Origin of the sequence: Pseudoalteromonas sp. J010, from assembly GCF_003934235.1 — a bacterium.
Classification (GTDB): domain Bacteria; phylum Pseudomonadota; class Gammaproteobacteria; order Enterobacterales; family Alteromonadaceae; genus Pseudoalteromonas; species Pseudoalteromonas peptidolytica.
In genome coordinates, this window is record NZ_RDBW01000001.1 from 1 (window position 1) to 57,671 (window position 57,671).

General features: G+C 42.1%; 47 protein-coding genes (1 of these 47 running past the window's edge). 23 read left to right on the forward strand and 24 right to left on the reverse strand.

All coding sequences use genetic code 11. From position 1 onward, the window contains the following. Positions 1–200: 200 nt before the first annotated feature. The 4 genes from EAG18_RS00005 to dctP form a co-directional block, all read right to left on the reverse strand. Positions 201–449: a DUF3297 family protein gene (locus EAG18_RS00005; protein ID WP_010370670.1), complete on the reverse strand. Its 249-nt coding sequence runs from the start codon at positions 447–449 to the stop codon at positions 201–203. A gap of 103 nt (positions 450–552) precedes the next feature. Further along, positions 553–1,539, reverse strand: coding sequence for an MDR family oxidoreductase (locus EAG18_RS00010; RefSeq protein WP_125250381.1), 987 nt, complete (start codon positions 1,537–1,539; stop codon positions 553–555). 76 nt (positions 1,540–1,615) lie between these two features. After that, positions 1,616–2,254 carry a TetR/AcrR family transcriptional regulator gene (locus EAG18_RS00015; RefSeq protein ID WP_125250382.1) on the reverse strand — a complete coding sequence of 213 codons (639 nt, stop codon included), beginning with the start codon at positions 2,252–2,254 and terminating at the stop codon, positions 1,616–1,618. Positions 2,255–2,663: 409 nt separating this feature from the next. Next, positions 2,664–3,764, reverse strand: coding sequence for a TRAP transporter substrate-binding protein DctP (dctP, locus tag EAG18_RS00020; protein WP_125250383.1), 1,101 nt, complete (start codon positions 3,762–3,764; stop codon positions 2,664–2,666). A 354-nt stretch (positions 3,765–4,118) separates the two neighbouring features. Here dctP and EAG18_RS00025 point away from each other — a divergent pair, with 354 nt between their 5' ends. The 6 genes from EAG18_RS00025 to EAG18_RS00050 all read left to right on the forward strand — a co-directional run bounded on the left by EAG18_RS00025 (position 4,119) and on the right by EAG18_RS00050 (position 11,601). Next, positions 4,119–5,612, forward strand: coding sequence for a cytochrome c peroxidase (locus EAG18_RS00025; RefSeq protein WP_275557192.1), 1,494 nt, complete (start codon positions 4,119–4,121; stop codon positions 5,610–5,612). A gap of 20 nt (positions 5,613–5,632) precedes the next feature. Further along, on the forward strand, positions 5,633–7,096 hold the full coding sequence (locus EAG18_RS00030; protein WP_125250384.1) for an ATP-binding protein: 1,464 nt from the start codon (positions 5,633–5,635) through the stop codon (positions 7,094–7,096). Positions 7,097–7,108: 12 nt separating this feature from the next. Further along, positions 7,109–7,816, forward strand: a complete 708-nt coding sequence (locus tag EAG18_RS00035) for a response regulator (RefSeq protein WP_125250385.1) — start codon at positions 7,109–7,111, stop codon at positions 7,814–7,816. Positions 7,817–8,154: 338 nt separating this feature from the next. Beyond that, complete coding sequence (locus EAG18_RS00040; RefSeq protein WP_125250386.1) at positions 8,155–9,237, forward strand: MBL fold metallo-hydrolase; 1,083 nt, start codon at positions 8,155–8,157, stop codon at positions 9,235–9,237. Positions 9,238–9,365: 128 nt separating this feature from the next. Beyond that, positions 9,366–9,596 carry a hypothetical protein gene (locus EAG18_RS00045; protein ID WP_125250387.1) on the forward strand — a complete coding sequence of 77 codons (231 nt, stop codon included), beginning with the start codon at positions 9,366–9,368 and terminating at the stop codon, positions 9,594–9,596. Positions 9,597–10,215: 619 nt separating this feature from the next. Then, positions 10,216–11,601, forward strand: coding sequence for a hypothetical protein (locus EAG18_RS00050; protein WP_125250388.1), 1,386 nt, complete (start codon positions 10,216–10,218; stop codon positions 11,599–11,601). Positions 11,602–11,731: 130 nt separating this feature from the next. Here the strand turns inward: EAG18_RS00050 and EAG18_RS00055 are convergent, their stop codons facing one another. The 5 genes from EAG18_RS00055 to EAG18_RS00075 all read right to left on the reverse strand — a co-directional run bounded on the left by EAG18_RS00055 (position 11,732) and on the right by EAG18_RS00075 (position 19,843). Continuing rightward, entirely contained in the window at positions 11,732–11,980 is a 249-nt protein-coding gene (locus EAG18_RS00055; RefSeq protein WP_125250389.1) for a hypothetical protein, read from the reverse strand. Between the two features lie 225 nt (positions 11,981–12,205). After that, complete coding sequence (locus EAG18_RS00060; RefSeq protein WP_125250390.1) at positions 12,206–14,524, reverse strand: TonB-dependent receptor; 2,319 nt, start codon at positions 14,522–14,524, stop codon at positions 12,206–12,208. Positions 14,525–14,834: 310 nt separating this feature from the next. Then, positions 14,835–18,344 carry a hypothetical protein gene (locus EAG18_RS00065; protein WP_125250391.1) on the reverse strand — a complete coding sequence of 1,170 codons (3,510 nt, stop codon included), beginning with the start codon at positions 18,342–18,344 and terminating at the stop codon, positions 14,835–14,837. A 48-nt stretch (positions 18,345–18,392) separates the two neighbouring features. Further along, a complete protein-coding gene (locus EAG18_RS00070) occupies positions 18,393–18,779 on the reverse strand; it encodes a hypothetical protein (RefSeq protein WP_125250392.1) in 387 nt (128 codons plus the stop codon). 518 nt (positions 18,780–19,297) lie between these two features. Continuing rightward, positions 19,298–19,843, reverse strand: a complete 546-nt coding sequence (locus tag EAG18_RS00075) for a carbohydrate binding domain-containing protein (RefSeq protein WP_275557193.1) — start codon at positions 19,841–19,843, stop codon at positions 19,298–19,300. A gap of 316 nt (positions 19,844–20,159) precedes the next feature. Here EAG18_RS00075 and EAG18_RS00080 point away from each other — a divergent pair, with 316 nt between their 5' ends. The 3 genes from EAG18_RS00080 (at position 20,160) to EAG18_RS00090 (ending at position 25,652) form a co-directional block, all read left to right on the forward strand. After that, positions 20,160–21,170 carry a nucleoside hydrolase gene (locus EAG18_RS00080; RefSeq protein ID WP_275557194.1) on the forward strand — a complete coding sequence of 337 codons (1,011 nt, stop codon included), beginning with the start codon at positions 20,160–20,162 and terminating at the stop codon, positions 21,168–21,170. A gap of 452 nt (positions 21,171–21,622) precedes the next feature. Then, the gene (locus EAG18_RS00085; protein ID WP_125250395.1) at positions 21,623–23,320 is read left to right on the forward strand and encodes a hypothetical protein; all 1,698 of its coding nucleotides are present in this window, start codon (positions 21,623–21,625) and stop codon (positions 23,318–23,320) included. Between the two features lie 319 nt (positions 23,321–23,639). Next, positions 23,640–25,652: a prolyl oligopeptidase family serine peptidase gene (locus EAG18_RS00090; protein WP_275557206.1), complete on the forward strand. Its 2,013-nt coding sequence runs from the start codon at positions 23,640–23,642 to the stop codon at positions 25,650–25,652. A 165-nt stretch (positions 25,653–25,817) separates the two neighbouring features. Here EAG18_RS00090 and EAG18_RS00095 read toward each other — a convergent pair whose 3' ends face one another. The 4 genes from EAG18_RS00095 to EAG18_RS00110 all read right to left on the reverse strand — a co-directional run bounded on the left by EAG18_RS00095 (position 25,818) and on the right by EAG18_RS00110 (position 28,911). Beyond that, the gene (locus tag EAG18_RS00095) at positions 25,818–26,135 is read right to left on the reverse strand and encodes a hypothetical protein (RefSeq protein ID WP_125250397.1); all 318 of its coding nucleotides are present in this window, start codon (positions 26,133–26,135) and stop codon (positions 25,818–25,820) included. A 292-nt stretch (positions 26,136–26,427) separates the two neighbouring features. Continuing rightward, on the reverse strand, positions 26,428–27,036 hold the full coding sequence (locus EAG18_RS00100) for a glutathione S-transferase family protein (RefSeq protein WP_125250398.1): 609 nt from the start codon (positions 27,034–27,036) through the stop codon (positions 26,428–26,430). A gap of 104 nt (positions 27,037–27,140) precedes the next feature. Beyond that, on the reverse strand, positions 27,141–28,202 hold the full coding sequence (locus EAG18_RS00105; protein ID WP_125250399.1) for an NADP-dependent oxidoreductase: 1,062 nt from the start codon (positions 28,200–28,202) through the stop codon (positions 27,141–27,143). A gap of 22 nt (positions 28,203–28,224) precedes the next feature. Further along, positions 28,225–28,911 carry a type 1 glutamine amidotransferase domain-containing protein gene (locus EAG18_RS00110; RefSeq protein WP_125250400.1) on the reverse strand — a complete coding sequence of 229 codons (687 nt, stop codon included), beginning with the start codon at positions 28,909–28,911 and terminating at the stop codon, positions 28,225–28,227. A gap of 153 nt (positions 28,912–29,064) precedes the next feature. Between EAG18_RS00110 and EAG18_RS00115 the strand changes: the two genes are divergently transcribed. After that, on the forward strand, positions 29,065–29,970 hold the full coding sequence (locus tag EAG18_RS00115) for a LysR family transcriptional regulator (protein WP_125250401.1): 906 nt from the start codon (positions 29,065–29,067) through the stop codon (positions 29,968–29,970). Positions 29,971–30,288: 318 nt separating this feature from the next. On the opposite strand, the gene EAG18_RS22285 is transcribed toward EAG18_RS00115, so the two are convergent. From EAG18_RS22285 to EAG18_RS00130, 3 genes are all read right to left on the reverse strand, one after another. Continuing rightward, a complete protein-coding gene (locus EAG18_RS22285) occupies positions 30,289–30,561 on the reverse strand; it encodes a hypothetical protein (protein ID WP_275557195.1) in 273 nt (90 codons plus the stop codon). Positions 30,562–30,726: 165 nt separating this feature from the next. After that, positions 30,727–32,571 carry a hypothetical protein gene (locus tag EAG18_RS00125; protein ID WP_125250402.1) on the reverse strand — a complete coding sequence of 615 codons (1,845 nt, stop codon included), beginning with the start codon at positions 32,569–32,571 and terminating at the stop codon, positions 30,727–30,729. Positions 32,572–32,850: 279 nt separating this feature from the next. After that, positions 32,851–34,380, reverse strand: coding sequence for a LytTR family DNA-binding domain-containing protein (locus tag EAG18_RS00130; RefSeq protein WP_125250403.1), 1,530 nt, complete (start codon positions 34,378–34,380; stop codon positions 32,851–32,853). A gap of 146 nt (positions 34,381–34,526) precedes the next feature. Between EAG18_RS00130 and EAG18_RS00135 the strand changes: the two genes are divergently transcribed. The 9 genes from EAG18_RS00135 (at position 34,527) to EAG18_RS00175 (ending at position 43,300) form a co-directional block, all read left to right on the forward strand. Next, on the forward strand, positions 34,527–35,999 hold the full coding sequence (locus EAG18_RS00135; RefSeq protein ID WP_125250404.1) for an alpha/beta hydrolase: 1,473 nt from the start codon (positions 34,527–34,529) through the stop codon (positions 35,997–35,999). 128 nt (positions 36,000–36,127) lie between these two features. Beyond that, positions 36,128–36,436, forward strand: coding sequence for a hypothetical protein (locus tag EAG18_RS00140; RefSeq protein ID WP_125250405.1), 309 nt, complete (start codon positions 36,128–36,130; stop codon positions 36,434–36,436). 179 nt (positions 36,437–36,615) lie between these two features. Beyond that, positions 36,616–37,392, forward strand: a complete 777-nt coding sequence (locus EAG18_RS00145) for an ion transporter (RefSeq protein ID WP_241651731.1) — start codon at positions 36,616–36,618, stop codon at positions 37,390–37,392. 503 nt (positions 37,393–37,895) lie between these two features. Continuing rightward, a complete protein-coding gene (locus EAG18_RS00150) occupies positions 37,896–38,672 on the forward strand; it encodes a hypothetical protein (RefSeq protein ID WP_125250406.1) in 777 nt (258 codons plus the stop codon). 271 nt (positions 38,673–38,943) lie between these two features. After that, entirely contained in the window at positions 38,944–39,258 is a 315-nt protein-coding gene (locus EAG18_RS00155; protein ID WP_125250407.1) for a DUF6172 family protein, read from the forward strand. A 358-nt stretch (positions 39,259–39,616) separates the two neighbouring features. After that, positions 39,617–40,120, forward strand: a complete 504-nt coding sequence (locus tag EAG18_RS00160) for an RNA methyltransferase (RefSeq protein ID WP_125250408.1) — start codon at positions 39,617–39,619, stop codon at positions 40,118–40,120. Between the two features lie 146 nt (positions 40,121–40,266). Beyond that, positions 40,267–41,700, forward strand: a complete 1,434-nt coding sequence (locus EAG18_RS00165) for a serine hydrolase (protein ID WP_125250409.1) — start codon at positions 40,267–40,269, stop codon at positions 41,698–41,700. A 421-nt stretch (positions 41,701–42,121) separates the two neighbouring features. Continuing rightward, positions 42,122–42,457, forward strand: coding sequence for a DUF3703 domain-containing protein (locus tag EAG18_RS00170; protein WP_125250410.1), 336 nt, complete (start codon positions 42,122–42,124; stop codon positions 42,455–42,457). Positions 42,458–42,547: 90 nt separating this feature from the next. Beyond that, the gene (locus EAG18_RS00175; RefSeq protein WP_275557196.1) at positions 42,548–43,300 is read left to right on the forward strand and encodes a helix-turn-helix domain-containing protein; all 753 of its coding nucleotides are present in this window, start codon (positions 42,548–42,550) and stop codon (positions 43,298–43,300) included. 58 nt (positions 43,301–43,358) lie between these two features. Here EAG18_RS00175 and EAG18_RS00180 read toward each other — a convergent pair whose 3' ends face one another. Both EAG18_RS00180 and EAG18_RS00185 read right to left on the reverse strand, forming a co-directional pair. After that, positions 43,359–44,366: a fatty acid desaturase gene (locus EAG18_RS00180; RefSeq protein WP_125250411.1), complete on the reverse strand. Its 1,008-nt coding sequence runs from the start codon at positions 44,364–44,366 to the stop codon at positions 43,359–43,361. A gap of 115 nt (positions 44,367–44,481) precedes the next feature. After that, positions 44,482–44,919, reverse strand: coding sequence for a thioesterase family protein (locus EAG18_RS00185; protein WP_125250412.1), 438 nt, complete (start codon positions 44,917–44,919; stop codon positions 44,482–44,484). Positions 44,920–45,491: 572 nt separating this feature from the next. Between EAG18_RS00185 and EAG18_RS00190 the strand changes: the two genes are divergently transcribed. Then, positions 45,492–45,806 (forward strand): hypothetical protein, encoded by a 315-nt coding sequence (locus tag EAG18_RS00190; protein WP_125250413.1) that lies wholly within the window; start codon positions 45,492–45,494, stop codon positions 45,804–45,806. A 977-nt stretch (positions 45,807–46,783) separates the two neighbouring features. After that, positions 46,784–48,286, forward strand: coding sequence for a hypothetical protein (locus EAG18_RS00195; RefSeq protein ID WP_125250414.1), 1,503 nt, complete (start codon positions 46,784–46,786; stop codon positions 48,284–48,286). Positions 48,287–48,582: 296 nt separating this feature from the next. On the opposite strand, the gene gcvP is transcribed toward EAG18_RS00195, so the two are convergent. From gcvP to EAG18_RS00215, 4 genes are all read right to left on the reverse strand, one after another. After that, the gene (gene gcvP / locus EAG18_RS00200; RefSeq protein ID WP_125250415.1) at positions 48,583–51,483 is read right to left on the reverse strand and encodes an aminomethyl-transferring glycine dehydrogenase; all 2,901 of its coding nucleotides are present in this window, start codon (positions 51,481–51,483) and stop codon (positions 48,583–48,585) included. A gap of 182 nt (positions 51,484–51,665) precedes the next feature. Continuing rightward, entirely contained in the window at positions 51,666–52,055 is a 390-nt protein-coding gene (gcvH, locus tag EAG18_RS00205) for a glycine cleavage system protein GcvH (RefSeq protein WP_125250416.1), read from the reverse strand. Positions 52,056–52,118: 63 nt separating this feature from the next. Next, entirely contained in the window at positions 52,119–53,201 is a 1,083-nt protein-coding gene (gene gcvT, locus EAG18_RS00210) for a glycine cleavage system aminomethyltransferase GcvT (protein ID WP_125250417.1), read from the reverse strand. Between the two features lie 85 nt (positions 53,202–53,286). Beyond that, positions 53,287–53,862, reverse strand: coding sequence for a hypothetical protein (locus tag EAG18_RS00215; protein WP_125250418.1), 576 nt, complete (start codon positions 53,860–53,862; stop codon positions 53,287–53,289). Between the two features lie 129 nt (positions 53,863–53,991). On the opposite strand from EAG18_RS00215, the gene EAG18_RS00220 reads away from it, so the two are divergent. Beyond that, positions 53,992–54,837 (forward strand): LysR family transcriptional regulator, encoded by an 846-nt coding sequence (locus EAG18_RS00220; protein WP_125250419.1) that lies wholly within the window; start codon positions 53,992–53,994, stop codon positions 54,835–54,837. 284 nt (positions 54,838–55,121) lie between these two features. Then, positions 55,122–55,589 carry a transposase gene (locus EAG18_RS00225; RefSeq protein WP_125250420.1) on the forward strand — a complete coding sequence of 156 codons (468 nt, stop codon included), beginning with the start codon at positions 55,122–55,124 and terminating at the stop codon, positions 55,587–55,589. Positions 55,590–55,849: 260 nt separating this feature from the next. On the opposite strand, the gene EAG18_RS00230 is transcribed toward EAG18_RS00225, so the two are convergent. Both EAG18_RS00230 and ubiH read right to left on the reverse strand, forming a co-directional pair. Beyond that, positions 55,850–57,019, reverse strand: coding sequence for an FAD-dependent oxidoreductase (locus EAG18_RS00230; protein WP_125250421.1), 1,170 nt, complete (start codon positions 57,017–57,019; stop codon positions 55,850–55,852). A gap of 10 nt (positions 57,020–57,029) precedes the next feature. Beyond that, a protein-coding gene (gene ubiH / locus EAG18_RS00235; protein WP_125250422.1) for a 2-octaprenyl-6-methoxyphenyl hydroxylase crosses the window boundary here: on the reverse strand, positions 57,030–57,671 show its 3' portion. The gene runs 531 nt beyond the window's last position; 642 of the gene's 1,173 nt are visible here — the last part of the coding sequence; its start codon lies beyond the right edge, outside the window — the gene reads right to left on this strand; its stop codon occupies positions 57,030–57,032.

Sequence of the window (57,671 nt, forward strand, 5' to 3'; positions counted from 1 at the left end):
TAACTCCGCTACCGCGTCCTGCTATCGCCAAGGTACCTACATCCGTGTAGGCAAGGCAAAAATTTTGCTATTTAGGGTACCTACATCCGTGTAGGCAAGGCAAAAATTTTGCTATTTAGTTGTTCTAAATGAGAAATTTTTAACACTGTTAGCGTCAGATTTACTCCTTCAAATTGAGCAAGTATTAAGTCAATTTGGTAYTAGCAATAGTAAGCTTCAACAGTCCCTTTTGACTTCAGTAGCAAAGGCTGACCACGACGGTCTAATGCCTTTGGTGATGCTACCTTAATCCAGCCTTCGCTGATGCAGTATTCTTCAACATCAGTGCGCTCTTTACCATTAAAACGAATGCCAATGTGGTGTTCTAGTACTTCTTTTGCGTAATGTGGACTACGAGGGTTGATAGAAAGCCTATCTGGTAATGCTGGTTTTTCAGTTGAATCTGTCATTTTGTTTCTTCAATTATTTAAGCATGCTGTATTGTAGGTAATCGTATCGACCTGCTCAATAGCGGCCGACCTAAATTTTGACAAAACTCTGCTTAACCAAACATCAAGCGTTAACATCAACAATAACGCGCCCTCTTACTTTGCCATCAAGCAAGTCCGCTGCTGCGGCAATCACCTCATTCAACGTAATTTCATGGGCAATCATATTGAGTTTATTTAATTCAAGTTCGCTTGCTAATCGCTGCCATGCTTCAATTCTTAACGCTTTGGGGCACATCACACTGTCAATACCTGCCAACGTCACCCCTCGTAAAATAAAAGGCGCCACTGTGGCAGGTAAATCCATACCACCAGCTAACCCACAAGCAGCAACTACACCACCATATTGTGTGCTAGCACAGGCGTTTGCTAAAACGTGTGAACCAACTACATCTACCACACCAGCCCAACGCTCTTTTGCAAGCGGCTTTCCAGCTCCTTCTAGCTCACTGCGATGGATCACATTTTGCGCACCAAGCTGGCTAAGAAATTGAGCTTCTTGCTCTACCCGCCCGCTTAGCGCCGTAACACTGAAGCCAAGCTTTGATAAAATAGCGACGGCAACACTTCCTACGCCCCCTGCTGCACCAGTCACAAGTACCTCGCCTCGTTCAGGTGTCACACCATGGCGTTCAAGCGCCATCACACATAACATTGCGGTATACCCTGCGGTGCCGATAGCCATCGCATCTTTTGCCTCAAATTGAGTCGGCAAAGGAACCAACCAGTCACCGTTCACTCGCGCTTTTTGTGCAAGACCTCCCCAGTGCTTTTCACCTACTCCCCAACCATTAAGGATCACAAGTTGTCCAGGCTGATAATCGGGATGCGACGAAGTAGACACTTTCCCCACAAAATCGATACCAGGAACCATAGGAAAGTGCCTAACTACGGGAGACTTGCCAGTAATAGCTAACGCATCTTTGTAGTTTAGCGTTGAGTACAACACGTCTATATCAACGTCTCCTGGCATGAGTTCTGATCCAGTTACCTCATTCAATGTTGCGACGTAATTACCACCTTGTTTATCAATGACTATTGCTTTATACATATCGTCTCCATTAATTAGACCAATCGTCTATTAAATTACAAAAAAGCGGGGCATACCCTGCTCAGGTGTAGCTTGGTTAATCCGGCATTTGAATCGAGCGAATAAAAAACGTTGAAAAACGCTGAAGTGGTACACCACTTTGTTCAAGCTTGGCTCTCATAACTGCGCCTTCCCAACCATTCCAAAACGTGTAGGCCAGTTCATCACAATGGTGCTCAGTTGAAATATGACCAAGCTGCTTGGCGTGCTCAAAGCATTGAGCGACCAAGATTTGCCACTCATTCAGAACGTCACCTAGTTTGTCTCTAAAAGATTCTGGTAGCTGAGCAATTTCTTGACTTAAATTGCCAACTAAACAGCCTCGTGTGTAATTATATTTAGCCATCGACCGCTCAGCTTGCTCCATAAATAGTGCAAGTCTGGCTAACGGCTCAAGACCCTCAGCAGATAATGCTTTAGTGAGCTTTGCACTTAGAAACGATGAGTAATGTTCAATCAGTACTAAACCATATGCCTCTTTGCTCGCAAAGTAATGATAAAAAGACCCTTTTGGTACATTTACCGTCCGCAAAATGGCATCAATCCCAGTAGCAGCAAAACCTTTTTCGGTGAGAATTTCCATACCTGTTCGGATCAATACCGCCTTAGTTTCACTAAAGCCAGTTTGCTCTTTTTTTGGTCGGCCACGACGCCGTTTTATACTACTTTCATTCATAAATTGAATATTAGACCGATCGTCTAATTATGTAAATAGCCATTGTTATGTAAATTCAATTAGAATTTTTACCAAACGGTGATCTTTTCGTGTACAACAGCGCGCTACACCCACTGCTAATTTTTAGTACAACGAATCAGTTTTAACGCCGAGATTGGCGACTGAGTCACAAATAATTAACCTGAGGTTTGGATAAGGAATATTCCAGCTCATTGTAACTAAAGCACAACTTAGTTTTTTCCTTGCCTAGCCAGAAAGTTTTAGGGAAAACACCGCTTCGCGTCCTGCTCTCGCTAAGGTAGCTACATCCTGTAGACAAGGCGGATTTACTCACCAATAGCTGGCCATTGGAAGTGAATTCAACGCAGTTAGCGCTAAAACTGGCTGCTAGAAAGGCAGCTCAGCTTAATTAGTTATCACTGGAGCGCTGTTGTGTTGCATCAACAAGCTGCTGGAATGCCTGAGTACTACCCAAGAGCTCTCGTTTTATATCATTCCACTGAGCATTATGATGACCAAATCGTTGCTGCCAGTCCTGCTTTTCATCCTCATTAAGATGGTAAATCTTAGCACCAAGTGCCATCAATGCTCGTTTGCAGCGCTGCTGGCGTTGTTCAATTTGCGCCACATGTGCACGAAACGTTTGTAACCCCGCTTCTTGGATTTCCAGTTTAATCTTATTAGGTAAATTATTGAGCCACTTTTGATTCGCAACTGTTACCCACGCATCTGGCACACTCTCAATCAGAGATACATGAGCTATTTGATGTCTTAGTTTATCTGGACCGGCAAAAAGCCCAATCACGCTGGGATCCATCACGTCAATATGATCAGTTCGCGCCATTTTAGCTACCTTGGCCCATGGTACATCTACAACATTAGCAGGCGTCATATTATAAAAGTGGTGTAATACTTTTGATGCAGGCACTCTGAGCACAACCCCTTCAAGCTTTTCAGGCAAATTAATTAACCGGTTAAAATGCTTGGTACTGGTTAAGGTTCTTGCTCCCACAATGTGATGTATCAGTACAGTCAGCTTCCCTTGTTGATTAATTGGATCAATCACCATGGATTGCCATTGTGGCGAGCAAATCAAATTAAGAAAGGCTTGATTAGCGCTTGCCCAAAATGGAATATTGAGAATATCTAATGCGGGTGCGGCTCTAGACAAATTAGAGACTGAAATCAGTATCGCCTCTACTTGGCCTCTTGTCACCGCAGCCATTAATTCTCGTCCAGAGCCTAATACACCATTATGATGGATATCTACATACACTTTGCCATTAGTGAAACGTTCAACGAGAGATTTAAACTCAACGTGCATGTGTGGAATAAATTCGGATTGATAGATGGGATAAGGAGAAGCGAGGCGCAAGGTGTAAAGAGCACGCTGACGTTTAACTTTTTCTTCCAAATCCGACTCAGAGGACGCTTTTGCGCGCTCCGATAAGAGCAGGCTTGCACCTACTGCAAATGAAGCTTGTAAGAATTGACGTCTATTGGTAGGCACTGGCAAAACTATAACATGGGACTACTGTCTAAAAGATAGCTGAGACACATGCTATTGCAACTTTGCGGGCGCATTACTCCAGTTTAAACCAACGACTCACTCACAGACATTGACGTTAGCTTTTATCACTAATTTACCCCTCGAAATAATTGAGCGTCTAATACTCTATCTTTTTAAATCGAGTTACACAGCGACTTAGAAATAATAAGTATTTAACAGTCAGAAAGTTAACAGCTTGAGTCAATCACTAAGATATAAAGTTAGGATTTCTTATCTGTAAAAATTTCATTTTTCACATTCTCTGCACTTTTGCCTGCCACCTTAAAAGCTCAAAACACAATAGGGTTGGGAATAATGATGAATAAAGTCAACATCTTCGGTACAGCCGTGCTACTCACAGCACTCACTTGTTTACCTGTGTTAGCGCAACACAAACGCTTACCACCGCCACCAAAGCAAGCACCTTTATCAACATTGGATATTGAATTGTCTGCACTTATTGCTAATCATGGGATAACGGGTAAGGTACTCGGTACTGAGGAACTACCTAAAATATCAGAACCGATTGCGCAACTTGGCATGCAGTTGTTTTTTACCAAAGCGCTCGGAGGTGAAAAGTCCGTGGCGTGTGCAAGCTGTCATGATCCGAGGCTTGGTGGTGCCGATGGACTTTCTCTGCCAATTGGTACTAACGCACTAGATGTTGACGTGGTAGGTCCGGGACGTCAAGCGGTGAACGATGAAATTAATATTCCACGCAATTCTCCCACTATTTTTAACTCTGGGTTGGCAAACAGCGCGCTATTTTGGGATGGTCGTGTGCAACGGATCACCATAACTGATGAAGCAGGTAATGAAAGCAGCTTTATCAGCACACCGGATTCAGGCTTTAATCAACCAGACCCTAACGCCGCAGACTCCCTTGTAGCAACGCTATCTCGCTTTCCTGTGACCTCAAGAGAAGAAATGCGTGGCGAAGCGTTTGAAAACGCCACAACGAATGAACAAGTCAGAGCGCATATAGCACAACGGATCGGTGATTATGGCGAAGAAGCAGGTAGCCTCGCTACTAATGACTGGCTGCACGCGTTTAGAAACGCATTTAACTCTCAAGCCGACGCACAGAGCTTAATAACCTTTGATAGTATTGCCTTTGCTTTGGGACAATACCAAGCATCCTTTGTGATGGTCAACACCAGTTGGCACCGTTATGCCCGAGGCGATCGCTCAGCGTTAAACGAGCAGCAAAAACGGGGGGCGAAGCTATTTTTCACACCTGTCAACGAAGGCGGTGCAGGATGTGTCGCTTGTCACAGTGGCGAACAGTTCACTAATAATGGTTTCTTTAATCTAGCCTTTCCACAGTATGGAATTGGCACACAAGAAAATCGTGCCGATATTGGCCGAGCAGCGATTGACTCCACACCCCGTAATCAGTTTGCATTCAGAGTACCGAGCCTCATCAATATCGCATTAACGGCTCCTTATGGCCACGCTGGTGCCTATGAGACGCTAGAGCAAGTGGTGGATCATTATTCAAACCCTGAGCAAACCATTGAGCGGTTTTTCCAACAGGGTGGCGCTTGTGGCTTAAAGCAGTTTGCCTTATCTGCTCAATGTGACACACTAAACCTCCAAGCTAGAGAAAATAGTGAAGCGGCTTTGACGTTATTAAGACAGTCCCCCTTTGTTGCTGCAAACTTAGCACCACAGCAAAAACAAGATCTCGTTGCATTTTTACATACACTCACAGACAAGTGTGCCAAGGATCTACAATGTGTAAAAAGATGGGTACCAAGCCGTAACACACCCGATCCTGATAACCTGCGCTTACGCGCACACCACTAATAGGCGCAGTAGTAACAACTATGAAAATGACCATCCGCGTCAAACTTTTGCTAATCATTTTAATAGCCAACACTGCGTTAGTGCTGGCTATTTATATCGCCAATAAATTAGCATTTGAGAAAAGCTTCACCAGCTATCTAAGAAATACGACTCGCGTGCAACTTCAAGAGGTAGTCAATCAAGTTGCCGAAAACTATGAGCGTTATGGTTCGCTAAACTGGGTGTATCGCGGTTCAGAGCCATGGAATGATATTGTTCACCAATTTTATGATCTGCCAGATGACGCTCCTCCTAAAGCACGCTTTAGACCTCCACCACGCCACCGAGCGACTGCAACTGAGCGACCTAGACGGAAAGACCGACCACCGCGTATGGGTAACAAAAAACGCCTGTTACTCAAAGACCCGCAAGGCAATATCATCATGGGTAAGGCTCAGAGCATACATTCATCATTCTGGTTTCCTGTTTATCAAGGAGAGCATTTATCAGCGCCAAATCATGACCATGTGGTTGCATATCTTGGCGTCGAACAAAGTGCACTGATTAGTAACGAGTTTAATCAATTATTCGCTCAGCAACAACGACAGCAGTTTGTTGTCATCGCGCTTGTTGCATTACTGATCACGCTGATCATTGCAATACCGTTTAGTAAGTATATGGTGCGCCCCATCGTTCTGTTACGCCGTAATGCTAAAACACTTACACAGGGGAATTATGACTCACGAGTCGAGATTAACAGTAATGACGAGCTGGGATTACTGGCCCGAGATATGAATCGTCTCGCGGACACCTTGGCACAAAACCAAGTAGCAAGACAGCAGTGGATAGCTGATATTTCTCACGAGCTGCGAACGCCCATTGCTGTGCTTCGGGCAGAGCTTGAAGGTATGATTGATGGTGTTATCACCAGTGATCCTGAGCAACTTATCTCACTCAATGAGGAAATTCAACGGCTCACTCGTTTAGTTGATGATTTACATCAACTATCAATGTCTGACCGTGGTGCACTTACTTACAACATGGATAGAGAAAATCTCCATGACCTATTGCAGCATACTTTTAGCAAAGCTAGTCATCAAATTGACAAACATCACCTCACCTATTCGCTACAGTGTGATGATAATATTGAGATTGAATGTGATGCCCAACGATTCAGTCAACTATTTGATAATTTATTACAAAATACGCTGCGCTATACCGACTCCTCAGAGCAATGCCCTGGCATCGTAGAGGTTGAGGTCAAACAACAACAAGGGAAAACTGTCATTTACTGGCAAGACAGCGCCCCTGCGGTACCTTGTGAACAGTTAGATAAGCTATTTGATAGACTCTATCGTGTGGAAGAGGCAAGAAGCAGGAAAACAGGGGGTTCTGGTCTTGGGCTTGCGATTTGCCAGAGCATTGTTGCTGCACATAACGGAGAAATCACAGCAAACTTGAGCGAACTTGGTGGTCTAGCTATTATTATTACCCTGAAAAAATAATGGATACCTCCCGTGCCAAACAAACATATTTTAATTGTTGAAGACGAACCAAAGCTTGCTGATATATTAAGTAAATATCTTGCACAAGCTGAATATACCAGTCACCTCGTATACGATGGGGCATTGGCAGAAGAGGCTTTTAAGGAGCAACAACCTGCATTAATTTTGCTTGACTTGATGTTACCCAATGTAGATGGCATTGAGATCTGCAAACGGATCAGAGCACATTCAACGGTACCTATCATTATGATCACTGCAAAGGTTGAAGAAATCGACCGTTTGCTGGGCTTAGAAGTGGGTGCCGACGACTATGTGTGTAAGCCGTATAGTCCAAAAGAAGTCGTCGCTCGAGTAAAAGCAATTTTGCGRCGAGTTGAGCTGAATCAACGCGGTGATATGTCGGACACTGAAAGCAAACTCAAACTTGACGAAGAGCGCTTGTTTGTCTCTTTTCAAGAGTCCAAAGCAACGCTTACTCATGTCGAGTTTATGTTATTAAAAGCCATGTATGGCCACCCTTGTCGCATTTACAGTCGCAATTTGTTGATGGACCATATTTACGACGATAGCCATATCGTTAGCGACAGAACCATCGAYAGTCACATCAAGAATATTCGTAAAAAGCTGCAAAATATCGCCCCCAAGTATGACTTTATCCATTCGATTTATGGGGCTGGGTATAAATTTGAAGCCCAAGAACGTGGCACGGAAACAGGCTGACAACACAAGCGCCTGCGTATAGCATCGCTGGCGCTTGCTTTTATACCAATTATCTTAATTAAGTGGTCTATTTTGAGGCGAGAGAATCTTGTCGATAACCCCGCTACCGCGCCCAGCTCTCGCTAAGGTACCTACATCCATATTAGGTAAGGCAAAAATTTTGCTATTCAGCTGCTCTAAATAAGAAATCTTTAACATGGTTAGCGTCAGATTTACTCCTGCAAATTGAGCAAGTATTAAGTCTAATTGGCATTATACTCCTCCCCTTTGATTTTTAGCGACTACACCACGCTCCCTTTTATTGGTAAACTCAAAAGCAAAAATAATAAGGAAAACCAATGAAAAAGCTGACTTTCGTCATCTTATTATCCTTAACAGGATGCAGTAACAACAATGTTGTGGAACGTATTACACCGCCATCTTCAGTGATAAAACATAGTGCTATCGAGGGCTATGAAGACAGGTACAGCAATCTATATAATTCGTTTGAAGCTTATCCTGTTACCTGTGAAGCACAGTGCTACCCTCCTACACCACGCATTGCGTGTAAATCACAAATGCAAGATTGCACCTATGTTGGCGAAAATCCATCACTGTCACTGACAACTGGATTTACAATTCAATGGCTTGGGCATGCCAGTTTCAAGGTTAATTCACCAGACGGACAACAATTCCTATTTGACCCTGTAACTGCGCAATTTGATTGGCCTGTAAACTGGGCATTTCGCTTTTCAGAAGGATATAACCGCAACCTGCCAACCGCGCTAAGTAAAGCTGAGCTTCAACAAACTGATGCCGTTATGTATTCACATCTACATTACGATCATTTCAACAAAGATGATGTAAAAGCCATTGGCACTAAGGCACAATTTTTAACGCCACTTGGATTTGCCGAGCATTTTCCTGATGATGGATACAAAGTTTCCGAAATGGCGTGGTATGCCAGTAAACAACTCGGTGATGTCACTGCACATTTTGTTCCCGCTAATCACTTCAGCAGCCGCATTTGGGTTCCTTTTCTGTATGAAGATCATGGCGCAGCATTGTGGGGTGGCTGGGTATTAGAGCATCAGGGCCACACATTATTTTTTGCCGGTGATACAGGATACTCTCCACACTTCAGAGATATTCAGCAAAAATACGGGGATATTGATATTTGTTTACTTCCGATTGCGTCATATCATAGTGAAGAACACCCTAAATGGTATCGCAAAGTACACACGACACCAGAAGATGCTCTAGTAGCCGCACAGGAACTAGGCTGCAAAGTAATGGTGCCATGGGGCTATGGTAATGCCAGTTGGAAAATGGGAGACCGGACATCACATTCAGCCTTATTCCGCCTATTAAAAATGCAAGATACACTTAAAACAGCCACCCCCATATACATATTAAACGAAGGGGATTCACTTAGTTTGTAAAAAGTCAATTTGGCGGCGCGGCGAAAAATTAAAATAATCTGTAATGATGGCCACCGCCATGCTATCGTAACGTCTTTATAAATAAAGAGTTAAATATCTAACACATCAATCAATGATAAGGAGTATCAATGAACATAGACGCTAATTTACTTGGTCAAGCGGTATTTATCCTCGCTATCGTATTTGCAGGTTTAGGGTTCTATTTGGGGAAGCGAAAAACCCAAACCCCCATTTTAGTCTCGGTTCTTGCTTTTTTCTCGGCTGTTGCCGCACCACTTGGTTTAATTTTTTTGATGGCGCTTACAATCAAGAACGATTTACCTAAAGCACAAAAGATAACTGATATTTCAGACAACTAAGGGGCTTAAGAAGTTAGTGAATCAGCTAATACCAATTTGCTTAATTAAGTGGTCTATTTTGAGGCGAGAAAATCTTGTCGATAACTCCGCTACCGCGTCCTGCTATCGCTAAGGTACCTACATCCATATAGGCAAGGCAAAAATTTTGCTATTTAGTTGTTCTAAATGAGAAATTTTTCCAAAGCAGATAAATTTAGCGCTGTATTAAGAGATAGCAGCAACTAGAGAGCAAATTGTTATGCCAAGTTCAGGTTAATTTACTTAGCCTGAAGCTGGAACAAGGAATTACCTACGCCTTTGTTTTTAATGGTAAAATAAAATTAATTCCTTATCTAGCCAGACAATTTTGGGGATAACACCGCTCCTGCTCTCGCTAAAGTACCTACCTCCTGTAGGCAAGACGCATTTATTCCCAACAATGAATGATTGACGTGCAAGTTCACCTTGCCGACAGAGTATTGGTGCCAGTGCGTTGGCTGGACGTAATATCAAAGTCACTTCACCCCCACCAAAAAGCTAAATCCAATTTAAAAACAACACGTTACAAGTATCAACATGCAAGTTTAGAGTTAAGTATGTTATACTCTAAACATACCAATCAAGGAGGTATCATACCCGAGTGAGTAGAGCTAAACTAAGCCAAGACGAAAGCCTATCTTTTAAAGTTAATTATCAACTTCTTCCCAAAGAGACAAATCAACTCGACCTGTATTTTTCGATCCCAACTGATATGGGGATCAATAGCAGCACCCTAAATGAAGTCGAATACTTTAATGCCAACATCAAAAGCCACAGCGCCTATTACTCAGAGCAACTTCATCTACCCTTGGTGCGAAGCCGCTTTATCAGCCAAAGTAAAGGTCAGAAAACAGATTATCGAGTCAACTTAAATTTATTCTGCTATCAGATCCGTATTGCATTAGATGCTGATGTAAAGCAGACACTGAAGCTAAAAGAAGCCGATGAGTTTTACCCAGCCGCACAGTTATTAGTTGTAGAAACCGAGCGTTTGCTGAAGAAACTAAGGCGCTACACACCACCAGACAATAAACTACAACCTTATTATCAAAATGCCGATAACTACTTAAGCTGGCATACAGAGCAGGCTTTTTTGAAACTGCTGTCAACCGGTCCAAAATCCAGCGACTTTAGTCAAGAACGCAGTGTGATTACGCAGTTTTGTCAACGTGAAAGCCAATATCGCGAGGAGCAACGCTATAACTCCCAAGTTACACTAAGCGATCCAAACCGCATTACCAACAAAATGAAATTACTCGAGCGCCTAATAGAATATGGCGTGGTTTTTAATAAACAAACGATAGACTTAAGTACTAACCTAAAGCGCCTAGTACGAGGGGTTGTCACAGGAATAATCATGGCATTTGTGATGTTTATCGTACTCAATGCTCGCTCTAATTTCCAAGAAGTTACAGTGGCGCTTATCGCGTTACTTGGGGTGATCTATGGCCTTAGAGAAACATTCAAAGAGGATTTAACGCAATGGGCATGGCGTTATATTCAACGTGGTCGGCCTAAATGGCGCAATAAGTTTAAAAACTCCGTTACGGATGCAATCGTTTGTACACAAACGATTTGGCTTGAACATATCCGTAAAAAAGATTTACCTGAAGATGTCGATAAGCTACTAAAAAAACGTCGTCAACAAAATAAACAAGCGGCACACCTCATGCACTTTTGCTGCAAAAACCAAGTGCAAATTGACAAGTTCCTCCCAGGTTATGAAGAGGTACAACAGCGTATTACGTTCAATATGAGCGCTTTCTCGCGCTACTTAAAAAAAGGTGCTGGTAAGTTATATAGCCTAGATGGCAAAAAGGTATCGAAGAAGTCGGTAGAGCGACGCTATCAGATAAACTTAGTGATGCGTTTTCAATCATCAAAAGGGATCCAGCTTGAGCGTTATAAGTTAACAATGAACCGCTCTGAAATAGTCGCAATAGAACTTATGGCGAGTGACTCAGTGTATATTGAGAATGAACAATAACCACATAGAGACCACATTACTGGATGTGGCTTGCATCATAGCTTCCATAGCACACTAGCGAGCCACCTAATGGACGGCAAGTCGTGGGCTAACAAGACTGAAAACCCACTTTGAAGTTGCTTTGAAGGAGTTAATGGGCTTTTTTTGGCCCATAACGCACCAAATCTTTACCATTTTCATACACAGCTTGAGATACCCAGCGACCCAATAGCAGCTGGTGATTATCATCAAGAATAGCAACAAACGGCCTGCCATCACTATTATTAGTCGCCAATGCTACCCCTGCAACATTTTGAAGACCCAACCCACCGTTATCAATGAGTAACAAAAATGCTTCAAGCTCTTCTAAGGTTTCTATGACATCGTTATCGTTAATCATTTGCTCTATCTCAACTACCATAGTTGCCGCGCAGGATAACAGTTATGATACGTGGATTAAACCCATCATTAAAACAGGCCGATAGCAGGGGTTATCTCAAACTGAAGTACGCTACCCAGATCAGGCGGTCACTCCAAAGCCAAACACTGTAATGACACTAAGAAGCACACCCAACGCTCACTTTACAATAAACAACTTATTTTTATGACGCCTGTTCTTTAGCACTTAAAAATTAAGCGTCATGGTCACGCCTACTTCTCTTGGTGGTGCTAGCCAATACTCCGCAATACCAAATACTTCGCGAAAATCATTAGCGCCAATAAAGTGATATTCGTCGGTTAGGTTATTAGCATGTACACTAATACTTAGATGCTCACTGAAGTCCAATTGAACTCTTGCACTTAGCAACCTTAAGTGGTCAGTTTGTGCAAAGGGAGAATTAAAGACATCTGTATACATTTTACTGCGGTAGCTCCAATCCAATCGAGTATGTAGTCGCTTATTCCCACCCAGATACCAATTTTTCCAAATACTACTCGTTAATGACCACTTGGGTGTGCGGATGGGGGTACTATCGAGTGTAACTTGAGTGGCATTGCCCACATCTACAAATTCAGAGCAGGTAAAAGCGCCTGAGATAGAGGCACCAACATCGTCATCAAGTAACCCTTCGAACTCCCACTCAACCCCTCTCGTCTTGGTCTTACCTACATTATCAATAAATATTTCGACTCCTTCTTGAGTCGACTCCCCTCCCCTCAACTGCATGTCTTTATGTTGCAAGTAGAAAGCGGAAATATTAATCCGCAAACGGTTATCAAGCCACTGCGAACGCAGGCCCGATTCATACGCGGTTAAATGCTCTGGTTCAAAAGGTCGGATTGCCGCAGCTGAACTGGGTAAGCCATTAAAACCACCGGACTTAAACCCTCTTGATCCCGTTAAATAAAACATTGCATGCTCATTGGGTTGATATTGAAGGCCAAGCATAGGGGAAAACACTTTCCAACTTGGTGTCACAGCTCCAGCTTCACTCTGGTTAGTGCGAGATAAAAGCACCACGTCCGCCTCTAAGGCTAACCCTGTCACCTCTTGGCGTTTATCTTCACGGGTATACCTTGCACCTACAATGCCTGACCAAGTTGGTGAAAAGTGATAATTCATATGACCAAATATGGCATAGCTAGTATTTTCAATTTCATTTAAAAAGCGATTGTGGAAATCAAATGCAGCATTTAATGGGTTACCCGCACCGCCAATATCGGTTGGTGCAGATAAAGGTGAGCCATCAATCGGTGTCGGAATAGCTTCAAGCGCCTGAAATAATCCGTCAAAAAAGTTAAAGTCTGCACGATAACTGATATTTTCATCAAAATAATAGACACCAAGTAACCAATCATAATCGTCAAACTGTGCAGTTAGATTAAACTCTTGACTACGTTGGTTTTGCCATTGCCAGTCTTGAGTGACGCCAATATTAACAGGATTGTTGTCGAAGTCTCGGCTATAAAAGGCATCTAGCGACCGGTAAGCGGTAATGGATTTGAGTGACATCGCATCAGTTAGCCGATAATCAGCCTGTAGCGAAATTCCTGTATGCCTAAAGCTGTTACTGTTACTTTGCTCTGAGGCACTGAGATACTTATCATCAAAAACTTGTAGCGGCTCAATTGGCTCGACCCCACCACCAAGTTCTGCGAATATATTGTAAAGCTGGATTAAAATCGCATCATCATTTTTGGCAGCAAGTATAGAAGGTGCACTCCCCCGGCTCTGTGTTTGACGGCTATACTGCCAGCGAAAACTTAAGTCATCGCTTGCCTGATAATGTAGCTTAGCTGACAAACTAAAATCATCTTCGCCTCCTTCTTGACTACCATTAACACGACGAACGAAGCCATCTTTGTCATATTTTGCCATTGCCACTCTTATCGCAACGTGGTCTGAGAGCGGTTGATTAACCACCATGGTTAGGTCCCGACGGTCAAATTCTCCAAGCGTTAGTGAGGTTTTAAAGATGGTTTCATCCACTACAGGGCTGGTACGAATATTAACAGCACCGCCTATCGTATTTTTACCAAAAAGTGTCCCCTGAGGCCCCCGCAGTATTTCAATTTGCTCCACATCTAAAAATCGCGACATAGTACCTGCGGAGCGAGCAAGATAAACACCATCAACATATACACCAACACTGGGATCCGTTGTTGGTATTGGATCAACCTGACCCACTCCTCGTATGGTAATATTTGCACAATGGGTGCAGCCTGAATTCTCTCCTGTCGTTGTTACATCAACGTTGGGAATGAAATAACTCGCGCTCAATAAATCCGTGATATTGCGCTGTTGAATTTGTTGCTGTGATAAAACCGACACTGAAATTGGCGTGCGCTGTAAACTCTCAGTAACTTTTCTWGCCTCAACTTTTACCTCTAAAAGCTGGTCGAGTGACATTGAAAACAAGTCCTCCTCACTCGCCGATAATCCCGTGTAATTGAGCGATGCTAACAGTACGCTGGTGCCCACGATATAGTTGTGGCTAGACATAACAATACAAACTCACTATTGACTGAGTTACTTAAGTTTAGTCAGAATTTCACATCTGTGGGAGTAAAGTTGAAACGCTTGATAATTTGTTCGTACCAGGAAGCTGTCTTGTAGCTAAAGGATAGTCGTAAAATTCGACCTAGATACCCACTTACAAATAAAGGAACAGATTATAAGAGACTACTGCATTATATATTTTGCTAAAATTAGTTAATATCTACCTGGGTTGTAGATCCCGTACTGCGGAATAGTAATAATGTATTAATAAGTTAAAAAAGCCAGTAGACGTCACTGGCTTTTTTTGACTGAATTAATGAACTTTATACTCTGGTCGATAGAATAAATAAGCTTCCAAGTTGCTTTGAGCCTCCTGAGTATTTGAGACTGCTTCTAATTTAATAGAGGCCGAATTAGTACCAGTCGGTGCAATAAAGGTCTTTTCCAATACCGACCAATAGTCTATATCGGTCCAAAAGCCACTCCCAAACTCATTATTTGGCCTAGCGCTTCCTTTTCCTCCTTCATAGAAAGCTTGCTTCATTTCATGAGTTAAGCAGGCATGTTTTAATTCTTCAGCAGCGAGTTCTATCGTATCAGTTTTCAACACTTTCGAGTTAGCATCAAAAAATGATATTTTTATCACTGGCTTATCCGAGCAAACTATTAAATCATTTTCTTTATCGCGATTTAAAGGTTTATACCTTCTAAAAGCTATACTTTCTAAAAGTCGTGCACGAACAAGTGATTTAACCGAAATAGATTGACCAGGTGATATACTAATATTGCGATGTACCTTGCTAGATTTCAGCTCCCTTGAGCTGCTATGAAGCTTGATTATTGGCTCCTCGGGAAATAGATTATTATCACCTTTGAAAACTTTATTAGTGCTTCCACCATTATTTTTAGCACTCCTAGTTACATCGACAAGACTGTATAAACTACGTAACTCACTAATAGACTCGACTAGCTCCCAAATATAGAATTTTGCATTTACGTATACACCAGCTGAACAGGCATCTTTTATACCAATAGCATATTTTGTATAACAATAAGCCAGCCCACCATTATCATCATATAAAAAGCTACGCTTACCATTTCTAAAATCTTCCGGAAATTGAGTCATAATATAATCCGCATAGTAACTTAGATCCCCATAAAACCCTGATGGATAATTCAGCTCCCCAGTTAACCTTGAATTATAACTTGAGTATTGAAAGTTCTTAAAATGAGCGTGTATTTCACTTTCTGGCTGGCTAACAGTGTGGCCAAAGATCTTTTCTCCGACCTTTATTGGCTTACCTAGAGCTCTGATATACTCAATCATAATAGAATACTTACTATTTGCGCTTCCTGAAAGGTTTTTGAAAAGAGTACGGTTGTGCCAATCTAACACCTCTCTATCAACAGCTTTTGAATTTAATAGCTTAGCTTCAGCAACTAAAGCCGGGTTTTTCTTTTCACTTTCGCTCAAATGAGGGGATTTACTTCCAAACCTACGCGTTGTTGCATTTGGCTGGAAAAAAACTTGATCAAAGTGCTCGGTGAAACCATCTGCTCTGATCGCTGACGCTCTTTCAATACAAGATTCGACTCGGTTTTCTATTTTTTCACATGTTTCTTCAGAAAACGTTTTATCGCCGCCAGCTATAAGTTTACTATATACAAACGCCAGCAACTCTAGTTTGCCACTCTCACCTTCTCGACCGATAGTAAAACTCGATAGGTAAACTTTTATATCTTTTAGCAATTTGTTATAAAAAGCATAGCATTTTAATTTGTCACCTTTCCTGCATTCAGCTTCATTTAGCATTGATGCCGATTCTTGCCCCCACTTAAAACCAGCTAGCCTCACATTTGTTGTTTCACCTTTTTCTGAAATATTATGTAGAAATATAGTGTATTGTTCTACCACTTCATCAATATAATCTTCAATCCTACTTTTATGTAAATTATGATTATATGGGTTTTCTGAGTCAACATATGGAGCAGGCAGTACTAAATAAACTCCGCGGGGTTCACTTGTCCCCTTGGTTACATCATGTATAGCATCAAATATCGATACTCTTCTGAGATTCCTGTCAGGCTTGAAAAGTAACTTAGTTTTGAATTGATTTCCATTTAAATCTTTTAGTTCTAAATTAGATTTTACACCAAAGACATTATCTAGGTACTCTCTGTAAAAATGGCGACTATTTACTGATTGAAGTGGTGCATAAAGCTCCACATCATTCTCGTTAAAAGTATTATCAAATCTATTTTGTACCTTTGTGCTTTTAGAGTACTTTGTTAAATTATTCCAAGCTATTATACCGTCAAACAATACGCTTTGTTTATCAGCCATTTTGCTCCCATCGATATCATAGCGGAACATATAAGTACTCATGACATCATTCCCGTCTACTTCATAAAAGTAATGTGGGTAACCGCTCTCAGGCTCAGATGAATTACCACGAATAGCCCTAGGCCAAAGTTTATTATAAATATTGCTTGTATCAGTATCAGTTTCAGTGTTTATGGGGACAATATGAAGAGGAGAGCCTTTAAAATATTGGTTATTCTCCCAGTTGACTAGCTTAATATTAGGTGTTGAACTCAAATCTGAAACTTGAGAACACCTGTTTTCACGACATGCTTTTAGCTTGACTTTAACAGCCATACCATTCGTCAACTCTTTGTGATTAATCTCTTCACCAAACTTAAAGTTAACGATTTTTCTCTCTGCAATATAGTTAGCATCAAAATTAGCCAAAAAAAGGCCATTTTTAGAGTTTACAATATCAACCTTGTAGCTTTCTGCATTCTTTATATTGGAAACATTCCAAGATAGATATTCATTTTTATTATAATAGGGATCAATAATTTTTCCATTTGAACCAGGCTCGAAGTTAAATACCGCCTTCCCTTCAATTTCCACTGGTTGGCTGTTGTCTTCAACATGAATAGAGTATAAGCTTTCAGTACAAGGCAAGCTTGGGTTGCATGCACCTATCTTATACTGATGTTCTCCAAGGGTGGTTGAGCGGTGGGTAAAACTCAGATCTGTACCAGAGTAAACCTCACTTCCATTAAGTGATACTGTGTAAAACCCATTATAAATCATTCCTCCAGGTCTACTCCAGCTAATTACGGCACTTTCATTTGGATTTACACTATCTTTTGTTGAAGCTAAGTTTTTTACGAATCCCGGCGATGAATAAACATAAAAGTTTACTGTAGTAGGCTCACTGCACTGGTCATTTTTATTACACGCTTGCACATCAATAGACTTGCGACCATAGGTATAGTATGGTTTCGAGTAAAAATTATTGGAAGTGTACTCCCCATTAACTTTATAGTAATTTTCAACATTTCTATCAGACTGTCGATTCCAGGAGATTGAGAAATTTGAATTTACAGGGTTATAATAATCAAATCCATTTAAAACAGGCTTTTTTGGCAATGGCAAATCTTTAATATCAACACATTTTTCGTTATTAATATCGAAAGAACTAAATAAATCTTCATTTGAATTCCAAGCTCTAATAATAAAGCACCATTTACCAACTTGGTTCAATGCCATTGATGTACTGCTGCCTCGATAATCTTGATACTCATATGAACCACCATTAAGCCTAAAACCAACTTTGACAAAAGAAAAGTCAGCAAAAGAAAAGCCTGGAAGCTCTGACCAATAGATACTAATCGGAGAGCCAACGTACCCACTAGCTGGCACAGATATAGAGTGCGTAATTTTATTACTTACTGTATTCGCAAAAGCTGGCACAGAAAAAAACATAAACACGCATAAAAATTTAAAAGAAGAAAAATAAAAGTTAGACACAAAAGTTCCTTAATTCCATTTACAACACTCACTAATATTGAATAAAAATCACTTAACCTGAATACATTTCTTATCTTCAAAGTTAAATAAACTATATCCCCTTTCCTCTGTACTCCAACCTCTAATGATAAAACACCACTCACCTACTTGGTTGAGTATTAAATCTGTCTCATTGCCAATATAATCTCTAAAATTGTAAAAACTACCATTTATGCTATATCCTATCCTTACATGAGAGAAATCTGATTTTGAATAGCCATTGATTGTGGACCATGTAATTTTAGTTGAAGAACCTATATATCCAAATTTTGGTGCCGTTAATGAGTGTGTAACATCCTTTAAAACACTATTAGCGCTCACTTGCCCGCTTAATGAAATAAGAGGAATTAAGAACAAACCATTAAAAAAAACCTTTCTTGATATCATTTCAAACATAGCTAACCTTCCTTTTAATTATTAACCTATTAACCTTCAAAAAACAAAATATAACAAAAAAGCTTTAAACATAAAAGCGAATTAGACAATTCTAAAAATCACAACAAAATAAAAGAAAAAATTAGAGGTGGCCGGTGCTAATCTTTCATGAACGATTAATTAATAGAAAGAGTATTGCGTGATGAATGATTCAAACGTGGGGTGTATGCTAGCTATCTTGTTGCCAACTACGTTTAATTTTACTAACTAACTTTTTATCTACCTCCACCTACTTCTTCATAACACTTGCTTTTTCTCATCTTGTTCTTTATCTCCAATAGAGATGAACGCATGCAGTTGAAAAATAACTTACAGACCAAGTTATTATTAAAAGATCCGTCTTTCCAAGATCATTTGATGGTGAAAAAGAATCCAAAGAGAAGCGCTTCACGTTAAACGCAGCAGCACTGGTTTAAATTGAGCTCGCTATAACCCTTAACAACTCAGTTTTACTTCACTGAGATATTCGTCAAGCGCAACTACTCTATCTCTAGACGATTAACACTAAGCGTCGCCTCTCCACCAGTTGCGTCCTTGAGATCAGGCACAAAATAAAGCGCGGAAATATGCTCAAGTACAATCCCTTTATCTTTGGACCACTCAGGCGTCCAACTCGGCCTTTCAAAATCACTTAGAGAAAGCCGAACAACCTGCCAAGAATTTGAGGCTGGCAATACGCTTTGGTAATGGGCGTAGCTTTTATCGCCCAGCCCCCCATACTCTTGTTGTGAGAGTTTAACAATGACGGCTTTATCACTTTTATAGGCAAGGGTAACAATAAATGCGGAGGTTAACTGTTGGGGTAGATCGTATATCAACTCCACCCAAGAATTATTCGCTTTATCAACACGAGGAACCCGAGTAAAGTGCACCGAGACCACACCATTTTGTACTAATCCTTCATCATATGTAGCCTGGCTACCATGTGGATCCGTTGCATATCGCCACTGATTAGATGTTAAAGTTTGGCTAGCAACAGTACATCCAGAAAGTAAAATAGCCACGACTAATATAAATAAACGCACACTGAGCATCCTTTAGCCCCCCCCTTTAGCAATATTGCTCAGTGTATTTATTGATGAGTGATATAACAACAACGGCTGATTGCTATTTTGATGACTATTAAAAGATTTCAAGTATTGCTTCTGACTAGCAAGCACGAGCACTCGTTAAAATACACGAACTGCCTATAAAATTAGCAACGCAGAAATTAAGATAATTAATTAACAAGAGCTGCTGTAACAGGCAAACATAGGTGTAATGCTATGTAACTCACTGTAATATCTTCACTGCTGTTTATTTTCTATATTCCTAACTCACTCAGTTAGACAGGAAATGAAAATGAGCAAATTAACAAAAGTTATCATTGATACCGACATGGACTTTGATGATTACATGGCATTAGCTTACCTACTACAACATCCACAAATAGAAGTATTAGCTATCAGCGTTACCGGCTGTGGCGCCGCTCACTTGTCTAAAGGGGTGGAAAATTTAGCTAATTTCTTGACCTTGTATAGCGATGAAACGCAAAAGCTTCCTATTCTAAAAGGTGCGAATGCACCACTGCGATATAGTAATGTTTTCCCTGCCAATGTCAGACAAGGTGCTGATAGCCATTATCAAGCCACATTTCCCCAAGAAAATAGGCAAGCAAATATATATGAGGCACAAGCATGGTTAACCAACTACTTTTCGTCCACATCAGATAAGGTGACTGTATTATCCATTGGAGGTGGAACAAACTTTGGGCAACTATTCCAAGCAGCCAAAACTGATAAACAGTTACAAACAGGTATTTTCAAAGCCATAGAGCAAATAGTCATGATGGGCGGAAACCTTACTGATGAGTACATCACGCCTGGCGCAAGTGGTAACATACTCGATACTTTGGGCGACAACCCTTACTATTCAAATGCCGTGGCTGAATGGAATATTTTTATCGACCCGCTCGGTGCACAAGAGGTTATTGGCTCTGGGATCCCTGTCACTTTGGTTGCATTAAATGCAACACAGGATGTACCAATTGACAATGACTTTGTGACACAACTCAAGCGTATTCAGTCGCCGCAAGCCCAATTCTTATCTGAAGTACTTGACTATCCTGACAACAAAGAAGGGATCGGCAGCTTCTTATCTTTTTGGGATCCTCTTGCCGCCTGCGTTATTACCAATCCAGATATTGTTTCAACTCAGCCCTTTGCGATCCGCATCGAGCAAGCCATGAATGAAGAGCAAGATACTTCAGGAAAATTGATTGTAGATGAAGTAGATGGTACTAAGATAAACGTTGCAATTTCCGCAAATAAGTCTCTCGTTTACGAAACTTACCTTGCTGTATTCAAAAATTAATCCGCTTACTAGTTTGCCCACTCGTTGTGGGCAAGCCCTCTGTAACGGTATAAAAACTCAATACCGCAAAAGCAAAGTGTAATCTAACGTAATCTCGTGTAATACCAAAGTGTTTCACTCAGCACTACAATTTACTCGAGTAATATCAACAAAACTCATTTCTGTCACCGATGATAACTACAGACAAGCTCAGCTTATAGCAATTACATTGAGCAAATGAGCTTTTTTGATACGGGGAAGCCACGCTGTGCCATGGCTCGCTGCGGCAGAACTACCCATTCATGTTGGTAGGGCAAATATTATAACTTAATTTTTATAAATTAAGCCGTTAGCCAAGCGAGTATGGTACTTCCCCCCTTCAAATTGGTTTAAGCACTAATGCGATTACTATTCGTTTTGACTGGCGTGGCGAACGCTTTCTGTTTGTGTATCAAGTAACAAAAGGGAATATAATGAACATCAGTAACTCATCAACAGTAAAGGCGGCTGCACTAGTATTGTCTGCACTCGCGTCATATTCTGTAACAGCGAAAGCTGAGCCTTGGTACAAACAATCAATGTACAAAGGCCAATATACAGAGCTAAATACTTGTACCCAAACATATCCTAGCTATTGGCAAGACCCAAACCCCAAATTCACAAAGATGTGGGAAGGCCAAACTATTTCTAATGTACCAACAACGCTATGGGATGAAGGAATATTCGCACTCTCAGATAAATACCCACGAGAGCTTGTTATTGAACCGAAGAAAAATCAGCCTTGGTATGATGCCAAGTTTGATGCACTATTCGATGAAAGTACCTCACAACGAGAAAAAAGCAAGCTTGCCAAAGAATACATAAAGCTTGTTTATGCCTATGGCCTTGAAGGAAATATTGCGGGCAAAGGAAGAGTTGCTTCAAGAGACTTTGATACGTGTGAAAATAAATATAGACCTTGGTTCCACATTCCATTTCAAACTTACGATCCACTTTCAGGGCGAGAGTACATTAGGGGCTTAACACGTGAAGCTCCAGTCACTTTTTCGGTGCAAGATAGCTCGGGTACAGATGCCTCGACCATGTGGGCTGTCGGCTTTTATAATGCTACAGCAGCATACACTTTAGGGGAAGTGTGGCAAGAAGATGGCACAGCTAAATTACCAAAAAAAGGCGTACGATTCCACGAAGGTGCCGTCATTATTAAGCCATTATTTAATACTTCAACTATCGCTCAAATACCTGTGTTAGCAGGATTACCAAGCTGGAATGCCAATATCTCAGATCCCGCTTACTGTGAATGTAATGTAGCACCAGGAAGCAAAGATAAAGATGGTAACGAGCGCAAGGAATGTAACTTTATTGAAGAAAGTGAACAATGTAAGCGTAACAGTCAGGCTTGGGATGACGTAAAACTGCTTCAATTTGATGTCGCCGTCAGAGACGACAGAGCAAAAGATACAGGCTGGGTATACGGCACCTTTGTGGCGGACGGGCAACGCAAAGCAAACGTCAAAAACCCATGGGAGAAGATGACATGGCTAGGGCTAATGTGGGGTAACGATACGCCTGCAAAAGGCCACTTAGCGTTTAATACACCAGTGAATCCAAGAGAGAATGGCTTTTCAGAAGCAGTGATAAACTGGTCTTTAGTTGATGAACTTAACAAGTATAGTGGCAGTGCTATGACACGCCAAGTTGGACACCTTGGTTGTAACAATCGCTTGAATGGCCCTGCCGATAACACCAACAGCTCTTGTATGTCTTGCCATGGCACCGCTTCTTTACCTGATAGTAAGCGTAATACACCACTGATGATCTCACAGTTTGGAGAGCAAACGCCTGAATGTGCGGTACCGCTTATAAACAGCGACACATTGGGTAAAGATAGAGGTGGCGACACAGGTGAAATCCATGATGGTATTAACTTCGCACAAATCGATAGCCTGTACTTCGCCAATACGGGTGCAGGTGAGTCCTTTAATATTCGTGTCGATGGTAAAAGCCTAGCTCAGCCTCATTATGACTTTGCGCCGGACAAGAAAGAATGGATCTCTTTGGATTACTCAATGCAGCTTTCTATTTCATTGCAGCAATGGCTAGAGTGGGTTGAAAATCAGCAGCTAGATCCTAACGATCATGTTTTAAAAGATTTCAGAGGCCGCAATTAATCTGACTTTTTAGATAAAACACCCATTGTAAGGTAAACGAATGCCACGCTACTGTGTAGCTTTCGTTTACCTTTCATTCAAAAAATCCCACTTTCCAATCTTTCAAGCTATCAAATACTGCAGATAAAGCTGATCGCTTTATGCGCCCTACGCGGACAAAATGTAAATCGATGTAACTTTTTTGATAATATTACATTCCTATTTTTGCCATCAAATGATAAAAAGGACGAAATTAAGTGAATGTAGGAACATCATTTTGAAGAAACACATCGCTGCAGCTACTGCACTTTGCGCATTATCAGCAACCTCGGGTAAAACAATGGCAACACAGTCAGATCCTTACCTTTGGCTTGAAGAGGTCGAAGGTGAAAAACCACTTGAGTGGGTTAACAAACAAAATGAGGTATCTCTAAAGTATCTCCAAAGTAGTCCTGCGTATCAGAACATTTATCAAAATACATTAGATATTTTAAATGATCAGTCTCGCATCCCATACGCTACTGAACGAGCGGGTTATTACTACAATTTCTGGAAAGATGCAGATCATGTCAGAGGGATTTATCGAAGAACAACCTCAGAGGAATACAAAAAAGATAATCCAAAATGGGAGACAATCCTAGATCTTGATGCACTTGCTAAAGCCGAAGGCGAGAATTGGGTATACAGTGGGATCACGTGCCACTACCCCAAATACGAACGCTGTCTAGTGCGTTTGTCGCGCGGCGGTGCAGATGCAAAGGTTGTACGAGAGTTTGATATTCCAACTAAGTCTTTTGTTAAAGATGGCTTCTATTTGCCCGAAGCAAAAAGCACTATTTCTTTTTATGACGACAACTCGGTCTTTGTAGGAACCGACTTTGGCGAAGGCTCAATGACTGACTCAGGCTATCCAAGAATCGTCAAAATTTGGCAACGAGGAACGCCACTAAAGGACGCTAAGACAATTTTGGAAGCAAAACCAAGCTCAATTAACGTAGGTGGCCTTACAATTTATGACAACGACACGTCATATCACATGCTGTATGAAGCGACGAGCTTTTATACAAGGAATATCTATCAGATTAGTAATGGAAACAAACTAAAGCTTCCCATTCCCGAAGATTCAGACTTCTTAGGTTTAAATAACGGTAAATTCTTCGTGAAATTGAAGTCGTCATGGAAAGGATTTGAACAAGCAGAGGTGATCTACGCCAACATCGATGACATCAAAAAAGAAGACATCAAATTTTCCAGCCTGGTCARACCAACAGCAACACGCTCGATTGAATCGCTTGATTTCACTAAGTCCGCCATTCTTGTGACGGTCTTGGATGATGTGAAAAATAAAGTGTTCCGCTACGTTCCTAAAGCCAATGGCCAGTGGCAAGTTGATCAAGTTAATTTCCCTGAAACAGGTTCACTTTCTGTCTTCGATACCAATCCAGACAGAGATGATTTTTTTGTGGACTATTCTGATTTTCTCTCACCAGCTAGTTTGTATCTCGTGAATGGCCAGCCACTAGAAATCACCAAACTCAAAGGTAACCCCTCACACTTTGATTCAAGTAAGTTTGTTACTCAACAAAAGTTTGCAACATCAAAAGATGGTACAAAAATACCTTATTTTATTGTCCACAAAAAATCACTAAAGCTTGATGGTAAAAACCCAACACTATTATATGGTTATGGTGGGTTTGAAGTATCAATACAACCTTTCTATTCCGCCAGTATCGGCAAAAACTGGCTAGAGCAAGGGGGTGTGTTTGTGATTGCTAACATCCGAGGCGGTGGAGAGTATGGCCCTCGTTGGCATCAAGCTGCGTTAAAAGAAAACCGTCATAAATCCTATGAAGACTTTGAAGCCGTTGCCGAGCAGCTCATCGCTGACAAGGTTACTCAACCGCAACACCTTGGTATTCAGGGTGGAAGCAATGGTGGACTATTAATGGGTGCTGCATTTACACGTCGACCAGATTTATACAATGCTGTGATATGCCAGGTCCCTCTTCTCGACATGAAGCGCTTTAACAAACTTTTAGCTGGCGCAAGCTGGATGGGTGAGTACGGCGATCCGGATCAACCTGAGCAGTGGGAATACATTAAAGCTTACTCTCCTTATCACAATCTCAGTAAAGATAAGCAATACCCCAAAGTATTCTTCACTACCTCAACCAGAGATGACCGTGTACACCCAGGTCACGCTAGAAAAATGGTTGCCAAGATGAAAGACATGGGATTCGACGTACTTTACTTTGAAAATATAGAAGGAGGCCATGCTGGTGCTGCCAATAATGAACAACGCGCCATGGTTAAGAGTCTTGAATATGTGTATTTAATGGATAGATTAAAATAATCTGGTTAAATATTTTTATATATAAAAAGTGCTAGGACTATAGCCCTAGCACTTTAAAAAATAACATCTTGCTTTACACTATAAGTAAAACGTTCGAAAGCCTATGCTATTAGGATATCGATTACTCATCAAAAGCATCACTTTAAAATGAGCAAAAAACCAGGTTTAATATACTCTTAGTATATTAAATAATGGAAATAAAGTTTCATCAGTATCATGACACTTGTTGGTATTCTCTTCGCCATTATCTGATGTATAAACCACTGTTTTCCCAAGCTTCATTGCTGAATACAAGATACCTAGGTTTTTATAGTAATCAGGATGTGTTGGCTTTAGCTCGATAGTTTCGTGTTGCTCAGGTGTTATCCAAGCAACACCATCACTGTGCATATAAATACTATCAATTTCATCAGTGCAAGTAACAAATTTTGCTTGTGCAGTACCGGCTAAAAGCAACAGGGGAAGTAAAATAGCTTTCTTCATTGGATATTTCCTTATTATATTAATACCAATTTGACTTAATATTTGCTCAATTTGAAGGAGTAAACCTGACGCTAACAGCGTTAAAATTTCTTATTTAGAACAACTAAACAGCAAAATTTCACCTAGCTATCGACAAGATTTTCTCGCCTCAAAACAGACCACTTAATTAAGGCAATTGGTGATTTTTAAGCACGTTGTTGTGCATGCTAAAAATAGCCATCCCCTGTTTCATTTAAATGAAGAAAAGCTTACATTAAAATAACAACTAAGAAGATACCGTGGTATCTCACTTTTACCCTTGTTCCCGCGCTGCTTTATAAGCTGCTCGGTCATGGATCTTACTAAGGTATGCTTTAATATTTTTTCGCGTGCTAATTAACCCTATATTATCTGCAATATCTAACATCACCGTCATCATAATATCGGCCGCAGAAAACTCCTCCCCTGCAAAAAAAGCTTGCTCTGCCAAGGTGGCATCAATGTACGAGAAATCAACATCAATCTCTTTATTGATGTACGAGTCCATAGCTTGATCTCCTTGACGCTGTTCCATTTTCATCACTACTGATGCAATCACTGGTAACGCCAAAGATCCCTCAGCAAAGTGTGTCCACTCCAAGTACTTGTAGTATGCAGGTGTCCCGTGCTCGGGTCTCATTTGATCAGACTCAGATTTATCTAAAATATATTCTATTATTGCGCCTGATTCACATAAAGTATGTTCGTTATCCACCAGTACAGGCGCTTTTCCGAGCGGGTGGATCGCTTTAAGACTATCCGGTGCAAGATGCGTGTCGGGGTCGCGTTGGTGTCTGACAATGTCATACGTTAAACCCAGTTCGTTTAACAGCCAAATTACCCGCGTAGAGCGAGACGCGTTTAGGTGGTGTACAGTTAACATTTTGTTTTCCCTCATTTAAGCTTAGCTCTTAGCTGTAGATAAGTAATTTCTGTGGATATACTTATTCGTATTTGATTAAGTTACGCCTTAAAACTAACTAAGCGTTATACCAGCTCATCAGGGCCTAAACGCACAACAAGTTTGCCAAAGTTTTTACCCTCAAGCAGGCCAATAAACGCTTCAACAGCGTTCGCCATTCCGTCAATTAAGTGTTCTCTATACTTAATTTTTCCGTCTTGCAGCCACGGTAACATTGCTTCACTAAACTCATCAAAACGATGGCCGTAGTCATCAAAGACGATAAAACCTTGCATTTTTATCCGCTTAATTAGCAAAGTCGCCATCAACAAAGACAGGCGATCAGGCCCAGATGGCAAGTCTGTCGCGTTATATTGGGAAATAAGTCCACACAATGGGATCCGAGCGCTTGGATTTAAAAGCGGCAACACCGCATCGAACACCTTGCCACCCACATTTTCAAAATAGACATCGATACCCGATGGGCAAGCCTGAGCTAACTGCTCAGCGAGATCATCGCTACGATGATCAAGGCATCTATCAAAACCAAGCTCGCTTTCTGCATAGCGACATTTTTCTTCGCCACCAGCAATACCAATGACTTTGCAACCCTGTAGTTTGGCAATTTGTCCAACAAGACTCCCCACAGCGCCTGTTGCCGCTGCAACGACAACCGTTTCGCCTGCTTTAGGTTGACCTATATCCAGCAATCCCATGTAAGCTGTCAGACCCGGCATTCCTAAAACGCCCAAGCTGTATGATGGGTTGGGTAAATTGCTATCTAACTTAAGTAAGCCAGTGCCATCCGAAACGCTATAGTCTTGCCATCCACTCATCGCGAGTACCCAGTCACCTTGGGTAAATTTAGGGTTATTTGATTTTTCAACTCGGCATACCGTACCACCAACCATCACTTCGCCAATAGCTACCGGATCAGCATAGGATTTTGCGTCGCTCATACGGCCACGCATATAAGGATCTAAAGACAAAAAGACGGTACGAAGAAGCACCTCACCCTCTTTTAGCGTTGGGATCTGCGCTTCTTCATAATTGAAATTTTCTTGCGTTGGTGCACCATGCGGGCGTGACGCCAATGTGATGCGGCGATTCGATTGTGCGTTTTGAGCTCGATTTAGTGAATTGCTCATAATTGGCTCCTTTTACTAAATATTAGAGGTTTAGGTACGTCAGCATTTTCTCGGCGACAAGTTCAGAGCTCGCTGGATTTTGTCCTGTAAACAGTAAACCATCTCTCACCGCAAAGGTGTTCCAATCATCGACTTTTTGAAAATCAGCACCGCGCTTTACCAGTTCATCTTCTAATAAAAATGGCACCACTTCTGTCAGACCTACCGCAGCTTCCTCACTATTGGTAAAACCTGCTACTGCTTTACCTTTGACTAAATACTCGCCTGACTCCGTCATGACATCCATCAATACTGCTGAAGCATGACATACCGCACCGACTGGTTTTTTAGCTGCTAAAAAAGCGTTAATTAACTGAATTGAATGATTATTGGTTGCAAGGTCCCACAGCGGTCCGTGACCACCGGGATAAAATACGGCATCAAACTGTGCAGCATCCATGTGTGAAAGCACTTGAGTGTTTGCTATCTGCGCTTGCGCCTCTTTGTCATCGAAATAACGTTTAGTACTCTCAGTTTGAAAATCAGCCTCTTGGCTTTTTGGATCGATTGGTGGCTGACCACCTTTAGGTGAAGCAATCGTCACCTCAAGTCCTGCATCAATAAAAGCATAATAAGGCGCAGCAAACTCTTCTATCCAAAATCCCGTTTTCTCACCTGTCTCACCTAACTCTGCATGTGAAGTAAGTACCATCAATATTTTCTTTGTCATTACTTTTGCCCTCAAGTTGGATTTGCTACCACCATCTGGTAACGCTAAAGAATAGGATATGAGCTAAAACCCAATGTAACAATGCAGACAAAAGCTAACYCTTTGTTCAAACAATTGATACAATCTAATTTATCAAGGCGAGTTGGAGCGAATATGAACGTCTCTTTTGAGCAGCTAAAAAGTATGGTGGTATTTGCACAAGTTATTGAACAAGGAACACTAAGCGGTGCAGCAAAACAGCTTAACTTGTCCCGTGCTGTGGTAAGTTACCATGTCAAAAAGCTAGAAACACAGTTGGGTATAAAGCTACTTAACCGCTCCACGCGCACCATTTCTTTGACAGAAGCTGGCAGCGAATATTATCAACGCTGCCGTGTTATTGCCGAACAAGCGTTTGCCGCAAACCAACAAATAGAAAATTTAAAGAAAGAGCCAATTGGCCTAATCAAACTCACGTGTCCGGTTAACGTCGGCCTGCAAACCATCGTGCCTGCGCTGAACGAATTTAGTGCTAGGTATCCAAAAATTCAGCTCGATATTATGCTCACAGATGAAGTCGTGAATATCATCAAAGAAGGGATTGACCTAGCTATTCGTGGCGCCCCACTTCCTGACTCAGGACTGCAAGCCAGTAAGCTCTCAATACTAAAAACTTGTTTATGCGCGTCGCCGGAGTATTTGCGCAARTATGGCACACCAAAACACCCCATCGACCTTTATCAACATCGCTGGGTGATCTACAAACTCACTTCAGGTACCCTCACGTTAAGTAAAGGCAATCGCGCATACAGTATTACGATGAAAGGAGACATCAGCACAAATAATGCCGCTGCTCGCACGGCTTTTGTAGAGGGGGGACATGGTATTGGTCGTATTCCTATTTACGATGCCCGCCCCAAAATTGGTGCAGGCACACTCGTTACCATTATGGATGACTATGCGTTACCTGACATTCATGTTTACGGCGTGTTCCCCGAAGGCAATACTAACTCTAAAAAAGTGCGATTACTGCTGGATTTTCTAAAAGGATATTTTCAGCGTCAATTGGTTGAAGCGTAAGCCTTAACCAATTGCATCTTTCGCTTAGTAACTTTCAGAGGGTTTAGGTCCGTGGCGCTTTCCCTATTTGACAGGTCTGGGCTCTGCTATGCTTGGTTTTACCGTCAATACTTGGATAGGTAAATCACCTCCAACCTACAACTTGTCATAAAAATCTTTGTTACCCAGAATAAACTCACCTTCACGGGCGCCCTGAAGTTGGTAGCTTTACTCAACAAAATAGAAAGCCTCCTGATGCTGCACTTCCCGGTCATACTCGCCTTGGTGAACATAAGTGTTAGACTCGATTTTTTGTCAGTGATGGTGCCGAAAAGATATTTACCAAACTCTGTCGCCAATTCTTTTTCGTAGTAGTAACCAATACTTGATGGCAGGAAAAGCATACATTCCGCGGGGTATCAAAATAAATATAGCGCCAAAAATAACAGCCCCAATACCAGCACCGTGTTGCTCAGTTACCCCAATGAAAATGATGAATCCACCAACAATACAAAACGGCATACCAACGGAGATAAAACCCAAATGCTTGCCAATTGCAGCAAACAAAAACTGCAGCTTTGTAGAGAGTGATAACGATTTTTCCTTGGTCATAACAGAATATACTCGTTGCATGAAATTTATACTGCCATGATAATAAAGTGTTTAACCACTTTGGTCGAGTAGGTATCTCAGCTGGTGGATGAGATGCTAATGTTGAGTGAACAATGAAATCACAAAGATTAGAAGCTACTTTCTGACTTCATTGACTTTTGACACTTAAATGTTCTTAGCTATTAAATCGGCTTTCAACAAGCCACCTTTAGTAAACAATTTTGCTGAAAACTTAGGTTTTCTCCGTGCTCTATAGGCATCCAGAATTCGCTTTAGTCCATCAGCCTCCAGCAAAGAGATATTTACTTCAGTATCCATTTCCGCACTCTCAACAAAGTCATCAGAAAACGAGGGAGCGACGATTAAAACTTGAGCAACTCTTTTACCAGCACCTTCACATCTCCCTACGTATGACTTTACTTGTCTTGAGGTCGTCGAGTACTTTGCAAAATCCCCGTTTTTACATGTCTTCGCTTCGCCTACAATTACATCATCGTCACTCAATGAAATGAGAATATCAGTCTTATCTTTCGAGGTGTTGATCGAACGCCTCAAATCTTCATCTACTTCAAGACCTAATTGTTCAAATATTGCCTTAGTTACTTCTTCGAATTTAACTCCTAACTCGGCTTCAGCGACTTCTATATTTTCACTCTTCAATTTAGCCAAATCTCGTCTAGCTAGAGCACCATAATTATCAATCAGCTTGTCTGTTGCATCAGCAAAGCTGCTAAGGATATTTAGCCTTAAGTTTCCTCGCTTTTTAATCCCCATGCTTTCAACAACACTTTTCACTTCATCATTGGTCAACATATATAAAATATCATATGGTGTAATACTCAGCGCCCGCAATTTCTCGACATCTAGCTCCTCTTGTTCTTCAAGCTCGAATTCTTGTTTCAATATTGTAGCTAATGAAGGGAAGTGATTTTGCAACGTCGAAAATAGCGCTTTAAATCCTGTAGCACTTAAAGCATTAAACTCTCTCTCCGCGCTTTGATTTAGAGCATTTAAGATTAGATCTATACGTTCTTCTATCGTTGAACCAAATTTATCCAATTCTAAATCTAGATCTTGTATCAATGTTTTTAAGCGATCTTTACAATCGTTGACTGGCGTACCCTCGCTAAACATGTCCACTTTTAGGATTTGAGTGACCGGCAGCCCCAACTTGATTATATTTACGATCTTATCTTTTCTCTCAACACCACGAATTTTCTTTCTATGACTTTTAAGCACGTTTGAGAGCTCTGCATCAGTAAAGGTTCTAAGAATTCTTAGCAGATGCTTGTCGGCAAGTTCCTTTCCTTGTAGTCGGTGAAACAAACTTACAATTTCATCAGGAACGTATACGGTTTGCCTTTTTCTACTTACAAAAACCAGTCCAATTTCTCGTAAATCATTAATTGCATCTTGCACACCATTCTTGGGGATTTGATCAATCAAATGCTCGATCCCAGCTTGATTATCTGAGGTAACATCAAGGTGCTTAGCTAATACATTGAGAATACCGCGTTCATCATCCGTGATTTTCGCTTCTCTATTATTTCTTTCATCATTCGAATATGCTTCTTTTAGACAAGCATGATAGATTCCTAACCGTTTACCCTCGGAGAATATGTCATCATCACTGATACTTACAATTTCAGAACGCAATTCGTTAGCTTTGGAGTCAATGAGTGCCCATTCTTTTGTATATAAAGACTCAATCCAATTAACCCTAGCAATGCAGTTTCCATCTCTACTTAGAATATTTGTCAAAAGAGTAGCTTGAGCTCCCAACATCGCTAATTGCTCTTTTACCGACTTTTCAAAGTGAGGTAATACAATTTTAAATAGCTGAGTAATATCATTACTTGTTGCATTTTTAATTTGACCATCAAGTTTATTTAACTGATTTGCTATTTTGTTGTCGTGCTTTACAGCTTCTAGACAAATCCTATCTATAGCATTTATAAATTTTGACTTCTCGACTTGATTGAGCAGCGAAAGTACACTCGATAATTTCATGCGTTTCCTTAGTTTTTATTTTCCTTGGTTCTTCATTGCACAACGAAACTTTAGCATCTTAGCTAGTAAGGCTGCGCTTATTTACTAAATACACTACTAAAGCCGCGACGAAAACTCACTATTTTTTTACATTTACATAAATAAAATTAAATCTAGATCTAACCAGTCAACTATAGAGGCACAAAGATATATTTATGAACAGAAAATGTCATATGAGAAACTTAAATCAAAAGCTATAATGCCCTTTGTGATATGTGATCTAATTACAATATTAAAGGTTTAACTGAAGTTATTAGACACCGTTTTAAGTGTCGCTCTAACCGATGAGACAAGCCGACGACTGACGGGAACGCTTACCCCATTCGTTAATTTCAAGTTGCTCCGATTATTATCACTTTCTAACGAAGCCACTTCGTTTAGATTGGTTAAATAAGAACGGTGTGTTTTTACAAAAATAGAGGGCAAAGTAAGTTCAAGTTGTTTTAGTGAGCCTGTAAACAGCTTCTGCGTGGTGTCTTTCATATGCAGCTCAACATAGTCCCCTGCCGCTTTACAAAACGCAATATCTGTTAGCACAACATAGTCAGTTTTACCTGCAATACTGACTTCCAGTTTAGACGGAGACTGAAGTTGTATGTTCTGCGCGAGTTTAAACTCAAGCTTGGCAATATGAGCTTGATCACTACTCAGCTGCACTTGCTGAGCACGATACTCTTTCGCCTGGCGAATGAAAAGGTAGGCTAGCAAGACTGCAATGATCACAAAATGAATAATTTCGTGGAAGCTTGATGCAACAAATAGCACGGTTGCAGCCACCAACAACTGCACCACAAACCAAGCCGCCAAATTATTGTTTGTGGCGCGTCGCCAACAATAACCTAGCTGGACTAGGCTAACGAGTAATGGCACAAAGACTCCGGCCGTGGTTTTAGAGTCAAAGCCTGGCGCAAAAATAACAACAATAAGCGTGACGAATGTACCGATATAAATCCAGTGAAGAGCGTGCTTTTCTGCGACTTTTAAGGAGCTATATACAAGCAACAAAGTGCCAAATAAAAACGATAAGCCCGTCACGGTCAACAGTCGAATATCATGCCATACATAACTATAGTCAACTAATCCTCGCGATATTTCAGCACTGAGCTGCATTGCCGCAAGCAGGCACAGTACGGCAAATATCCGAACGCTTGTATTGCCATAACGACCAAAGCTCAGACTTTTAAAGTACAACGCGCCCAACAAAAAGGCACCAACCAAAATCAGGCCCAAGCCACTAAATGATTGAATATACTGCTTAGGATCGCCAAATTGCCCTAGCCCAATAAAATGAATTGGGTATCCTAATGAAATAAGACTATGCTGTGCGGACAGACCAAACACCAGTTGATTGCTTTTCTCTATAAGTGAGTCCGGCAAATAAAATACGCTGTCCATTTTGCCTATTTGCTCAGCTTTATCTACGGCAGGAAAACCGCTGTTCCCTACCTTACTACCATTTAAAAAGACTTCGCTTGATGTTTTAGCAAATAAATACAACCCAACGGGCTTTGGTATTGAGGCTAATTTCGCTCGCTCAAATTCGATTAACACCCAAACAGCCTGATTTTGCGGGTCAACCTCAGATAACTTCGCTCGGTGACATTGCGGCTCAGTAAACTGTGGAATTTCTTTTGGCGAGACTGACCATGGGCAAACTGTCACGGCTTGATCATAAGAAAATGGCAACAAAGGTTGACTGGCATAAGCCTTACCTACAGCGCCCGAGCAACACACAGCCATCACTAAATAAAGTACAAGATTAATATTCACACTCTACCGCTTTTCCTTTTACCGTTCGTCGGCCTTTTACTACCGCTGAGCCTACAAGCCAATAAATATCAGCCACTCATAGAAGTTCACTTCCCCATAAAGTTGCCATGGTATTCAATAAAAACAAACTATTAAGGAGTAATACTATGCGATCAACACACACATTAATAGCCGCGTTAAGCTTATTTACTTGCTTATGCGTAAGCGCTGAGGAAGGTAGCGATAAGCAAGTGCTGTACAGCAATGAGCAACAAATCGAATTTCAAGCCAACAGCGGAGAAACAACGGATGCCATAGCTGGGCACCTCTGGGTGCCTGAAAACAGGAATAACCCCAACAGCAACAAGATTAAAATTAGCTATGTGCGCTTTCCTGCAACCGGCAGCAATAAAGGTTCCCCTATCGTATATTTATCTGGTGGCCCCGGCGGTTCAGGGATCGCGACTGCCAAGTGGCGAAGATTTCCGTTATTTCAAGCGCTAAGAGAGTTTGGTGATGTTATTGCGCTAGACCAAAGAGGTACGGGGCAGTCAGAGCAAGCCACTCCTTGCGTGTCTAGTGAACACATTGCGCTTAGTTCTGTTACCACTGAAGCGCAAATTGCAGACCGTTACCGCAAAGCCGCATTACAATGCTTTACTCAATGGAAGTCCCAAGACATTGATATATATGGTTATAATACCGAGCAGAATGCACTAGATATAAACGACTTACGAAAACACCTAAAAGCTGACAAAGTATCACTTTGGGGGATCTCTTACGGCAGCCATCTGGCACTCAGTGCTATAAAAGCGATGCCAGCGCATCTCGACAAAGTAATTATCGCCAGTGCTGAAGGGCTCAATCAGACCGTTAAACTACCTCACCGAACCGATCAATACTTTGAAAGAGTTCAAAGTATTATCAATCAACAAGCGCTTAAACAACAAGTTTCGGACCTACCCACTTTGATGCGCCGAGTGCACAGTAAACTTGAGCAACAGCCTATTACACTTCAAATTACACAAAAAGACGGCTCAAAGACCCCCATGTTATTTCAAAAGCATCATATTCAGTCGTTAGCTAGCATGATGATTGCCGATCCTAACCAATATCTTGCCATGCTAATTCATGTTTATTTAGGTTTAGATAACGGCAATACCGAGCTGTTAAAACATGTTTTACAGCGTGGAATGTTTACCGATGAGCCCATTACATTCAAACTGATGCCGCTGGCGATGGATGTGGCTTCAGGGATCACCGCTAAACGCCTTGCAAAAGTGACAACCCAATCGCCAACAGCCTTGCTTGGCGACAAGCTTAACTTTCCAATGCCAACACTTCACTTGATAGATAAAAAACTAGATTTAGGTGATGATTTTAGAGCCGCTCCCCTATCTAGCATCCCAACTTTATTGTTTACAGGGAGTCTAGACGGTAGAACGTATCCAGAAGAACAACTTGAAGCTGTGAGAGGACTTACAAATTTGACCCAGATTATGGTCAACAATGCGGGCCACAACCTTTATACAAGCTCACCCTTGGTGCTCGCCAGAATGCAAACATTCTTAAGCGGAAAACCCGTCAACACAGAAGCAATCCAACTACCGCTGCCAAAACTTACGCTGTCAGCACAGTAACTCAAAAAAAGCGACTCAAAGTGAATTGAAAAAGCAATTCACTTTGAGTGTGCAACCACCAACAAAGTTGTTGATAGCCCAAAAGCTTGGGTATAATTGGGCTTTTGGCCTCTTACATCCATAGCATTATGAAAAAGCTCTCAAAAGTACAAGAAAAACAGCAAGCCTTGGTACTCACCATTGCAGACAAGCTTGAAGAACAAGCTCTAGCTGAAATTCCCGGCATGGTGCAATGCTGGTTTGATGTCGAATATCACTTGTTCCCCGGCTCATTAATACTCTTTTTCCAATTTGAGAATGAAAAAACATTGGAAGCTGCAAAACCAGATCTCCTAAAATGGCAAAAACGTTTAAGCGCCGCCATGCTAAAAAAAGGGGTGATTTTAAAAGWTATGCGTAAGCACCTCACCTATACCCTACTCGGGCCGGAGGATTAGTTGATAAAACCAAGATTTCAATCACTCCCCAAACAAGTAACTTAGTCTACTGCCACGGCTTTTAGAGCAGTTGTATCGTGTTTTGGTTATTTTAATCTTGAAAAACCATGTTTTGCCCTACATTATGGCGTACCTATTTAGTTATTCGTTTTACACACATGACACCTTCAAACAATGTAATGTCAAAACTGACTGCGCTCGTAGAAGCAAAACCGTTTCAGAACTTTCTTATTGCGGTAATTTTGTTTAATGCTGTGACATTGGGACTTGAAACCACCCAGTTTGGCAAAGACAATGCAGCGCTACTGCATAAAATTGACCTAGTCATATTGTTGATTTTTACCCTTGAGCTGGCGCTAAAACTGATTGTTTATCGCGTAAAGTTTTTCAAGTCTGGGTGGAACATCTTTGACTTCGTTATTGTCGCTATCTCATGGGCTCCCTCAACCGGTGCTTTGTCGGTGCTGCGTGCATTCAGAATTTTACGGGTTTTAAGACTTTTCTCTGTCGTCCCTCAGATGCGCAGAGTTATTGGTGCGCTAGGACACTCACTACCGGGTATGGCTTCGGTCATTGGTGTACTTGGTATTGTATTTTATGTGTCTGCGGTTCTCACCACAAAATTATTTGGCCAGCATCCAGATCCTAATATGCAGGAATGGTTTGGTTCGATTGGCGCGTCCGCTTACACGCTCTTTCAGGTGATGACACTAGAGAGTTGGTCAATGGGAATTGTTCGCCCGACTATGGAGTTATTCCCACAATCTTGGTTGTTTTTTGTGCCGTTTATTATTATCACCAGCTTTGCCGTGCTCAACCTCTTTATTGGTATTATTGTCGATGCAATGCAGGTAATGCACGAGGAAGAAGGCAAGCCAGAGCAAGTATTAGCAACCAGAGAAGATGTTTTGCGGGTTGAAGAAAAACTCGACCAGCTCCTAAAGCACAAAAAATAGGTAGCTTTCTAACAACACGATACTAAAAACTTAGTGAAGTGCTCTATTTTGAGTTGAGAAGACGTGTCGCAGCGCGTTTTCTTCTCCTTTCCTAGCTATTTCAAAAATAGCCTTTTGTGCGCGCACTCTAGCAAAAGCATTTTTTCTTTAAGCAGTTCACTGAGTAGTTATACCAATTATCTTAATTGATTGGTCTATTTTGAGGCGTGAAAACCTTGTCGATAACACCGCTTCCGCGCCCTGCTCACGCCGAGGTACCTACGTCCTGTAGGCAAGGCAAAAATTTTGCTATTTAATTGTTCTAAATAAGAAATTTTTAACACAGTTAGCGTCAGGTATACTCCTTCAAATTGAGCAAGTATTAAGGTTGATTGGTATTATATCCTGTGACGCCCCTCAATACCGCCAGTGGCGGCACCTTATCTCTCAAATTGGTTGGAGAATCAATCCAATTAGTTTAAGCTGCAAAATGCTAGATAAACCCCAAAAGAGAGGAATAGACGTTGGATAAAAGAATTGAGCCTGAGCTGCCAAGTATTACACCCGATTTAGATCAGGTTGAGGCGTTTAAAGACTCTCTCAATCAAACAAATAACAAGTTACCCGCATCAGCTGCTAACCCCTCAGAATCAAAATCAGTAACAAACCAAAAAACAGGTATCATCGGCTGGATAAGTATCGCTGCTATTGTTGCCTTGGCAGTAGCAGTGTTTGGGCTGTACAAGCAACTATCAGAAGCGCAAGCTCAATTACTAGCTTCAACAACGCGTATTGCCCAGTTGGAGCATACTCTTTCAGCGACTGATGAAGAGATGGATCTGTCGGCAGGTGCGATGCAAGCCAAGCTTGCCACACTTACAGAGCGCACCGATGAGCTATGGTCACAAATGGATAAACTATGGGGCTCTGCTTGGCGTCGTAATCAATCGGAAATCAAACAGCTCAAATCACAGCTTGATAGTGCGACTAAGAGCCAATCTGGTATCAATGTAAAAGTGAATACGCTATCACAAAGCCAGACAGAAATGGGACTTAAGCTATCGCTATTAGAAGAGCAGCAACAGTCAGCAGAAAACCTGAAAAGTCAAATTACCGCTTTAAAAAGTACCGTAGACGAATTAAACACCCAATCACAGAGCCGAGATACTAAACAGATAGAACTCGGTAGCAGCCTTGCGCAGCTTGAAATGACTCAAGCCGCAATTTCAGAAAAGCTAGAGCAATTATCATTAAGATTAACGTCAACAAACTCAAATCAAACTCAACAAAAAACAGATTAATCTGTAACGATAGCGATGATACAAGCTCTGTTAGTTGTCTGCGCACCAGCGCAGTCAACTAACACTAACTTTCTCGATACAGTAAAGTCCGTAACGGCTTAAAATCTTTTGAGTGCACATAAAGTTCCTCGCCAGTTCGTAAAATATATCGTAAAATACTCTATTACATTTCTGTATTGRTTTAAGCGTAGGCTTTATGCTCAAATCAATACAAATTATCTACTCAGGCATACTGTTTTGCCGATTGAGTATTTTTTGCTTGAAGGCAATTATGAAAAAAACATTTGAACTAATTCACCCAAAAATCAAACTTGAAAGACGCGTTGACGCAGTAAAGCATGAGCTTAAAAAATACTTAAAGCGCGAACGCAATAAAACATTGCCTAGCGGTGCTGATTATTGGGATTTTGACTGTAAGTTTGGCAATACAGAGGCCGAAGCTGAACCTGTACACGTATCACAACTAAACAAATTAATCGATAAAACACAAACAGAGAATTTGACCTCTTTTTATGTTGAGATCCTAGCAAAGCCATGCGTCAGAAAGTCAAACGAACTATCTGACGATGAATTAGAAGACGAGTAATTCGAGTCACAACCGACCTACAAAGCTACGTTTTGTGGGTCGAGTTTTAGCTCAACAGCCATAATCTCCTCTCTCCCTCCTCAATACACTGACACAGCGCTAATTAACCTGAACTCGATGTTAGAAGTGAGTTATACCAAGCGCTATTAGCAGCCGTCGAAGTTGAAAAGATACTGGAGGCTATGTCAATCGGGGCTAGAACGGATAAACCCGCTCATAAAAAGGCCGAATATATGGCAGCTACGAGCTTTGAAACTCTATCTTATAATCGCAAAGAGTCCAAATACGGTAATACATGATACAATCACCATTAGCGTTTTATGGTGGTAACACTGCCTTTTAGTGAGAATAGAAAAGTATGAGCAAATCGTTTGCAGCAATTGGATTAGTCAACCCTAAATCACCTACCAATGTTGGAGGAGTATTGCGAGCTGCGGGCTGTTATGAAGCTCAGGCTGTCTATTTCAATGGCAATCGTTATGCAAAAGCGGCCAAGTACCACACTGATACTAAAAATATTGCCAATAACATTACCGTCAAACATGTTGATGACTTTATTTCGTTAAAAGCCCCCAGTCGTGCGCTCGTATGTGTAGAATTGGTTGAAGGCGCCACCCCCCTACCTCAGTTTGTTCACCCTAGTGATGCGCTATACATTTTTGGCCCAGAGGATGGCAGCCTACCACAAGAACTTGTTGATGCCGCAGACGCCGTAGTGTACGTACCAACCACCGGTTGCATGAACTTAGCCGCCACCGTCAACGTGCTGTTATATGACCGCATGGCAAAGCGCTCAGTAGAATTTAATGCCGAGCAGATCCTCACCAGTAGAGACACAAATAATCGCCTGATTGTAACTTAACTTTTACTCAGAGCGGCTCACATCGAATAGGCCGCTCTTTGTCGTCTTCGTCACCAACACAGCCACCCACTCTAAATACCTCCCCTAATTACAACTACAGAAAAAACGTATATATTTCAAAAACAATAATAAATTAAGGAAGAATAATGAAATATCAGCTCTCAATTTTAGCAATGTTGGCGGCTTGGCTTTTGCCACAGCAAAGCCAAGCCAATAGCCATAAAATTGAACATATCGCCTCTAACCTCTACCCGCATGTTCGCATCACCACAGAGCAATACCAACCTCATAGCATAATGACCTCAATGACTAAACATAAGCTACCAGGCTTAAGTGTTGCGGTGATCAAAAATAGCCAGGTTGTATGGGCAAAGGGATACGGTATTGCTAACAAAGAAACCAATACTCCCGTTACAACCGAGACTTTATTCCAGGCAGCCTCAATCAGCAAACCTATTGCTGCGCTTGCGATATTGCATTTGGCACAATTAGGTAAAGTTGATTTAGATACAGACGTAAACACGTACCTAAGGTCATGGAAAGTTCCAAAAAGCGAATTTGGCATCATTACGCTGCGTCACCTATTAAGTCATACATCTGGCCTGACTACTACTTCATTTCGAGGTTATGCTCGTGGGGAGGTACTTCCGACGGATGTTGATATACTCAATGGTAAAGGCAATAGCACTGCTGTGACGGCCACTTTACCTGCTGGGCAACAATTTCAATACTCTGGTGGCGGCTACATGGTTTTGGAAGTGTTATTGCAAGATGTGACGGGTAAATCATTTGCTGAATATGTAGATAAGACCGTGTTGACTTCTTTGGGTATGACACAAAGTACATTTGCTCAACCGCTTCCCAAATCACGGTGGCATGAGGCCAGTGCAGCTTTTAATTTCGAGGGTAAGCAATACCAAGGCGATTGGTTTAATCAGCCAGAGCAAGCCGCAGCAGGGCTTTGGACAACGCCAACTGATCTCGCTAAATATGTTATTGCCGTACAAAAAGCCAAACARGGCACAACAACAGGTATTATCACCCCAAACCTAGTAAAAGACATGCTCACTATGCACCACAAAGATATGGGATTAGGCCCTCAGCTTAGAAAAAGCAAACAGGGACTGATATTTGCACATTCAGGAAAAAGCTTTGGCTACAGCAACCGCTTTAACGCATACGCAGACAAAGCAGATGGCATGATAGTAATGACCAATGGCGATTCAGCACGTCCAGTGGTAGCAGAGTTACAAAACGCCATCAATGATCACTTCGCTTGGGATCTATCATCTCCTTTGCTTATTACGCCTTTTAATATGAGCGACACCCTACGTAATGATCTGATTGGTGAATATGTCTGGGAACATGACAATACATTTAAAATGCGTATCGTGCGAAAAGAAGACACATTTGAAATACACAACCTCGTAGAGGGAGGAAAGTTCAAATTCATTGCCGAAGCACAAGATAGTTTAGTGGCAATAAGTACCGGCGTAAAAGTCCAAGTTGAAACTGATGAAAGAGGTAAAGTTACCGCTATTATATGGGCACAAAGGCATCGCTTAATTAAGGCTGGATGATCTTTCAAGTTTGTTTTTGCAGCCGTTTGATTGGTACTTATACAAGGCATAGCCTGCGTAGCATAGTTACTCTATGTGAGTCAGGCGACAACGACTTTGTGCTCCTGCAAAGTCACCTTACTTCACCCCCTTGTGGGGGGGAATAAAAATCAAATACTAAAGGCCAACAAGCCCCAAACATATCTAATAAAATGCGTGGTTGAATTTGCTGTGAAACGCAATATTTAATCACTTACCTCTTGCTGTCGACAATGTATAGATTGATGAATAACCCTAATTTGTGTGGCAAACAAGCACAAATATATAGCCAGTTTATTCAATTAACCTGAGCAGTTTGCGCGTAACATTAAGCTAAGCAAAAACACTGAAACTTGCTGATAAAAAATCCACAGCAACCGGATAAGCGAAGAGGACACCTTCCATGAAACCTGCATTAAAGTTAGCATTTCAAGCGGAAATGGCCGCAGCCAACAGGTACTATCAACACGCCCAGTATAGCGACTGTTTTTATCACTTAGAAAGAGCACATATTCTGGGGCAATCCTTTGTGATTGCACACACCCAATCCCATTGGTGGATGCTTAAGCTTGGTTACAAAACAAAGAATAAAAAAGAAATATTAGGACAAATAGCCCGAATTATTGCTGCGATGTTATTTTCTAAAATCTGGATCCCCAAAGGGAATACTGGTGGCACCAATGTGAACCCATTCAAACCAATGGCAATCCCCGACGATTTAGCACAGCATCTGAAATAACCGCCGCACAATAACGCCCTGAGGCAAGTTGTAAGGAGCCTCACTGCACATTACTATGGAACTCAAAATACAACCCAAGGGGCAAATGCTGTGATAGTACCTACAGTATGGATAGACGTGGGCGTGGTGCTTATTTATGGCTCGCACATAGACGCGGATTATCACCAACATGTAGCGCTGCAAGTCATCTGGCCGCAACATGGACACACGTACGAGTTAAATGGCAACACGTTACATGGTTTGACCATTATTGCTTCAAAACAAAGCCACTGTCTGAAAATACAAAAAGGATGGATAGTGTTAGTTGAGCCCACCAGCAGGTTAGGAGAGCAGCTTACAACGTTATTAAAAGCGCAACCTTTTTTGCATGTTGATGATAGTGATGACAAAAGTATGCGTTCACCTAAAGATAAAGAGGAGGCTTACGACCGTCTATCTCCTCTTTTTCAATCTCTATCGATAGACAGCACCTCGCTTAGATTAAACCAAAGCCTCGTTACAGATAGACGAATCCAATGCTTACTCAACGAGTTAAACACTTGCTTTGCCGCTGAGTGTATCAAACCAAAGCACTGGCGCGCAGCTGACGTCGCACAGACACTCCACCTCTGTGAAAGCCGATTTCTTCACCTTTTTAAGGCTCAAGTTGGAATAGCTTGGCGTCCATTTCTTTTATGGCGCAGACTAAACTGCGCACTACAAGCTTTAATAAAAGGATGCTCAGCAACTGACGCGGCATACATCGCTGGGTTTTCTGATGGCGCACACCTAAGCCGCACATTCCGTGCGACATTTGGCATGAGTATTGTCCAAGCAAAGGCGAGCTGGGTAACCAAAGATTAACGGCTCCTCGCCCCTTGTAAGCGCTTACTACCATAAAACATTTAGTAATAGCAATTGTCTAACTTTTAGCGGCAGACTTTTCGACAGGGTAATGATTTGCATGCCTTAAACTCTTTAAATCATTAAAACGCACGCCATGCAGCGCCATAATCGGGCGTATTTTTTTACTGATTAACTGTCTAATATAAAAGGGTTGATTAGGCACAAAGTGATGAATTGTGTGCGTGCGACCAAAGTCAAAGCAAAACAACTGAAACGGTAAAAACCAGCGACTGGTGATCACATGAGTCTGCTCCAGTATGTTACTCACGCCACCGTAATAATGCATGGAAGATGTTACGAAGTTTAAAGACGATGAACGGATAACATTAGGTATAATTAGCACCACCATGAAAAACTCAGCAACCGCAAGTAGCTCTGCCCCCCAATTGGGCAATGCAAATGGCTGTACCCATTGCACAGTGTAATAGACAATCACACCGTACAAAGTCACAAAATAAGCCGTGGCAAACGGAAAGCCAGCATTAAATACCTGTAAAAATTTAAAATCATTGATTTCTCGACTAAACCGTTTGGCATTAATTAACAAACCAAGTAACCCATCGCTGACCACCACAGCTCGTAGCCAAGGAGACCGAATGCCATTACCTACCAAGCGCTCTTCTAGGTCTTGCTCTGTGCCGGATACTTTATGATGATGTAAATGAATGCGTCTTCGATACCATGGATTGACAGTATTTGGCCGCATCATCCACACTGCCAGCATCATAAAATGATAAATCAGCGGACGGTTACTAAAATACTGCCTATGGATCAAATCGTGTTCAAGCTCATGAGAAATTGAAGTTATGAAGGCCGCCAACAGAACACATAGCCATGCAGGAATAATGGCAAAATAGTAGAGCAGCGCTACGCCAATCAGTGCACTTAACGACACCAGTAAAATCATCATAGCAATGCTATTTTGCTGATTTAAAATTGGGTAACGTACTCGAAGCATTTGTTCTTCAGCCTTGATAGCTGTGACTATCGCGTTAATATTCTGCTTGGAGGTTAATGTTGCCATTGGCTGCTGTATTTACTTTTTGATATCAGAATCATAGCGTATTCTTGTAGTGGCGGCTATCCGCCACAACCGCTTTCAAAACAGTGATACCAAACAACCACTAAACGCTATGCGGCTATTGATTATCGTCCATCTCGTATTGCTTCAATATAGCCAGCATATTCTCTGGAATTGGCGACTTTTGGCCTGTTTTCATATTAAACATCACCACATTGGCATACCCAGTGGTACAGATTGCCTGTTGCGATTCACTAAACGCCTCATAGCGCATAGTGAAGCGATCTTCTTTGATATCAGTAATATATGAACCAATGTGCAAAGTGTCGGGGAAAGTCACTGGGCGCTTGTATTGCGCGTACGTATCACGCAAAACCGGACTATGAGTCGGCTCTGATAAAATAGCAAGTAACCCAGTTTGCTTTAAAAAGTCGATACGCGCAGTTTCAAAATAACGAAAGTAAGACACGTTATTCACATGCCCCAACGCATCCATCTCTCCCCACACTACATTGATTTTTGTTTTGATTGCGAACTTCTCGAAAAATTCCTGCATGATATTGCCCCTAATTATGATTATTTAGCCTGAAGTTTGGATAAGGCATGCTCCAATTCATTGTTACTAAAACACAGCTTAGTTTTTCCTTGTCTAGCCAGAGGGTTTTAAAGAAAACGCCGCGTCTGCTCTCGCTAAGGTGCCTACATCTTGTAAGCAAGGCGACTTTACGCACCAATCGCTAGAGTTAGCGCTAAAACTGGCGGCTAGAGGGCATTAATTATCCGCAGCTCAGGCTATTTAGCCTGAGAGTAACAACTCATCGTACCAGCTACAAGAAATATGCGATAACTTTAGAAGTCGCCTCCACTGAAGCAACGAAGCCTTGGCACTGTCTCCTCAATGGACAATACCTGTAATTATTATACCATCAGTAAACTTTGAACTACCTCACCGCTACCCTCGCCGACTAAACCACAATCAAAAAATTGACACCCTTGAGATCACAAGCAGATAAAAATACTTTTTACTTATATTTCAATTATTTATAAAAAGCCGTAGGGATATTTAAAAGCTTGGTTCGAAACGTGCATTGAAATCAAAATTAAATTTAGTTTAAGAACATCACCAATATGAACAAAAACACAAATACCGTTTATGTGCTGAGTGGTTACGCTAAATGCACCATCGCTCAGCAAGGAAAATACAAACCCGGCAACAAACACTCCATCGGCCTGCTAACCACAGATGAAAACTATGAAGATAACATCGGTAAACTTGAAGCCTTTATTAAAGATTTAGGCTGGGAGTCCATTACATTTTGTATGGTCGAAACCGTTGACGACATCAGTACCTTACCCAACGACGTATTGGCTGCGAGCTTTCTTCGTGCTCAGCAAAATGGCCAATCATTAGTGGTAAACGATCTCCCTATTACCGTCCATTAAGGCGATAAGTACACGTGTAGGGGCGGCTTCACGCTGTGAGCTTTTGATGGTTGTAGTCTGAAGCTACAAAAAACATGTAGCTGTGACTTTTTTAAATCCGCTCTTCAACTTTACTTTTATATCGCCTTGCCGACCACCAGCAGCGGACTAAGCTATTTTACACCAAGCAGAAGTTGAGCTGGTAGGAGCGGCTTTACGCCGCGAGCTTTTGTAGATCACCATTACAAGAAAACATATAACTTGCAACACTAAAGGCTTCACATGCTCAAGTCCTCTCACAACCCGATTACTTACTAATGCCCCACCTTCTTTAAATTATTTGAACAAACACATCTCAAGACCAAGTAATTCCTATGAAGGCATAAAAATAGAGCTCATGTCTACACAAAAAATACAGGCAATGACTAGAAGTTTTTACTTAATTTATCCGGTTGAATGTAATGGTTCTCAAATATTTTAAATTGTTTAAAAAGTAAAACCCTGTTAATTTATTGATGTCTTGATTTTCTTTGTGTTGACACCCGATCAACAGGAAGACTCTGAAAGGCCGTCAAGTTAAAGCTAAATGGTATGTTCATGCTCAGGTATGTGCAGACCAATCTAAACCTAAACGTATACATTTTATATGTGTACCAATCTATGCATTCTTGTATAGACAAACTTTAACAAACTAAGGAGGTATAAATGAAAGTTTATATGAAACTTGTGATGTTAAACTATAGGTACTTTTTAACTAATCGACGAAGGAGTAAATGAAAATTTATCCAAGATAACGAAACGTTAAAAACTCGCAGGATGCGATAGCATTGAAAGGAGTCGGATGAAATGAGGAAACTTATCAAAGTAAACCTACTTTCATTAAATTTACTTGACGAATATTTCATTTGAATGGATATTCTGTGAATAGCCACGGAAACCGTTAGAATGGCCCCCCTGACGGATATACCTGAAGGGGTTACCCTTGAAGGATTATTCGTATGAAAGCTATTATTCAGTTTCCAATAGCGGACGCAAGACCTTTCAGTCCAACCTTAAATCTACGCCGTGCAGTGCCCGATTTCCCAGACCCTGTGACTGAAATCACTCCTCAATTTGTCCACCACTTTGGTGAAGCAAGAGAAAGAACAAGTGAACCAGATGAGGCTTGGCCTGATGAGTTAAAGTTTGTTACCGCCAAAAGAGCAATACAATTTCATGAACTGGAGAAATACAGACTTTCTGGAAGCTATGCAAACTTCAAACTAAAGTGTACTTATCGAAGATTGTTTAATGATGGCTGGGCTGTCGTGCGCACTGAAATTGGATTCAGTATACAGCATAGGAAAAAAATTAAGCATAATAGAACAAATTATTGCCGTTTTTCTATCAATGACGTGCTATCAATAGCCCAAGATATTTGCCAGCTGCCAACTCTAGTTTTCGGAAAAAATGGTCAAACTACGAAATCTGGACTCATACTGCAAGGAAAACACCTTGCCAAAAATTATGCTTTAGCTAGCCAGAATCGTACTAACTCTGCAGCTGATTTAAGCTTGCCGTTAGTGGAAGCCTGCAACCCTCTTATATTGATAGAGCTTGAAAATGAAGAAGCTAGTTTGGCTGTTACACTTGAACAAACAGCTGGGATAGTAAAGGTCGATGAAAAAAACATCAACGGTGCCAAGCTTTTTTATTGCAAGCTAAACGTCCGAAAAGGTTGCATCTCAACTTGGATTTTACAGAAAGGAACAGCGTCTAATTCACAGATCAGAAGTTTACGTATGTGTTTGTCCAGAATCCATGCCGAAAGAGAGGTGCTAGATTCAATTTTAAGACAAATCAAAAGAGGTGAACTTCTAAACAAACCTTCTGAGTTCTCTGTTGACAAATTAGATGAATATTTTAATAAACGAATAAAATTCTTAGATAGAAAAAGCTGGTATGGAATCGACCAATCTGAAATTATTAATGCGATCGAAGCAACTCAAAAAGTGGTAAGAAAAGCGAGTAACCAGCAACTTATCTCTCGTTATGAGGGCTCTAGACGACAAGTATTTGAAAAAGTTAGAAGATATCAAGAACGAAGAAATGCGCATACAATCAATAATATAGTAAAAATTAAGGAGGGAGCTATAATGGTAGATAAAAGTTTAACTATTGGTGGCGATGGAAATATAGTGAATATCGCCGAAAACATGGAAAATGTAACGAATTCAGTGAACAATAATTTTTCCGAGTCAATAGTAGATAAAAACATAGAAGGACTAGTAAAACAACTCCATGAAGAAATTCATAAAATTAGTCAAGAAGTAAACCCATCCACTGCGAAAAAGCTTGCAAGAAATGCCCAAAGTATAAGTGATGAAATTACCAGTGAGGAACCTGATAAAAGGTGGTTTGAGCTAAGTCTAACAGGTATAAAAGAGTGTGCAGAAACCCTAGGAAGCATCGCTAATCCGATCTTAAATATAGCCCAAAAACTTGCGCCTTTATTAAAGTGAGCTTTTCACGGTGACCCGGAATCTAGTGGGGTTGGATTTTGCTTTTGACACTCTTGCCAAAACACAAGCTGACCCTCTCCATCACATCGGAAAATAAGTTATTAGCACATAGAGTGGTATCTTAGCGATATGATGACGAGCGACGTAGCATCGCGGCGTGAAGCCGCTCCCACACACCAAGAAAAGAGCCAAACACGAGCCTCCACCACATCCACGCCCACAAAAAAGCCGCCCCTTTTGCAAAGGGCGGCTTTTCAATATTAGCTAAGTCGCGCAAAAGCGAGACTTACAACCTCTTACGCGTTGCGGTAAGTATCAACTGCGGGGCAAGAACAAATTAGGTTACGGTCGCCGTATACGTCGTCGATACGGGTTACCGTTGGCCAGAATTTGTCTTTTGCTACACTTGGTACTGGGAATGCAGCTTCGAGGCGGTCATATGCACGGTTCCAGTCGTTGCTTAGTACGTCAGCTTGCGTGTGTGGCGCAAATACTAATGGGTTATCTTCGATAGACCACTCGCCTGATGCAATCTTGTCGATTTCACCTTTGATAGAAACCATGGCTTCGATAAAGCGGTCGATTTCTACCTTAGACTCGGACTCCGTTGGCTCAACCATAAGTGTGCCCGCTACTGGGAACGACATCGTTGGTGAGTGGAAGCCGTAGTCCTGTAGACGTTTAGCAACGTCCATTTCAGTAATGCCTGTGGCTTCTTTCAATGGGCGTAGGTCAACAATACATTCATGAGCAACGCGGTCGTTACGGCCACGGTATAGAATTGGGAAGTGCTCGCTTAACTTCGCCGTTAGGTAGTTAGCGTTTACGATTGCCATTTCTGTTGCTTGTTTTAGGCCTTCGCTGCCCATCATCGCGATGTATGCCCACGAGATAGGTAGGATAGCAGCAGAGCCGTAAGGTGCCGCAGAAACCGCGCCGTTACCTACGTTTGTGCCTTCTACGTTGATCACGCTGTGGTTAGGCATAAATGGCGCTAGGTGCGATTTAACACCGATAGGACCAACACCTGGGCCACCGCCACCGTGTGGAATACAGAATGTTTTGTGTAGGTTTAAGTGTGATACGTCAGAGCCGATTGAACCTGGGCTAGTTACTCCAACCTGTGCATTCATGTTTGCGCCGTCCATGTATACTTGACCGCCGTGCTGGTGCACGATGTCGCATACTTCACGGATAGACTCTTCGTATACACCGTGTGTGGACGGGTAAGTGACCATGATGCACGATAGGTTTTCAGCTACGTCAGCGGCTTTCGCGCGTAGATCTTCTATATCGATATTACCGTTTTTATCACAGTCAACCACAACCACTTTCATGCTTGCCATTTGTGCAGACGCTGGGTTTGTACCGTGCGCTGAACTTGGGATCAAACAAATATTACGGTGACCTTCACCGCGAGACTCATGGTACTTACGGATAGCAATAAGACCTGCGTACTCACCTTGTGCACCTGAGTTTGGCTGTAGTGATACTGCGTCGTAACCTGTGATGTTCACAAGCCAGTCGTGCAGCTCAGTCATCATGATCTTGTAACCTTGTGCTTGGTCGATTGGGCAGAACGGGTGTAGCTCTGCAAACTCAGGCCAAGTCACAGGGATCATTTCAGCGGTCGCGTTTAGCTTCATGGTACACGAGCCCAATGAGATCATTGAGTGGTTTAATGCTAAATCTTTGTTTTCAAGACGCTTGATATAACGCAGCATCTCGGTTTCGCTATGATAGCTGTTAAAGTTCGCGTGCGTTAAAATTTCATCGTCGCGCACTAAGCTTGCAGGAATACCTGTGATGTTCTCGCCTGATACTTGTGCGTCTAGCGCATCTACATTTAGGCCGTGGTCGTCACCTAAAATAATATCAAATAACTCAGCTACGTCCGCACGCGTTGTGGTTTCGTTTATTGCAATTGAGTATTCGCCGTTATGGTTAAGAGCAAAGTTCACGCCTTTTGCTACTGCACGCGCCACAACTGCTTGTTTGTCAGCGTCGTCCGCTTTAACCGTAATAGTATCAAACCACGTATCGTGCTTCAGCGCCACGCCTTTTGCTTTAAGACCGGTGGCAAGAATGCTTGCAAGGCGATTAATGYGCTCAGCGATGATCTTAAGACCTTGAGGGCCGTGGTAAACCGCGTAAAACGCAGCCATGTTCGCAAGTAACACCTGTGCAGTACAGATGTTTGAGTTCGCTTTCTCACGGCGGATATGCTGTTCACGAGTTTGCATCGCCATACGTAGCGCGTCGTTACCTAAACGATCTTTAGACACACCAATAATACGGCCTGGTAGTGAACGCTTGTAAGCATCACGCGTGGCAAAGAACGCCGCGTGTGGACCACCGTAACCCATAGGTACGCCAAAACGCTGTGCAGAACCAAGCACTACGTCTGCACCTAGTTTACCTGGTGCTTTAAGTAGCATTAAGCTCATGATGTCTGCGGCAACACAGGCAATCGCTTTTTTCTCTTGTACTTGTGCGATTAGGTCAGTAACGTCAACCACTTCACCTGATGTTGTTGGATATTGGAAGAGCGCGCCGAAAATGTCGTGGTTAGCAGCGTCGCTAGCAGGGCCTACTACGATTTCAAAACCAAACTGCTCAGCACGCGTTGATACTACGTCAATAGTCTGTACATGTACGTCGTCTGCAATAAAGAAGGTGTTTGCTTTTTTCGCTTTAGATACACGTTTTGCAAGCGCCATTGCTTCTGCGGCTGCGGTTGATTCGTCAAGTAGTGACGCACTGGCTAAGTCTAGGCCGGTAATGTCCATAGTCAGCGTTTGGAAGTTAAGTAGCGACTCCAAGCGACCCTGCGCAATCTCTGGCTGATAAGGGGTGTAAGCCGTGTACCAACCCGGATTCTCAAGTACGTTGCGTAAAATAACATTAGGTACATGAGTTGGGTGATAGCCTTGACCGATGTAAGATTTGAAAACCTTGTTTTTGCTCGCTACTGATTTCAGGTAGCTAAGGGTTTCCACTTCTGTGCGGCTTTCACCGATCTGTAAGCCCTCTTCTAAGCGAATTGAAGCAGGTACAGTTTGACCGATCAGCTCTTCAACACTAGATACTCCAAGAGCGCTTAGCATCTCACTCACCTGTGCTGGGCTTGGCCCGATATGGCGACGGATAAAATCTTGCTTTTGCTCTAACTGTTCAAGAGATTTGGCGTTTGACATTAGTCCAGGTTCCTATGATCCAAATGAAAAAGGTGAATACTGTTTTTATCTAAAAAAGATACCTTGGTAACGGCAGTATTCTAAAAACGTTGGTATGAACTCGTCATACCTTGAGCAAGCACCCTTGCTCAAAAAGCAACAATAAAAGCCCCTAAAAAGGGGCTTTTATTACTATCAACAAATTAGTCTTCGTCGATTGAATTTGCGTAGCCTTCAGCGTCTAGTAGATTGTCTAATTCTGACTCGTCAGACGCTTTAATACGGAACAACCAACCGTCACCGTACGCATCGTTGTTTACAGTCTCAGGCGCATCTTCTAGGTCTTCGTTTACCGCAATGATAGTACCGCCGATTGGTGCATAGATGTCTGATGCTGCTTTTACAGACTCAGCAACTGCACAGTCTTCACCCGCGTCAACTTCATCGTCTACGTCTGGTAATTCAACGAATACCATGTCGCCTAGAAGTTCTTGTGCGTGCTCAGTGATACCTACTGTGTACTCGCCATTGCCTTCAGCGCGAACCCACTCGTGTGAAGTAGCGTACTTTAACTCGCTAGGAATGTTGCTCATTTTTTTGTTCCTTTGGTCGATTGTGATGACGCCCCGTGAGCGACACCAATGTTATTCTTAAAATTAGATAATTGACTTGCCGTTACGAACGAAACTTGGCTTAACTACTTTAACATCAACTAGTTTCTTACGCATTTCAACCTGTGCGGTCTCGCCAACTGAACGAGGTACACGCGCAAGCGCGACACTAAAGCCTAAAGTCGGAGAGAATGTACCAGAAGTGATAACACCTTCGCCACCTTCTACGATAACTTTAGAGCCACCGCGCAACACACCTTTACTTTCAAGGACTAGACCAACTAACTTGTCAGTGCTTTTTTCTGCGCGCTGTTTGGTAATAGCTGCACGGCCAATAAAGTCACGATCCTCTGGCTCCCAAGCGATAGTCCATGCCATGTTCGCCGCAAGCGGAGAAACCGTTTCGTCCATATCAGAGCCATAAAGGTTCATGCCCGCTTCTAAACGTAGCGTATCACGTGCACCTAAGCCAGCTGGACGCACGCCTGCGTCTAATAATTTTTGCCATAAATCCGCAGCACCGTCGTTGTGCACTACGATCTCATAACCTGCTTCTCCGGTGTAACCTGTTGTTGCAATGAAAAGCTCGCCAGCTTGCACACCGAAAAATGGTTTCATACCCGCAACGGCAGCTTGTTGTTGTTCGTCTAGAATAGTCGCTGTTTTCGCAATCGCATTTGGTCCTTGTACCGCAATCATTGCGTACTCAGGGCGCTCTGTCACTGTCACGTCAAAACCGGTTGCCACAGCATTAATGTGTGCAAGATCTTTTTCACGTGTTGCAGAGTTAACGACTAGGCGGTATTGCGTTTCAGTGAAGAAGTAAATGATAAGATCATCAATCACGCCACCCTGCTCGTTTAGCATACCGGTATATAGCGCTTTACCTGCCACTGTTAACTTAGCTACATCGTTTGCAACTAGTTTTTGTAGAAATGCTTTAGCGTCTACACCTTCGATATCAACAATCGTCATGTGTGAAACATCAAACATGCCCGCGTCTTGGCGCACCGCATGGTGCTCTTCAATTTGTGAGCCGTAGTTGATTGGCATTTCCCAACCGTGGAAGTCTACCATTTTTGCGCCAGCTTCTAGGTGCTTAGCGTGTAGTACTGTTTTAGAAGTCATACTTATCCTTCACTTTTTTACTCAGCAACTTATATTGGGCACTGAGGGGGTTATTGTTATCGCACTTACGATAACTGCACGGAATTTATGAAACGAGTTTAAAACCAGCATCAGTAAGCGTTGTTTGCCACTTATCTAACACAGCAGCTTGTGCAATCAACTGGTATTGTTGCTGTTCGTCCACCAGCAAGGTTGTAATAAATACTTCGCCGCTTTGTTTGCCATAACAGGCATTTTTGTCTGAAATCCTGAGGCCTGGTGTTAACGTAAAGTCGTGAATCAAACGCTCAAACGCAAGCTCACCACTTAAGGTTGCTGCGGCTAAGTCGTGACGACGTACCAGTTCAATATCAAACTCATCCGCATGATTATCAATCAATGTTGCAAGCTCAGTGGCAGCTCTTTCACTGACAACAAAACGGTAAGCAGTTTCACTAAAATAGTACACGGCAAAATTTTCGCCACTGTCTAGCTTGCCCTGAAAGCCCAAGCCTGGCGCCATTAATTTATTTAGATTAAGGGTAAGAATTTGACTTAAAAAAGGCGTGGTTTCAAAGCCACTGAAGTCCAGCACCACAACAGCATCCGTTGGCTTGTAATGGTTTTGCGCCGGAACACTGCCCTGACGGTGCTTTGCAAAGATAATTGGCGTGACGCTCATGGCACTACCTTAGTGAAATTTCGATGAGCAAAAGTATAAGGATGCGCAAACTCAACAACAAATTGTATTTACTTATCAATTGATAAATAATATTAATGTACTTGGGTTTTATAAATTGCATTTCCTTATATGAAAAACTTATCAATTGATGGATTAAGAACGCTGGTCACTGTGGTAGATGTCGGTGGCTTTGCCAAGGCTGGCGAGCTACTAGGCTTGTCTCAGCCCGCTGTTAGTTTGCAAATTAAACGCTTAGAAGACATGCTCGGTTGCAAGCTGTTTAAAAAACAAGGACAGCGGCAGATATTAAATCAATATGGCGAGCTACTTTTGCCACTTGCCAAACAAATGCTGCAGCAAAACGATGCAATTATTCAGCAATTTACCTCTGAAAGTGTCACAGGCAGAGTGCGATTGGGTATTCCCAGTGAATTTGCAGCGCGGATCTTACCCTCGATTATTGGTGATTTTGTGTCTTTATATCCCGATGTTGCACTTGAAGTTAAATCAAGGCTGAGTAAACACTTACTTTCTGTGGTAAGGCAAGATCAATTTGATTTAGTGTTGGCGCTTAACGAAGAGCTCAGTTCGTCCAAGTATCCGGTGTTTATGCAAGATCAGTTGGTCTGGGTTGGCGATTTATCACTTGCGCAGCATTCGGTTGTCACTTTAGTCACCGCACCAGAAGGCTGTATCTATCGCCGCCGCGCTATTGAAGCGCTGCAACAAGCTGGCTTGCAATACCGTATTGTATACAGTAATGCCGATTTAACCGGCCTTACTGCAGCTTTAAAAGAGGGGCTCGGGATCACTGTGCTAGCCAAAAGCACTGTTCCTACGGAATTGCCTTATCAGACCCAAACCCAAATATTACCCAAGCTCGGGAAAATTGGTATCAGCCTAGTCAAGAACACCCAAGAGTCCGCCCATGCCGTTGATAAACTCGCCGAGTTTATTGCATTGAGGTTAGGTTAAAAGATCGCGGGGTAAACCCGCTCCTACCAGCAACATAAAGCCTCTGTGGCAGGTGCTTTACGCGGTGAAGCGGATTTAAGAAAAGGTCGCGATATAAAATCGCTCCTACCAGCAACCTGAAACCTCTTTGGCAGGCGTTTTAATCCGGTGATACTGACTCAAGAAAAGCTCGCGGGGTAAACCCGCTCCTACCAGCAACATAAAACCTCTGTAGGAGCCGCTTTACGCGGCGATCTTGTCCTATACTTACGTTAGCACTTATTAACGAACTCAAGGAGAGAGTCATGCCACATAGCTGCCGTTTAAGAAAAGGTCGGGTTTCATCGGCAGGTCAATATTATGCAATCACCATTTGCTGTAAAAACAAAGCCGCTATTTTTAATAACCTCGCAGTCAATCAAGTTGTTATTCGCGAAATTTACCACCTTGAGCAGGATAACATTATCAAATTAATTGCCTATACGCTGATGCCCGATCATTTACATCTTCTGTTTCAACTAAAGGATGTGTGTTCCTTATCTGATACCATTAAGTCGTTAAAAGGAAAAATAGCAACTAAGTTAAGAACAATGAATGTTAGGCAGCTATGGCAAAAAGGTTTTTATGACACCTGTATTTTGCATAACACCATGTTAAAAAACCAAGCAAGATACATAGTTGCAAACCCGCTTCGAGCTGGGTTGGCAAAACAGATTGGCGATTACCCTTACTGGAATTGTATTTATTTAAGTAATGGAATTGGGGATTTATAAAGTTGGTGATGCCTGCTTTAGGAAAAGATCGCGATGTAAAATCGCTCCTACCGGCAATATAAAACCTTTGTGGGAGCCGCTTTATGCGGCGAGATTGTTGAAATGATCGCGATGTAAAATCGCTCCTACCGGCAACATAAAGCCTCTGTAGTAGCCGCTTTACGCGGCGATACTAATTTAGGAAAAGATCGCGGGGTAAACCCGCTCCTACCAACAATATAAAACCTCTGTAGGAGCCGCTTTACGCGGCGATCTTTCTTTTATTTACCGCCGACAGCTTCTTTAGCGAACAGGTGCTTAATAGGGCCGAGATTGTCGACCAAGCTTAGACCCACTCCGCGCACTAACTTTTTAAGCGGATGATTGCCTTCGAACAGTTCTTTAAGCCCTTGCATCATGGCAATGTGCTTTTGAGCATCGGCTTTTCTGCTGCGCTCATATTGACGCAGTATCCGTGTGCTGGCAAATTGCTCTTGTGATGCTGATAACAAAGTGATCAGATACGCAGCGTCTTTTAATCCTAGATTCATACCAAGACCTGCAAGTGGATGAATGGTATGTGCCGCATCCCCCATCAAAACGATACGCCCTTGCACCCACTGTTTTGCATAGCGCATGGTCAGAGGAAAAACATGCCTTTCGCCAACCAATTCGCACACGCCACACTGCATATCAATTGCTGCGCTTAAAGCTTTATTGAACGCCTCGCCCGACATGGCTTGTAGCTGCTTTGCTTTATCTGGTGCGGTAGACCACACAATTGAATGAGTGTATGGGTCATCAAGCGGCAAAAAAGCCAGCGGTCCATCGGGGAGGAACACTTGTCTTGCCGTTGCATCATGAGGCGCTGCGGTTTTTATCGTTGCAACCAGCGCATGGTGATCATAATCCCAATAAGTGATTGGCATATTAAACTGCTGACGAATAGCAGAACGAGCACCGTCAGCTGCTACCACTAACTTTGCCATCACCGGCTCACCAGTGGCTAAGGTTAACAGCACATCAGAATCTGTTTGATGCAGGCTTTGATATTTGGTGTTCCACATCAGCTTAGCCGACTGCTCTGCTTCGAGCGCCGTTAACAGCGCATAGCGAATGGCGTCATTTTCAATAATATGACCAAGCTCAGGTAAATCTAGCGATTCACTGTCAAAGGCAATTTTACCAAAGCTATCTTTATCACGTACATCCATACGAGTATATGCCGCGGCGCGCTGCGCTTTAATATCAGGCCATACCCCTAAGCGCTCAAATAACGCTTGGCTTGCAGCGCTTATCGCGCTTACGCGCGCGCTGTATTCTTGTGCCAATGGGGCTGGCTTTTCACCACTGTCTAACACTAATACCGAGATATTTTGCTGCGCAAGCCCCAGCGCCAGCGTTAATCCAATACATCCACCACCAACAATACAAACTTGCACTTGTTGCATGCCAACTCCTTTATCCTTTATACCCCATCAATTGTTTAGCCAGTGGCGCTCTTGCTGTTTTGGACAGCGCCATGGTGAGTAGACCTAAACTGCGGCCTAAAGCTAACGTTCTTGATGAGTTTGAAAATAGTCGAACGAGCGCATCGGTTAATGTCATCACCGTGTTAATGTCTTGCGCTCGCGCCAGTTGATAAGCACGCGTAAATTGAAAGCTCCCCCACTCGTCGGGCGCAACGGCCTGACATTGTGCGGTAAGTACTTGAATATCTCTTAGGCCTAGATTAAAGCCTTGTCCTGCAATGGGGTGAATAGCATGCGCGGCGTTGCCAATCACCACAACGCGATGGTGCGTGAGCTGCTCTACCCGACCAAGTACCAGCGGATAACTGGCTCGCATGCCTACTTGTACAAAGCGCCCAGCGCGATAACCAAAGGCTTGTTGTAATGCTTGCAAAAATTCAGCTGGCGCCATCGCTTCAAACTCATTGAGTTTGTCATTAGGCATACACCACACCAGTGAATAACGGTTATCACTCATTGGCAGTAGCGCCATTGGGCCATGTTCAGTAAAGCGCTCGAACGCCTGACCACCATGAGCTGAGTCAATCTGCACATTGGCGATCAACGCCCCTTGCTCGTAGCCTATGCTATC

Excerpts from the sequence above, each read along its gene's own strand:
- EAG18_RS00190 (WP_125250413.1), top strand. The coding sequence starts at position 45,492 with ATGAACAAAAACACAAATACCGTTTATGTGCTGAGTGGTTACGCTAAA.
- EAG18_RS00040 (WP_125250386.1), top strand. The coding sequence starts at position 8,155 with ATGAAAAAGCTGACTTTCGTCATCTTATTATCCTTAACAGGATGCAGT.
- gcvH (WP_125250416.1), bottom strand. The coding sequence starts at position 52,055 with ATGAGCAACATTCCTAGCGAGTTAAAGTACGCTACTTCACACGAGTGG.
- EAG18_RS00015 (WP_125250382.1), bottom strand. The coding sequence starts at position 2,254 with ATGAATGAAAGTAGTATAAAACGGCGTCGTGGCCGACCAAAAAAAGAG.
- EAG18_RS00160 (WP_125250408.1), top strand. The coding sequence starts at position 39,617 with ATGAGCAAATCGTTTGCAGCAATTGGATTAGTCAACCCTAAATCACCT.
- EAG18_RS00125 (WP_125250402.1), bottom strand. The coding sequence starts at position 32,571 with ATGAAATTATCGAGTGTACTTTCGCTGCTCAATCAAGTCGAGAAGTCA.
- EAG18_RS00195 (WP_125250414.1), top strand. The coding sequence starts at position 46,784 with ATGAAAGCTATTATTCAGTTTCCAATAGCGGACGCAAGACCTTTCAGT.
- EAG18_RS00230 (WP_125250421.1), bottom strand. The coding sequence starts at position 57,019 with ATGCAACAAGTGCAAGTTTGTATTGTTGGTGGTGGATGTATTGGATTA.
- EAG18_RS00025 (WP_275557192.1), top strand. The coding sequence starts at position 4,119 with ATGATGAATAAAGTCAACATCTTCGGTACAGCCGTGCTACTCACAGCA.
- EAG18_RS00105 (WP_125250399.1), bottom strand. The coding sequence starts at position 28,202 with ATGAGCAATTCACTAAATCGAGCTCAAAACGCACAATCGAATCGCCGC.
- EAG18_RS00225 (WP_125250420.1), top strand. The coding sequence starts at position 55,122 with ATGCCACATAGCTGCCGTTTAAGAAAAGGTCGGGTTTCATCGGCAGGT.
- EAG18_RS00185 (WP_125250412.1), bottom strand. The coding sequence starts at position 44,919 with ATGCAGGAATTTTTCGAGAAGTTCGCAATCAAAACAAAAATCAATGTA.
- EAG18_RS00070 (WP_125250392.1), bottom strand. The coding sequence starts at position 18,779 with ATGTTTGAAATGATATCAAGAAAGGTTTTTTTTAATGGTTTGTTCTTA.
- EAG18_RS00220 (WP_125250419.1), top strand. The coding sequence starts at position 53,992 with ATGAAAAACTTATCAATTGATGGATTAAGAACGCTGGTCACTGTGGTA.
- EAG18_RS22285 (WP_275557195.1), bottom strand. The coding sequence starts at position 30,561 with ATGACCAAGGAAAAATCGTTATCACTCTCTACAAAGCTGCAGTTTTTG.
- EAG18_RS00155 (WP_125250407.1), top strand. The coding sequence starts at position 38,944 with ATGAAAAAAACATTTGAACTAATTCACCCAAAAATCAAACTTGAAAGA.
- EAG18_RS00085 (WP_125250395.1), top strand. The coding sequence starts at position 21,623 with ATGAACATCAGTAACTCATCAACAGTAAAGGCGGCTGCACTAGTATTG.
- EAG18_RS00145 (WP_241651731.1), top strand. The coding sequence starts at position 36,616 with ATGTCAAAACTGACTGCGCTCGTAGAAGCAAAACCGTTTCAGAACTTT.
- gcvT (WP_125250417.1), bottom strand. The coding sequence starts at position 53,201 with ATGACTTCTAAAACAGTACTACACGCTAAGCACCTAGAAGCTGGCGCA.
- EAG18_RS00110 (WP_125250400.1), bottom strand. The coding sequence starts at position 28,911 with ATGACAAAGAAAATATTGATGGTACTTACTTCACATGCAGAGTTAGGT.
- EAG18_RS00095 (WP_125250397.1), bottom strand. The coding sequence starts at position 26,135 with ATGAAGAAAGCTATTTTACTTCCCCTGTTGCTTTTAGCCGGTACTGCA.
- EAG18_RS00045 (WP_125250387.1), top strand. The coding sequence starts at position 9,366 with ATGAACATAGACGCTAATTTACTTGGTCAAGCGGTATTTATCCTCGCT.
- EAG18_RS00010 (WP_125250381.1), bottom strand. The coding sequence starts at position 1,539 with ATGTATAAAGCAATAGTCATTGATAAACAAGGTGGTAATTACGTCGCA.
- EAG18_RS00215 (WP_125250418.1), bottom strand. The coding sequence starts at position 53,862 with ATGAGCGTCACGCCAATTATCTTTGCAAAGCACCGTCAGGGCAGTGTT.
- EAG18_RS00055 (WP_125250389.1), bottom strand. The coding sequence starts at position 11,980 with ATGATTAACGATAACGATGTCATAGAAACCTTAGAAGAGCTTGAAGCA.
- EAG18_RS00100 (WP_125250398.1), bottom strand. The coding sequence starts at position 27,036 with ATGTTAACTGTACACCACCTAAACGCGTCTCGCTCTACGCGGGTAATT.
- EAG18_RS00170 (WP_125250410.1), top strand. The coding sequence starts at position 42,122 with ATGAAACCTGCATTAAAGTTAGCATTTCAAGCGGAAATGGCCGCAGCC.
- EAG18_RS00030 (WP_125250384.1), top strand. The coding sequence starts at position 5,633 with ATGAAAATGACCATCCGCGTCAAACTTTTGCTAATCATTTTAATAGCC.
- EAG18_RS00180 (WP_125250411.1), bottom strand. The coding sequence starts at position 44,366 with ATGGCAACATTAACCTCCAAGCAGAATATTAACGCGATAGTCACAGCT.
- EAG18_RS00135 (WP_125250404.1), top strand. The coding sequence starts at position 34,527 with ATGCGATCAACACACACATTAATAGCCGCGTTAAGCTTATTTACTTGC.
- EAG18_RS00080 (WP_275557194.1), top strand. The coding sequence starts at position 20,160 with ATGAGCAAATTAACAAAAGTTATCATTGATACCGACATGGACTTTGAT.